The organism is Streptomyces sp. NPDC003943, assembly GCF_053605265.1.
This window is the reverse complement of the sequence record NZ_JBSGIW010000030.1, coordinates 1-57,671: the sequence shown is the minus strand read 5'-3', so window position 1 is coordinate 57,671 and position 57,671 is coordinate 1. Positions and strand designations below refer to the sequence as shown.

Here is a 57,671-nt window from a genome sequence, read left to right as displayed (position 1 = left end):
TGTGGAACGCGTACGCGCGGGCCGTGCACGGGGCGGTGGTCCTCGAAGCGGTCCACCACGTGCTGGCCGACACCGCGGGCGGTGACCGCGTCACGCCCCAACTCCACGGCGGCAACCGGCTCCTGGGCTTCTTCGTCAATCCGCACTACGACCCCTCCGCGCGTCCCGTCTCCGCCGCCGCGCCCACCCGGCGGCAGGAGCTCCTCGGCGAGCAGGTGCAGCGTCTGCTGCGCGGCCGCTTCGCCGGGCTGCTGCTGGAGGAGGACGACGTGCCGTTCGTCGGACGACGGCACTCGCTGGCCCGGATCACGGAGTGGCTGACGTCCTCCGGGCGCAACGGCATCATGGGCGTCACGGGCGCGCCCGGCAGCGGCAAGTCGGCGCTCCTCGGGCAGATCGCGCTGATGACGATCAAGGACACGCCGCAGTTCCGCGCCCTGCCGCCGGGGCGGCGCAGCAGCCTCGCGGGGGCGATCTCCGCCGGCATCCAGTGCCGTGGCCGCAGCGCCCTGGAATGCGCCCGCGAGCTGGCCCTGGGCATGCAGATCCCGGAGCCGGAGGCCGGCTGGAAGGACGTCGGCGAGGCGGTCCTCGCGCTGATCGCGGCCTGCCGGGCCGAGGGTGAGGCCGCCTTCCTCGTCGACGGGCTCGACGAGACGGACCCGGCCCATCTCGACGCGTTGGTCACCGAGGTGCTCGGTCCGCTGGGTCAGCAGCCGAACGTACGGATCCTGGTCGGCACCCGCCCCACGGCCGGACAGGCCCTCGCGCTGCTCGACGCCACCACGCACGACCTGGACACGGTGCACGACCGCGCGGACGACATCGCGGAGTACGTGACGCACCGGCTGTCCGGGCCGGACTCGCCGTACCGCGCGGACGCCGGGCTGCGCGAGGCGGTGGCCCGGGTTCTGGTGGAGCAGAGCCAGGGCGTGTTCCTCGTCGCGCGGCTGCACTGCGTCGCGCTGGTGCGCTCCGGGCGGGCGCTCGCCGCGGACGGCGAGGAGTTCCGCGGTCTGCTCGCCGCCGGCCTGGAGGAGGCCCTCGAACAGGAGGTCCGGGACCTCGACCGGGTCGCCTCGGCCGGCCCCGGTGGCCCCGTGCCCGCCGGCTGGGCGCGCGGACTGCTGCTGCCGCTGGCCCTGTCGTACGGCGCGGGACTGCCGCACGCCGACGACATCTGGCTCGACGCGGCGCGGCGTCTGGCCGACGCGGACGGGCGGACCGTCGCATATTCCGCGGACGACATCCGGCGGATCCGACGGGTGGCCGGCGCCCATGTCGTCGAGTACGGAGAGGCCGGCCAGCCCGTCTACCGGCTGGGCCACGAGGCCCTCGCCCACCACCTCCTGGCGGGCACCGGCCGGACCCGGGCCGAGCTGCATGCGGTCATGACGGACGTGCTGCTGCACAGGCACCGGGCCGTCTACCGGGGGCGCGGCGCCACCAACGCGTACATCGCCCGCTACGTCACCGCCCACGCCGACGCCTGCGGCCGGCTGACCGAGCTGGCGGAGGACGCGGAGTTCCTGGTCAATGCGGAGCCGGAGCGGCTGATCCGGCTGCTCGACCGGCCGGGCGCGGCGGCCACGGAGCGAACGGAACTCTACCGCCGGGTCGCGGAGGAGCTCACCGGCCGGAGCCCGGCCGGGCGTTCGGCGCTGTTGCAGGCCACGGCGCTCTACCAGCAGCCGGAGTTACGGGCCTGGGCCCGCTCCCCCGAGCTGCTGTTCTGGACGGACGAGTGGACGACGACCCGGCCGGTGCCGCCGTTCCGCACGCTGAAGGTGCCGCAGGGCGATGTGCGGGCGGTGGCCGCCGACGGCGACGGCCGGGGTCTGCTCGCGGCGGGCGAGCGGCTCTGGCACTGGCCGCGGCCCGGCGGCCGGCCGGTCTTCCTGCATCGCTGGCTGGGCAGCGGCGCGTTCCACGCGCTGACAGTGGCGCCGCTCGGGACGCCGGTGACGTCGGCGCCGCTCGAAACGGCGGTGACGGCGGTCGCGGACGCCGAGCGGGTCGTCGTGTGGACCTCGGAGTCCGGGCCGGTCCAGGTGTACGGGTGGGGGTCGCGGATCGGCGACGTGGCGGCCGGATCCGCGGGCGGCACCGCGCTCGTCGTCGCGGCGAGCGGCACGACCGTCTCCGTGTGGGAGTGGCGGGACGGCCGCCCCCACCACCGGGGCTTCTGGCCGTGGCCCGGTGCCGGCCCGGTGCAGAGCGTGGCCGTCGGCGCCCTCGACGGGCTGCCGTGCGTGCTGGCCGCCGGGGACGGCGGGGCGGTGGTGTGGGACGCCCGGACCGGCGAACGGCTGCTGGCCTTCGGCGCGGACGGCGGTCGGGCCGACGCCCTTGCCGCCACCGTCTCGGACACCGGGCTGCATGTCGCCGTCCTCGGCACGGCCCGGCCGCAGGTGCGGGTGTGGCGGGTCCGGCGAGTCGCCGACGGGGCGCCGCCCGGCGCCGAGCTGATGCACACGGCGGCCCTGCGGCACGCGTCCGGTTCGGCGGTGGCGCTGCGGGACGACCCGGAGGGGCTGCTGGTGGCGGCGGTCGACGGAGGGGCCGTACGGCTGTGGCGGGTGCGGCACGGCGCACGGGACGGAGTCGGGGACGGGCCCCTGGAGAACGAGGAGTTACCGGCTCTGCCCGGGCATCGCACTCAGCCTCGCTCGGTGGCGTTCCTGCGCGATGACGAGGGCTCCGTGTGCGTGGCGGACGGCTCCCGGATCCGGGTGTGGCAGCCGGCCGCCGGCGCGCCCGGATCCGGGGCGGCCGGGGGCGGCCCTCGGACCGGGATGCCCAGTTCGGGAAGCGGCCATGTGGGGGCGATGACCGGGGCGGCCGGGGGCGGGGGCGGCGCGGTGGCGCTCGCCGCGGAGAACACCGTCCGCGTCTGGGACCTGGGCGGGCGGCACCTGGCCGACGACCGGGTCCTCGACCGCGTCTCCTCGCTGGCGCTGCGCGGTGCCCCCGGGGGCGACGAGACGCTCTGGCTCGCGGTGGGCGGGCACCACCCCGTCCACGGCCCCTGTCTGCGGGTGAGGACACTGGCCGACGAGGCCGGTAGGGACTTCCGGCTCGACGTGCACCGCGACAGCAGCGTGACCGCCGTGGCGCTGGCCGGCGACGGCGGCGCGGTCCAGGTGCTCGCGGCGACCGACCGGTACATCCGCCGCTGGGACGTCACCGGCGGCGAACAGCGGCCGAGCCTGCACGTCGGCGTCGGACGGATCGAGCATCTGACGGCCGTCGAGACATCCGGCGCCGAGCCGTTCGTGGCGGCGACGGCGGGCGACTCCGTCTGGGTCTGGCCGGGCGCGGAGCCCGGCATACGGCCCCTGCGCTTCCGGCTGCCGCGGCTCGCGCACCCCGTGCCGGCCCGTGCGCTGGCCGCCACCCATGACGCCGGGGGCCGGCCGCTCGTTGCGGTCGCCACCTCCGCCGGTGTCTTCACCGGTTCCCTGGACGACCCGCTGGAGGACGGCACCGGCCGGCGGTGGCTCCGGTTGCGTACCGAGGTCGCCGACGTCCGCTCGCTGGCCTTCTGCGCGACGGCGGCGGGCCGGCTCGTGCTCCTCGGCGCGAGCCGTACCCGGATCGTCCACGAGTGGGCCGTCGACGGCCCGGGCGAGGACCGGGTGCTGCCGGACCGCGGCTTCGACGTGCACCAGGTGTTCGCCGCCCCGGCCGCGTCGGGGCTGCTGGTCGCGGCGGTGGGCAGGGAGCGCATGGACGTCCTGCGGCTCGACGAGCGTCGCGGCTGACGCCGGTCAGCGGCATGACACGAAGGACTGAAAGGAGAGAGATGTCGAACGACTTGGTCGTCTTCGTGCCCGGAATCATGGGCAGCGTGCTGCGCGATGCGGAGGGGAAGGATGTCTGGAACCTCACCCCCGGCGTGGTCGGCAGCGTGCTGTTCGGCCTGGAGCGCTACTTCGAGCGGCTCACGTTGCCGCCCGGCATCGGCAACGAGACGCCGGATGCGTCGGCGCCGCACGCGCTGTCCCCGGACGGGCTGCTGAAGGAGCCGCGCATCTGGCCCGGGCTGATGCCGCACGTGGCCTACAAGAAGCTGGCCCGGCACCTGGGCGGTCTCGCCGAGGGGCGGATGGTCGTCTTCCCGTACGACTGGCGCCTGTCCAACCGGCATTCCGCCGGGCTTCTCAAGGTCTTCGTCGAACGGGAGCTGGCCCGCTGGACGGAGGAGTGCCGGGGTCGGGGCGAGAGCGGCGAGCGCGCGCCGAAGGTCGTCTTCGTCTGCCACTCCATGGGCGGGCTGGTGGCGCGCTACTACCTGGAGGTGCTGGGCGGCCGGGAGACCGCCCGGTCGCTGGTGACGATCGGAACGCCGTACGCCGGCGCCGTGAAGGCCGTCCAGGCGCTGACCGGGACCTTCCCCGGCCGGAAGTTCCGGGCCGTGCCGGTGCGGCTGCGCGAGCGGCTGATCACGGCTGCGCGCAGCATGCCGGCGGTGCACCAGTTGCTGCCCACGTACCAGTGCGTGGACGGGCATCCGGGCGGCACCCGGCTCGAGGACGTGTCCGTGCCGGATCTGGACACCGCGATGGTGCGCGACGCGTTCGAGTTCCGCCGGGAGCTCGCCCGGCACATCCGGGACAACGCCGAGGCGGACCGGGCCGCCGGCCGTCCCGATGCCTATCAGCTGTTCGCGTCCGGTGGCCGCGGCGAGCCGACGGACGTGCTGCTGCGGCTGTCCGCCGGGGAGGTCACGTACGCCGACCGTTTCCCCGACGACAACCGCTGGCAGGGCGACGGCACCGTGCCCTGCCTTTCCGCGACGCCGCCGGACTGGGCCGACGGCGCACGGGTCGACTGGTTCCGGCTCGGCCACACGGCCCTGCCGAACGATGTGCATCTGCACCGGCAGTTGTTGGACCGGTACGAGGCCCTGGAGCACCGTCCGTACCAGACGCTGAGCATGGGCTTCGGCGTCGACGTCCCCGAGGCCGTGGCCAAGGGCGAGCCGCTGGAGGTGGCGGCGGTCTCGGAGGAGGACGGGCTGTTCCTCGACGGGCGTCTGGTCTCACCGGCGACCGGCGAGGTGCTGGAGCGGCGCCGGCTGCTCCCGTTGGACGACGGCCGGTACCGGGCCGTGTTCGATCCGCCGCCGGGGCTCTGGCTGGTCGAGGTGGAGGCCCCGCGGGTGCCGACCGCGCCGGTGCAGCAGGAGACGGTCGTCGTCCTGGACTGAGCCGGTCGGGCTCGCGCCGTTCGCTTCGCCTGCCCGGCTCCGCCGCCCCGGCTCAGTCCACCCGGCCGTTCACCAGCGGCAGTTCCAGCGTCCCCGTGTCCTCGGGGGCGCTGGTGACGGTCACCGGCTTGATGCCCCGGTTGCCGAAGTAGGCCGTGTCGCTGGCGGCGATCACGAACTCCAGGCGGTGGCCGGTCTCGTAGCGGTGGACGATGCCGGGCAGTTCGACGGTGAAGGGGCGGGTGACATCGGGGACGCGGACCGGCGCGACGAGGCGGTTGACCAGGGTCTTCGTGCCGTCCGGGGCGATGTCGTAGAGCTTGGCGAAGAGGACCAGCCGGTCGGCGGCGTCGCCGGAGCCCTGGACGCGTTCGGTGCGCGGCGAGACCACCTTCAGGGTGGCGCGCGGCGAGCCGACGAGGTCGGCGGGGGCGGCGAGCGGGGCGCTGCGCCAGCCGAGGTAGGTGCCGGCGATGTCGTACGGCTGGGGGTCGGGCAGTCCGACGAGGCCGGCGAGCGAGGACTCGGAGTGGCTGGTGGGCACGAGCCAGTTGGCGTACTGGCGCGAGCCGCGGACCACCTTGGCGCGGTTGTCGACGAGTTTGCCGTCGCCGGAGAGGTACAGCTGCTGGCTGAGCGCAGGGACCCGGGCCGCGGTGCCGTAGCCGGTCTGCCAGTCCCGGTAGTAGGCGAAGGCGGGTCCGGTGCCGGTGGCGGGGTCGTCGCGCAGATAGCGGTCGAACCAGGCGAGCACGCGCTGCCCCACGTAGCTCGACTCCAGGTTCCCCTGGCCGAGGTCGAGTTCGCCCGGCCGCCGGCCGCCGCTGTGTCCCCAGGACTGCCAGATCATCTTGGTGTCGACGCCCTGCCGGCGGAGCTGGTCGTAGGTGTTCCGGGCCTCGTTGAGGTTGAAGAGGCTGTCGGACTGCCCCTGGACGATCAGGGTGGGGGCCTTGACCTTGTCGAGGTACGAGACGGGGGAGACGCTTCGTGCGAAGGCGAGCATGCTGTCGGTGGCGGCCTGCGGGTAGTTGCCCGAGTTGAGCAGCCGGACGGTGTCGCAGGCGTCGGTGACGAAGTGCAGACAGCCGAGGGAGTTGATCCGGCTGGGGTCGAGGGAGGGCACGAGCAGCGGCTGGCCTTCGCCCATGAGGTAGAAGCCGTTCGCCCACTGCCACTTGAAGACGCCGGGGGTGGCCCGGTCGGCGTTGTTGGGGGCGAGGGAGTAGGCGAGGTCGTTCCAGGTGATGAGGGGGACGAGCGCGTCGAGGCGGGGGTCGGTCGCGGCGGTGGCGAGCTGGATGGCGCCGCCGTAGGAGCCGCCGATCATGCCGACGCGCGGGTCGCCGGTCCCGTCCCTGGTGACGAAGTCGGCGCGGGTGCCGTCGTCGGCGGCGCGGGTGCCGGCGAGGAAGTCGACGAGGCGGGTGGCCGCCTGGCCGTCGATGCGCGGGTCGTCGAGGGATATCAGGCAACCGCTGTTGCCGAAGCCGAGTCCGGAGTAGACGAGTCCGACGTACCCGCGGGTGGCGACGGCCTTGCCGATGGCATCGGTGGAGCCGTCGCTCTTGCTGCCGCCGAAGCCGTTGGTGGCGAGGACGGCGGGCGCGGGGTGGTCCGCGTCGACGCCCTCGGGCCGGTAGAGGTCGGCGTCGATCGCACAACTGCGGCCGCCGGCCTGGACGGTGAAGCGAAGCGGCGTGACGGTGTAGGCGTACGTGCCGGGCTCGGCGCCCTGCGCGGGTGCGGCGAGGGCGAGCGGCGCCGCCAGCGCCGCCCCGGCCGTGAGGGCGATGACCTTGCGTGATCTGGGCAGGACACGAGCACGGGCACGGGACACGGGGACCTCCACACCGAGGACGCGCGAACGGCCTACCTACCGGTAGGTACGGGGCGCGCCCATGGTGTGACACGTGTCAGAGAGCCGTCAACGAGCCTGACAAAGGTTGTTGACGGAGATTCAGTGAAGCCTCGTCGCCTGCCTGTGTGACGCTGTGCGGCTCACGCCGTCAGCTCAGCGCCGGCACGTCCAGGGTCAGCGTCCCCGCCTCCGCGTCCAGGACCCCGGGTATCCCGAACGGCACGGTCGGTGCGCTCTCGTGGTGCCCGAAGCCCATCCGCTCCAGTACGGGCACGCCGAGACCGCCGAGCCGGTCGGCGAGCACGGCGCGCACCTCCTCGTACGGCCCGCACTCCTCCCAGGAACCGAGCCCGATCCCGGCGACGCCGTCCAGCCAGCCGGAGCGCAGGAGTTGGGTGAGGATCCGGTCCAGACGGTACGGCTCCTCCCCCACGTCCTCCAGGAGCAGCAGCCCGCCGCGTGCGGAGCGCCGGGCGTGCGGGGTGCCGAGGTCGGCGGCGAGGAGGCTGACGCAGCCGCCGAGGGTGACGCCGTGGGCGCGGCCCGGCACGAGGGCGGTGGCGGTCTCCAGGCCGAGGGTGCGCACCGACTCGGGTTCGAAGAGGGTGGCGCGCAGCGACTCCTGCGTGCGGGCGTCCTTGAGGAAGGCCGCGGCGGCGACCATGGGGCCGTGCAGCGTGGCGAGGCCCAGGCGGACGGCGAACGCCTCGTGGAGGGCGGTGACGTCGCTGTAGCCGACGAGGACCTTGGGGCCCGCGGCCCGTATCGCGGTCCAGTCGAGCAGGTCCACCATGCGCTGGGCGCCGTAGCCGCCGCGGGCGCACAGCACGGCGGAGACGCCGGGGTCGCACCACGCCTCGGTGAGGTCGCGGGCGCGGTCCTCGTCGGTGGCGGCGAGGTAGCCGAGGGTGGGGTGGCCGGCCAGGACGTGGGGGGCGACGACGGGGTCGAGGTCCCAGCCGCGCAGGACGTCGAGGCCGGCCTGGAGGCGGTCCTCGGGGATGGGGCCGCTGGGTGCGACGACGGCCACACGGGCGCCGGGGCGCAGCCGCGGCGGCCGGAGATACGGCCCGGGGGTCTCGGGGCTCATTTCCTCAGCTCCAGACGGGGGACGTCGGACCGCTCGATGCCGAAGGTCTGGGCGTACAGGGAGAGTTCGGCCTCCAGCGCGCGGATCAGGGTCTCGGCCTTGCGGAAGCCGTGCGATTCGCCCTCGAAGGCGATGTAGGCGTGCGGGACGCCCCGGCCGGCCATCCGGGCGAGGAACCGGTCGGCCTGTGCGGGCGGGCAGATCACGTCGTCGAGGCCCTGGAGCAGCAGGAAGGGCGCGGTGATCCGGTCGATGTGCTCCAGCGGGGAGCGCTCGCGGTAGCGCTCGGGCACCTCGGCGACCGGGCCGATCAGCCCGTCCATGTAGCGGGACTCGAAGTCGTGGGTCTCGTCGGTGGCCCAGCCGCCCGGGTCGAGGATGGGGTAGAGGATGGTGCCGCAGGCGTAGACGTCACTGTGGACGAGCGACGCGGCGGTGGTCCAGCCGCCGGCACTGCCGCCGCGGACGGCGAGCCGGGCCGGGTCGGCCGTGCCCTCGTCGGCGAGGGCACGGGCCACGGCGGCGCAGTCCTCGACGTCGACCACGCCCCACTGCTCGCGGAGCCGCTCTCGGTACTCCCGGCCGTAGCCGGTGGAACCGCCGTAGTTGACCTCGGCGACGCCGATGCCCCGGGAGGTGAAGTAGGCGATCTCCAGGTCGAGGACGAGCGGGACGTGCCCGGTGGGGCCGCCGTGGGCCCAGATCACGTAGGGCGGGCGTTCGCCATCGGGGCCGGTCACCTCGGGGTGGCGAGGCGGATAGACATGGGCGTGGACCTCCCGGCCACCGGGTCCGGTGAAGGTGCGCTCCTGGGGCTCGGGGTAGTACGCGGGGTCGACCGGGTCCTGGTTCGGGGCGCCGATCACCCGGGCGCGGCCGGTGCAGGTGTCCAGCTCGACGACCTCGTAGGCGCTGCGCGGGCTCGCGGCGACGCCGACGACCCGGGTGCCGTGGACGGCAAGGGTGGCGGCCCATTCGGTCCAGGGCCCGGCCACGTCGACGAGTTCGCCGCTCTCCGGATCGAGTATGCCGAGGGCGCCGGTGCCCTTGCCGTGCACGACGGCGATCAGGCCGCTCTCCAGGGGCCTGAACCAGCTGAGGCCGAGCCGCCACAAGGCTCCGGCGAACTCCTCGGGGCGCGGGCAGAGCGCGAGGTCCGGGGCGCCGTCCACGGCGGTGCGGTACAGGTTCCACCAGCCGGTGCGGTCGCTGAGGCGGAGGAGCTGCCCGTCCGGGGCCCAGTCGATCTGAGGGACGGACTCCTCGGGCCCGCCGGCGACGGTGCGGGGCAGGCCGAAGGCACCGTCCTCGGTGATGTCGGCGAGCAGGACCTCGGTGCCGTCCCAGGGCATCCTGGGGTGGTCCCAGGCGATCCAGGCGACCTGCCGGCCGTCGGGCGAGATCCGCGGGCCGGTGACGAAGCGGTGCTGCCCGTCGGTGAGTTCACGCACCCGGGAGCGGTCGTCGGCGGCGGAGCCGTCCAGCGGCACGGCGGCGATCACCCGGCGCACGTCGGTGGGCCCGGGGCCGGTGAACTCCTCCAGGACGCACCAGACCTCGCCGTGCTCGGCCCTGAGCACCGGGTCCGCCCAGCGCAGCCCGTCGCCGACCGGCGAGACGGGCGTGAGCGGCCTGGGCGGGGCGCCGTCCGCCGCGTCCGGCTCGTAGACGTACAGCCGCTGGTCGGGGTGGTGGCAGAAGACGACGAGCGGCGAGCCGTCGGCCCGCACCGTGCCGGCCCAGGGCTGTCCGCCGTACTCGATGACGCGGCTGCGCACGTTCCACGGGGCGGGCAGCACCGACTCCTCGGTGCCGTCGGGGCGGCGGCGCACCAGCGCGCGCCGGCCGCCCTCGGTCGGGCGCGGTGCGGACCACCACACCTCGTCGCCGACGAAGCCGACGAACTCGGGCCGTCCGTCGTGCGCGGCGGCGAGCGCGGCGCCGATGGGCGACGGCCAGCTGCCGTAGGTGGCCGTGGTTGCCATCAGGAATCCCCCCTGGTGCAGGTCATGGTCGTGGTCGTGGTGCGGGCCGGGAGTGCCGGTCCGGGTGTGTCGGGTCCGGGTGTCCGGCGGTGCAGGTGTCAGGCGGCCCGGGTGTCAGACGGCCCGGGGTGTCAGGCGGTCCGGAGGTAGTGGTCGAGGACGCGGACGCCGAAGTGCAGGGCGTCGACGGGGACGCGTTCGTCGACGCCGTGGAACAGCGCCCCGTAGTTCAGCTCGGGAGGCAGCTTCAGCGGCGAGAAGCCGTAGCCGGTGATGCCGAGCCGGGAGAACTGCTTGGCGTCGGTGCCGCCGGACATGGTGAAGGGCACCACGTGCCCGGTGGGGTCGAAGCGCTCGACGGCGGCACGCAGCTTGGCGAAGGTCGGCGAGTCGACCGGCGCCTCCAGAGCCACCTCACGGTGGTGGAACTCCCACGTCACGTCGGGTCCGGTGAGCCGGTCCATCGTCTCGATGAACTCGTCCTCGCAGCCTGGCAGCATCCGTCCGTCGACGTAGGCGACGGCCTCGCCCGGGATCACGTTCACCTTGTAACCGGCGTCGAGCATGGTCGGGTTGGTGCTGTTGCGGACGACGGGCCGGAGCAGTGCGGCGGCGGGGCCCAGCTTCTTCAGGAGCAGCTCGGTGTCGAAGTCGCGGCCGTCCACGTCGGTGTCGATGCCGTACACGGCGGCGAGGCCGGCGAGCCCGGCCCGCACGGTCGGGGTCAGCCGGACGGGCCACTCGTGCGAGCCGATGCGGGCGACGGCCTGGGCGAGCCGGGTGACGGCGTTGGCGGTGTTGATCTTGGAGCCGTGGCCGGCCTGACCGCGTGCGGTCAGCTTGAGCCAGGCGGTGCCGCGCTCGCCGGCGCCGATCGGGTAGAGCGTGGTCCGGGGGTCCGGGTGGAAGCTGAAGGCGCCGGACTCGCTGATGCCCTCGGTGCACCCCTCGAAGAGGCCGGCGTGCCGGTCGGCGAGGAAGCCGGAGCCGTCCTCGGCACTCGCCTCCTCGTCCGCGGTGTAGGCGACGACGATGTCCCGGCGCGGCCGGATGCCCTGACGGGCCCAGGAGCGGACGACGGCGAGCACCATCGCGTCCATGTTCTTCATGTCGACGGCGCCGCGCCCCCACACGACCCCGTCGCGCACCTCTCCGGAGAACGGGTGCACGGTCCAGTCGGCGGCCTCCGCGGGGACGACGTCGAGATGACCGTGGACCAGCAGCGCGTCGGCCGTGGGGTCGGTGCCGGGGATGCGGGCGACGACGTTGGTGCGGCCCGGCGTGCGCTCCAGGAGCACCGGTTCGAGGCCGGCGCCGGCCAGTCGCTCGGCCGCGTATTCGGCGGCGGGGCGCTCGCGGCAGTCGCCGCCGCCCCGGTTGGTGGTGTCGATCCGGATCAGATCGGAGGTGAAGGTGACGACCTCGTCGAGTGCCGTCGCGTCCGGGCCCTGGTCCGTACCGTCCCTTTCGTCAGCCATACTGCTCCTCCACGGCGGCGGACACGATCGTGGTGACCGCCTTGAACGTGCGAATTGCCTCGTACATCGTCCCGCTGGTGTAGGCGACCCGCCGCTCGCCACTCCGCTCGGCGCCCGGGACCACCGTCGCCACGGCGGCCAGGTGCTCCGCGTCGAACTCCAGCTCCACGGTGAACGGCCCGCCGTGCACCGGCTCGTGCCGCACCGCGAGCGAGGCCGCCTGCTTGGCCGCCGAGCGGATGTCGGCGGCGGTGCGCGTGGGGGTGCGGCAGACCGCCGCGTATCGCGAGACGTGGTCCTTGACCGCGACCTTGAGCGCCTCCGGCGCGTAGCCGAGGGCGTCCTCGCAGGTCAGGTCGTCGCCGGTGACGAGCACGACGGGGACGCCGTACTCGGCGACGACATGCGCGTTGAGCAGGCCCTCGCTCGCACGCACTCCGTTGAGCCAGACGCCGGTGATCGAGTTGGCGAGATAGGTGTGCGCGAGGACGCCCTCGGTGCCCGCCCCGGTGTGGTAGCCCACGAAGGCGATGCCGTCCACGTCGCCGTGCTGGACGCCCTCGACCATCGAGAGCGACTTGTGGCGGCCGGTCAGCATCTCGGCCCGCTCGTCGAGCCGTTCGAGCAGCAGATTGCGCATGGTCCAGTGCGCCTCGTTGATCAGGACCTCGTCGGCGCCGCCGTCGAAGAAGCCGAGCACCGCCGCATTCACGTCCGAGGTGAACATGGCACGGCACCGCTCCCACTGCGGGGTCCCGGGCAGCACGTCGGCGGGCCAGGTCACACCGGTGGCGCCTTCCATGTCGGCGCTGATCAGGATCTTCATGCCTGGCACCGTACGCGCCGAGCGGCGAACCCCACCACCCCTGTGGAAAAGTGTCGGAGGCGTGGACCAGTGACGGAGGATTCCGGCGAATCCTTTCATCTCGTACGTATAGGCTGACGGACGCAGATTTCCCCTCGCTTATCCACAGGAGACCCTCGGTGACCACTTCCCTCGCCCCGTCCGAGACCGCCGCCGAGACCACCGCCGAGACCGCTACCGAGATCGCCACCGAGACGGCCGCCGAGACCGTGCTCGACGCCGGCGAATGGGTCGAGCCCGCCGCGCAGGACGTCGTCGAGGCCGTGGTCCGCGACGCCCGCGAGTTCGGGGTGTACGCGCGGACGGGCGGCTGGACCTTCGCGCTGAAGGTGGCCCGGAGCGTGCGGCCCGGCGGGCAGCCGGCCGAGGGCTCGGACAAGGTGTCGGCGAAGGCGTTCGCGGAGCTCGCCGGCTGCTCGCCCGAGCGGGTCATGCGCTACTACAAGGCGTGGGACATGGCCGCGGACGACGGTCTGGTGCCGCAGTTCGAGGCCCTGGCCCCCGGCGAGGACGTCGAGCTGCCCGAGGCCGACGTCTGGCTCTCGTACTACTCCTCGCGTTCCAGCGCCACCTCGGTGCGCGGGCACGCGATCACGGCGGCGGCCGAGGCCGAGGGCATCAAGGCGACCAAGGCCCTGGAGGTGGCGGAGAACCCGACCGCGCTGCGCGCCGCGATCCTCGCCGACCCCGGCACGGCCGAGGCCGCCCGCAACGCGCTGCTCGACCGGATGAAGGAGGACCCGGCGCTGCAGACCGAGATGGCCCGGGCCATCGCGCGCACCGGCGACCTGAAGAAGGCGGTGGCGCAGGAGGCGAAGGCGGCCGACCGGATCGACTTCGTGCGGCAGATCGCCGAGGGCGGCCAGATCCGGACGCCCGCGGGCCAGACCGTCGCCGCCCCGCCGGAGCTGCGCGCGGAGGCCGAGCGGCACCTGTCGCTGATCGACGAGCTGGACGACTCGGAGGAGGCCGGCGAGTGGGCCGGCGAGGCGTACGACACGGTGAAGTCGCTGGTCGTGAAGGCAGTCGAGGAGGACCCGGCGCTGCGGGTCCAGGAGCGCCGGGCCAAGTTCTACAACAGCCTGCAGAAGGCGACGAAGGTGTTCGAGGAGCTGACCCTCGACGAGGTCCTGGAGGAGGACGTCGTCGAGGACGACATGCTTCAGCGTCTGGAGGCCCTCCAGGAGGCGATCGGCGCGTGCATCAGCGCGCTGCGCAAGGCGACGACCGCCTCCTGACGCCCGGCGGGGACCTCAGTCCTCGTGGCCGAGCTGGAGGTCCCGCTCGGTGCGGCCGCCGCCCGCGACCTGGAGGACGGTGGCCACCGGCGGGTACCCGGCGGCGATGACCGTGTACTCGCCGGAGGACAGGTCCACGAAGCGGAAGGTGCCGTCGGGGCCGGTGGTGAGCGTGTCGACGACGTTGCCGGCCGCGTCGAGCAGGGTCACCCGGGCGTCCTCGACGGGCCTCCCGCCACCGGCCCTTACCGTCCCGCGCAGCACCGCGCCGCCCGCCAGCTCGATGTCCTGACGGGTCTCGCGGGAAGCCTGGACGCTGACCGGCAGGGCGGCCGGACGGAAGGCGGGGGCGCTGGCCGCGAGGGTGTACTCGCCGACGACCAGCTCGTTGATGACGTAGCCGCCCTCCCGGCCGCTGCGGGTGGAGGCGACGACCTCTCCGCGTACGTCGGTGAGGGTGACGGCCGCGTCCCGGACCGGGGTGCCGTCGGCGGTGACGACGGCACCGGCGAGCCGGCCCGCGCCGCCGAGGACGACGTCGAGCTCGACGGGGCGCTCGCCGACGGTGACGGAGACGGCCTGCGGCTGGTGGCCGCCGGCCGCGGCGATCAGGACGTACGAGCCGGAGCCGGGCACGCTCAGCGCGTACCGGCCGTCGTCGCCGCTCGCGCCGCGCCCGATCTGGCGGCCCTGGACATCGATGAGGGTGAGCGCGGCGCGCGGGACGCAGCTGCCGTCGTGGTGCTGGACGGTGCCGCAGACGGGGACGCCGGCGGACAGCGGGGCGGGGGTTCTGCCGGTGCCGGCGGCGTCGTACCGGGCGTGCGGGACGGCGGTGGCGGCGACCTCGGCGGCGGGGGCCTCGGCGGTGGGGGTGTGGTGGGACACCAGCGGTTTCTCCTTGAGGAAGAAGGCGAGGACGAGGCCGAGCGCGAGGACCGGCACGAGGTAGAGGAAGATCCGGGGCATAGCGGCCGCGTACGCCTGGACGAAGGCGTCGCGCAGCGCCGGCGGCAGCGCGTGGACGACCTGCGGGGTGATCGAGTCGGCGGGCGGCAGGGCGGCCGCGGAGCCGTCGCGGGGCAGCCGGTCGGCGAGGGCGTCGGCGAGGCGGGCGGCGAAGAGGGTGCCGAAGACGGCGGCGCCGACGCTGCCGCCGATCTGCCGGAAGTAGTTGTGCGCGCTGGTGGCGGTGCCGAGGTCGCCGGGGCGCACCGAGTTCTGCACGGCGAGCACCAGGACCGGCATGACGAGGCCGATGCCGAGACCGAGGACGGCCTGCCAGAGGCTCTGGGTCAGGCGCGGGGTGTCGGCGTCCAGGCGGGAGAGCAGCCACATGCCGGCCGTCGAGACGGCCCCGCCGACGACCGGGTAGATCTTGTAGTGGCCGGTGCGGCTGATGAGCTGCCCGGAGACGACGGACGCGACGACGATGCCGCCCATCAGCGGGAGCATCATCAGGCCGGACTCGGTTGCGGTGGCGCCCTCGACCATCTGCAGGAAGGTGGGCAGATAGCTGGCGGCGCCGAAGAGCGCGATGCCGACGACGGCCCCGACGAGGCCGGTGACGGTGAAGACGGGGTCACGGAACAGCCGCAGCGGGATGAGCGGTTCGGGGGCGAAGCGTTCGACGACGAGGAAGAGTACGGCGGCCACGGCGGCGCCGCAGCCGAGTCCCACGATGACCCGGGAGCCCCACGCGTACTCGGTGCCGCCCCAGCTGGTCAGCAGGACGAGGCAGGTGGAGGCGGCGGCGAGGAGCAGGGCTCCGAGGACGTCGAAGCGGGCCCGTACGGCCGGCTTGGGCAGCTTGAGGACGGTGGCGACGACGGCGAGGGTGACGAGGCCGAAGGGCACGTTGAAGTAGAAGCACCAGCGCCAGGAGACGTGGTCCGTGAAGAATCCGCCGAGCAGCGGTCCGGCGACGGAGGCGAGGCCGAAGGCGGCGCCGATGAGGCCCATGTAGCGGCCGCGTTCCCGCGCGGGCACGATGTCGGCGATGATCGCCTGGACGCCGATCATCAGTCCGCCGGCGCCGGCGCCCTGGAGGGCGCGGAAGGCGATGAGCTGGTCCATGGAGTGCGACCAGCCGGCCAGGCCGGAGCCGATGACGAAGACGACGATGGCGAAGAGGAAGACGCCCTTGCGGCCGAGGAGGTCGCCGAGCTTTCCGTAGACCGGCAGGCCGATGGTGGCGGTGAGCAGGTAGGCCGTGATCGCCCAGGACATCCGGTCCAGGCCCTGGAGTTCGCCGACGATCTTCGGCAGGGCGGTGGCGACGATCATCTGCTCGAGCGCGGCGAGGAGCAGCGCGAGCATGAGCCCGCAGAAGACGAGCCGGACGCGGCGCGGTTCGAGGGCGGGAGCCGGCTCGGGGCGTGGCGCCTCGGCGGCGGGCGGCCCGTCCGCGAGGACGGGTGTCCCGCTGTCGGCTTCCTTCACCAGAGTGATCGCACCCACGACCTGCTCCCCTCGTCACGGCGTCTGCGCGCGCCATTCTTCGCATTGGGCGCGAAGCGGGAGCAAGTCGGACGGCACGGGGGGAGGGTGGGGCGCCGAAGGCTTAACGTCTCTGCGGGGAGGCGCACTTGGGGCGCTCATCAGGGAGTTTGCCAGACGGCGCGCGACCCCCGGAGGCGCCGGGCGCTCTTGCGGGGGTCGCGGGGAAACCACTCGAATCGGTGACTGAACCAGGCGTTACTTCCGGGTTCCGGTTTCCCGAGGCTACTTCTCGGGGCCGCTCCCCGGGGCCGCTCCTCGGGCCTCCCCAGGGGCTACCGCTCGCGGCTGCTACCGCTCGTGGCTGCTCCCCGGGGCTACCGCTCGCGGCTGCTACCGCTCGTGGCTGCTCCCCGGGGCCACCGCTCGTGGCTACTTCTCGACCTCGGCGGCGAGCTTGGCGAGCACGGCGTCGTAGATGCGGCCGAGGCCCTTGGGGGCGAAGGTCTTCTCGAAGAAGCCGCCGATGCCGCCGGCGCCGTTCCAGACGGTGGTGACGACGACCTTCGACTTGCCCTCGCCGGCCGGGGTGACGGTCCAGGTGGTGACCATGGAGGAGTTGCGGTCCTTCTCGACGAGCTGGCCGTCGGTGGGCTCGGTGACCTCCAGGAGGCAGTCGCGGACCCGCTTGCTGGTGGCCTGGAGCTTCCAGTGGACGAGGGTGCCCTGGCCGTCGCCGCCCTCACGCACCTCGTACTCACTGAAGTGCTCGGGCAGCAGCTTCGCGCGCGTGCCGCTGTAGTCGGCGAGTGCGTCGAACACGGTGTCCGCGTCGGCGGCGATGATCCGCTCCGTCGTGGCCTCGACCTGCGCCATGGCACTTCCTCCAGGTTGTTCTCGTGGTGCTCTCGGGGGATACGGACCAAGCCAACCACCTGCGCGCCGGGGCCCAAAATCCGGGTTGCGACGATCAAGGGAACAGATGTTCTATTCTGTCTCCGTTCCCGCTCCGCTCCCGATCCCCAGGAGGCGTCCATGCGCTGGGACCGTCTCGCCGACAACTCCGAGGCCACGCTCTTCGGCGCCGACGAGGTCGTCACCCGCACGTTCGACACGCCCGAGTTCCGCGGCATCACCTTCCACGAGGTCCGCGCCCGGTCGATCGTCAACCGGGTGCCCGGCGCCTCCCGCATGCCGTTCGAGTGGACGGTCAACCCGTATCGCGGCTGCACCCACGCGTGCGTGTACTGCTTCGCGCGCAAGACCCACAGCTATCTGGACCTGGACACCGGGATCGGCTTCGACTCCCAGATCGTGGTCAAGGTGAACGCCCCGGAGCTGCTGCGCGGGCAGCTCGGCTCGCCCCGCTGGCAGGGCGCGCACATCGCGATGGGCACCAACGTCGACTGCTACCAGCGGGCGGAGGGCCGCTACCGGCTGATGCCGGGGATCCTGGAGGCCCTGCGGGACCACGCCAACCCCTTCTCGATCCTCACCAAGGGCACGCTGATCCTGCGCGACCAGGAGCTGATCCGGCAGGCCGCCGAGGTTACGGAGGTGGGCATCTCGGTCTCCGTCGGCTTCACCGACCGGGAGCTGTGGCGCACGGTCGAACCGGGCACCCCCTCCCCCGAGCGACGCCTGGACGTCGTACGGACCTTCGCCGGGCACGGTATCGACGTCGGGGTCCTGATGGCCCCGGTCATCCCCTTCCTCGGCGACCGGCCCGAACAGCTGCGCGCCACGGTCCGCGCCATCGCGGAGGCCGGCGCGACCTCCGTCACCCCGCTGGTGCTGCACCTGCGGCCCGGCGCCCGCGAGTGGTTCCTCACCTGGCTGCACCGCCAGCATCCGGGGCTGGTAGGCCGGTACGAGCGGATGTACGCGGCCGGGGCCTACGCGCCGACCTGGTACCAGCGCCGGATCACCCGTCAGGTGCACGAGCTGGCAGCCGAGTTCGGCATGGGGCCGAGCGGACGGGCGGCGTCGCATCGCCGGATCCCCGTACCGGACCACCACGCGCGCGTGCCGGAGGCCGAGCAGCTCACGCTGCTGTGAGGGCTCGCTCCTTCCGCCTCTTCCGGCCCGCTCGGCCCTTTTGACGGATCATCACATCGGAGCGTCCGCCGATCGGGTCAACCTTCCGGGGAACCGGTCCTGCCGAGCCGTGTTCGGGGCACGGACGCCGTATGAACCCACGCGCAGGAATGCTGATCGCCGCTGGGGCCCTGGTCGCCGGGACCGTCACCGTCCTGCCCGGCTCCCCTTCCGCCGCCGCGGCCACCGAGCCCGAGCCGACCACCCGCCCCATCGCGCCGCTCACCTGGACCGACTGCGGCACCAAGGCGTACCCGAAGCTCCAGTGCGGCACGCTGCGGGTGCCGCTCAACCACGACGCCCCGGCCGGGCGGACCATCTCGCTCGCCCTGACCCGGGTCGCGCACACGGCGAAGACCTACCAGGGCCCGCTCCTGGTCAACCCCGGCGGCCCCGGCGGCAGCGGCCGCGGGATGGCGGGGTACGTGGCGGCCGCCCTGCCCGCGAAGGTGGCGGCGGAGTACGACGTGATCGGCTTCGACCCGAGGGGCGTCGGCAGGAGCGAACCCGCCCTGGACTGCCGCCCCGGCTACTTCGACCCGGTCCGCCCGGACTCGGTGCCGCGCGGCGCCGACGAAGAGCGGGTGGGGGTCGAGCGCGCCCAGGCGTTCGCGAAGGCGTGCGGCGACAAGTACGCGGACGTGCTGCCGTACATCGACACCGTCTCCACCGCGCGGGACATGGACTCCATCCGCGCCGCGCTCGGCGCTCCGAGACTCAACTACCTCGGCTACTCGTACGGCACCTATCTCGGCGCCGTGTACGCGCGGCTCTATCCCGAGCGGGTGCGCCGCATGGCCCTGGACTCCGTCGTCAACCCGCACGGCGTCTGGTACGAGGACAACATCGCGCAGGACTACGCCTTCGACACCCGCCAGAAGGACTTCATGGCCTGGGTGGCCCGCAACGACGCCACATACCGGCTCGGCACCGCCCCGGAGGCGGTCGAGGCCGCCTGGTACCGGATGCGGGACGCCCTGCGCACCGAGCCGGCCGGCGGCAGGGTCGGTCCCGGCGAACTGGAGGACACCTTCCTGCCGGGCGGCTACTACGACGGCTACTGGCCCAGTCTCGCCGCGGCGTTCTCGTCGTACGTCGTCGACAAGGACAGCGCGCCGCTGGTGCAGGCGTACGAGGACTACGGCCAGGCGGACGCCGCCACCGACAACGGCTACTCGGTCTACACGAGCGTGCAGTGCCGGGACGCGGCCTGGCCGCGGGAGTGGAGCGTGTGGCGCAAGGACAGCTGGGACACGTACGCCAAGGCGCCGTTCTCCACCTGGAACAACGCCTGGTACAATGCGCCGTGCGCGTTCTGGCCGGTCGAACCGCTGACGCCGCCGGACGTCAGCAACGACCAGCTGCCGCCGATGCTGATCCTGCAGGCGACGGACGACGCCGCCACACCGTACGAGGGCGGGGTCGCCCTGCACGAGATGGTGCGCGGCTCCAGCCTGGTCGTCGAGCAGGGCGGCGGCAACCACGGCGTGACGCTCGCCGGCAACGACTGCTTGGACGGCCACCTCGCCGCGTACCTCGCCACCGGCACGGTGCCGCGCGGCGCGGAGGGGGCGGAGGCGGACGCGGTCTGCGCGACGCTGCCGGAGCCGAAGGCCGAGAAGGCCGCGAAGACCGCGAAGACAGATGTGACGGCGAAGGGCGGGGAGAAGGGGAAGGCCGAGTCGAAGACGACCGGGACGGGGACGCGGACGCGGCAGGCCGAGCCGGCGGCGGAGGCGGGGACCGCGCTGCACGGGCTGCTCGGCCACGTGCGCTGACCGCCTCGGACACCCGCGCTCGAAGTTGTCCACAGATTGGCCGGGGGCGGACCCGAGTGTCAGTGGCGTGGGTCAGGATGTGAGCCATGAGTACGCATCTGACCCATGTGTCCGCCCCCGAGGGGCTCGCGCCCAATCCGCAGTACAGCCATGTCGTATGGGGCACCGGCCGGTTCGTGGCCGTGTCCGGCCAGCTCGCCCTGGACGCCGGGGGCGCGGTCGTCGGCGCCGGTGATCCCGCGGCGCAGGCCAGGCAGGTCTTCGCCAACGTCGACCGCTGCCTGGCCGCGGCCGGGGCGGGTTTCGAGGACGTGGTGAAGCTGACCTACTTCGTCACGGACATGGCGCACATGCCCGCGATCCGGGCGGCCCGCGACGCCGCGTTCGACGGGATCCCGCTGCCGGCCAGCTCGGCGGTCCAGGTGACGGCGCTGGTGCGGCCCGAACTCTGCGTGGAGATAGAGGCGTTCGCGCTGATACCTGAGGACCGGTCCATACCGGAGGACGGGTCGATACCGGAGGACGGGCACACCGCCTAGGGACTAGGGAGTACCGGGGGTGCCGGTCGGAGTCGTGGGTCTGGGGCAGGCGACTGCGCCGGGCCCCGGGCCCCGGCCCCGACGCGGGCGCTGCCGCTCCCGACACGGGCTCGAGTCCGGACACCGCTCCCCGACTGACCTGCAGGACCGGGCGCGGCCCCAGCTCCGCCGAGGCCGGTACGAGGGCGCCACGCAGGCCCACCCGTCCCTCGACCCGGTCGATCTCGCCCCAGCGTAGGCGCGGCAGTCGTCGGAGAGGTCGGGGTTGTCGCCCAAAGAGAAGAAGGCCCCGGCCGGGACGGTCCGCAGCGCGGCCCGGGCCGAGCGGGTGCCGTCCTGGGCGCAGCAGTTCCCGGTCCGCCGGGCCTGCGCGGCCCACTGGCCGGCCGTCACCCGGTAGACCGGGCCCGGTGCCGCGCTCCTGGAGGAGGACCTGGAAGGGGTCTCGGGCGGTGGACACGATGGCGATCCGGTCGCCGGGCGGTCCGACCACCCGTTTCACCAGGAGGGCGTTCTGATGGCGCGAGCGCAGTAGCACCACGTCGAACCGGCGCACTTCCCCGCCGCACCGGGAACGGCGAGCAGCCGGTCGCCGTCATGCAGGGTGGGTGCCATGCTCGACCCCTCCACCCGGACGCTCAGGGCCGTCACCGCGACGGCCGCGAGCAGACAGAGGAGGACGAGCCCGCCGAAGGCGGCGAGGACCGCCCGGCGGGGCGTTCATCTTCGGGGGCCCGGCGGCCGGACGGCACCGGCGCCGACGCCGGACGGGCAGATCGCTTCCATGGCCGGGAAGGTAGGCCGGGTAGCGGGGGCGCGCTGTGACCGTACCGCTCAGGCTGCGGCGGGCTGGGACGATGTCCGCGACCGCGGAAATCGGAAGCTGGAGACCGGAAGAAGAGTGAAGGGGGAACCCACATGATCGTGTTCGTCTTGGCCGGGATCGTCGTGCTCGCCGCAGCGGGCTGCGCATGTGTCGTCTGGGCGGCGCGCGGCGGCCCGCGCTGGGTGCGCGGTGTGTCCACCGCGACGCTGGCGGCCGGCGAGCTGGTGCGGAGCGCACAGCGGTCGAGCCGCAAGCAGGGACCGGGCGGAGGCGCGGACGGCGACGACTAGGCGGCTCAGCCCGGCACCGGCACCGTCAGGCGCTCCATCGGCTCCGGGCCGCTCGGGGCACCCTGCTCCCCCCGCCGCTGGTACGCCCGCGGCGTCGACCCCGTCCAGCGGCGGAACGCCCGGTGAAAGGCGCGGTTCGGAGAAGCCGAGGCGCTGGGAGAGGTCCTCGACGGAGAGGGCCCCGCGGGTGAGCGCGGCGATGGCGTGGTCGCCGCGCACCTGGTCGCGAAGCCGCTGGTACGAGGTGCCCTCGGCGGCCAGCCGGCGGCGCAGGGTCTGCGGGCTGACGGCCAGGCGGTACGCGATCTCCTCGGGCGAGGGCACGGGCCCGGCCGGGAGGGCGGCGAGGATCAGGTGCCGTACCCGGGTGGTGACGGTGCGGGTGCCGCGGTCGCCGCGGCAGACCAGGACGTCGGTGGTGATCCGGCGGAGCAGCGCGCGCAGGGCCGCCGCATCCCGGCAGACCGGCGCGTCGAGGTCGGCCCCGGTCGAAGACGACGGCGGTGCGGGGCGCGCCGAAGACGCGGGGCGCGCCGAAGAGGAGCGCGTACTCGGGGGCGTGCCGGGGCTCGGGGTAGCCGAACTCGACCCGGCGCAGGCCGAGTCGGCGGCCGATGAGCCAGCCGGCGAAGCGCTGGGGGACGACGACGGTGGTCTCCGCGCCGAAGCGGACGGGGTCGTCGTAGCCGGAGACGTCGAAACTCGATCCACGCCTCGTCCGCAGGTTCGCCCGCGAGCTCGCCCGCGCACTCACCCCCGAACTCCCCTCGAACTCACCCTTGGGCGACGCCGGTTCGACGAGCCGGAAGCGGGGGCCGGCCGGGAAGAGTCCGTAGAAGCCGTGGCCGCGGGGGAGGGCCTCGCGCAGGTCGCGGCTGCCGCGCACGACGAGGTCGGCCATGGTGGCGAAGGTGCCGAAGCGGCTGGGCGCCTCGCCGAAGCCGATGAGTTCGTCGTCGAGGCGGCGCCACAGCGTGCCGACGAGCCGGCCGAACCGCCGGGCCGGCACCCGCCCGGGCAGTTCGGCGGGGAGGCCGGCCCGGGCGAGCAGCGGCGCGGGGTCGAAGCCGTGACGCTGGGCGCCGAGCAGCACGGCGCGTACGTGAGGGGAACTGACCGAGAGCGCAGGCAGGGCGGACGGAGTAGCAGGGGGCATGTGACGCCTCCGCTCGGCGAGAACAGGGACGAGTGGCCGGCGGCCGACACTGCAATAAAAAGTGTCAACCACGGGACCCGCCCCGTCGTCCGACGGGACGCACATCACAACGACGCGTCCGTCACAGCGACTTCGCCATGACCACCTCCGCCCCGCCCTCCTCCGCCACGACGAATCCGTGCCGTCGGTACAGCGCGGCCGCCGGCCCGTTCCCCGGCAGCACGCCGAGCGTCAGCCGCGTCGCCCCCGCCTCCCGCGCCCACGCCTCGACCGCCGCGATCAGCCGGTCCCCCACGCCCCGGCCCCGCACCCGCGGACTGACCCACACCGAGCGCAGTTCGCGCGCGTCCGCCTCGTCCCCGGGCATCCCGGCCGCGACACCCACCACCTCGCCCTCGAGCAGCGCGACGACGTTGTGCGCCTCCGGCATCGCGAGCCGCTCACGCCATTGCGCCTCGCCACCGCTCTCCCAGTCGGCGAGCCGAGCCTTGAACGCGCCCGGCGACTCGCCGAGCGCCGCCAGCCGTGCCTCCCGCCACAGCTCCCAGTCACCGGCTCCCACCACCCGAAGACTCACCGAGCCGACTCGCCCCAGGGCCTCCTGCGCCTCCGGGGCATCCCGCGCCTCCGCGGCCTCCCGCGCCTCCAGAGCCCCCAGCGCCACCCGGGCCGCTCCTCCGAACCGCGGGTGCGGCAGTGCCGCCTCCAGGACCTCGCGGGCGGCCGGGTCGCCGAGCTCGCCCAGGCCCTCGACGCAGGCGAGCCCGACGCGCCAGTGCGGGTCTCCGGGGGCGAGGCGGCGACGCAGGACGGAGACGAGGGCGGGGGCGCTCTCCGGGGCGCGCAGCCGGGCCAGCAGACGGACCGGCAGCAGGGCGTAGGCGACCCGGAGTTCGTTGGTGGCGAGCGCGGCGGCGGCGCGGGCGGTGCGCGGGTCGCCGAGCCGGGTCAGGGCATGGGCGGCGGAGACGCAGCGTTCGGGGTCGCGGTGGTTGAGGAAGAGCACCAGGGACTCGAAGGCGCGCGGGTCACCGGCGAGGCCGAGCCGGAACGCGGCGATCTCGCGGGCCCAGAGCGGCTGGCCAGGTGCGGTGAGGACCCGGTGGAGTTCCTCCGCGTCGAGGGGGCCTGCGAGTTCTTCGAATGCCGCGGGGACCTCACCGCCCCCATTCCCGATCTCTTCACGCAGACGATCGATCATCGAGCAGAATTCGGGGTCCGCAGCGAAATTCATATTCCGAAGCCTATCCGCGACCCAGATCACACATTCCCCAACTTCGCAGGACTGGCGCGCTCGTTACCGGGCAGTTAATCTCAGGTGAGCGGGACACCCCCCGCGATATCACTTCGGCCTGGTGACGCAGCCGTTGTGAGCGCAAGTCGGTTCGGCAGTTCTGACGTGACTCCGGGACAGAGTCCGTCGCCCTTTCCTCGCGCGTTCTCTCGTCGCACGAAAACCCACCCTCTTCGCGTGACCCCTCTTCGTGCGACCCCTGTTCGCGTGCGATCCCCGTTCGCATGAGTCCTCTTCGCGTGAGTCCTCTTCGCGTGGGACCCCTGCCTCACGTGAGTGCTCTTCGCGTGGGTCCTCTTCGCGCCTGCTCTTCCGCGCCCCGCCTTCAGTCGTCACTCTTCCTCTCAGGAGTCCCCTGATGGACACCCCTCTCTCCACCATCGCCGTCGTCGGTCTCGGCACCATGGGCAGCGGCATCGCCGATGTCCTGGCCCGCGCCGGCCGTGAGGTCATCGGCATCGACATCAGCGACAACGCGGCCGCCCAGGCCGTCGCCGCCCTGGAGGCCTCGACGGCCCGTGCGGTGGCCCGCGAGCGGATCACCGAGGAGGAGCGGCAGGACGTGCTCGCCCGGTTCCGCACCTACTCGGACCTGCAGGCGGCCGCCGACGCCGATCTCGTGATCGAGGTCGTGCCCGAGTCGTACGAGACGAAGCAGGAGGTCTTCCGGGCCCTGGACGGGATCGTCCGTCCCGACGCGATCATCGCGACCGGCACCAACGCGCTCTCGGTGACCCGGCTCGCCGCCGACTCCGCGCACCCCGAGCGGGTGCTCGGCCTGCACTTCTTCACGCCCGTCCAGGCGATGAAGCTGGTCGAGGTCGTCTCCTCCGTCCTCACCGACCCGCGCGCCGTCGAGGCCGTCACCCGGCTCGCGCAGGAGCTCGGCAAGGAGCCCGTCGCGGTCGGCGACCGGCCCGGCTTCGTCGCCGACGGCCTGCTCTTCGGCTACCTCAACCAGGCCGCCGCGATGTACGAGGCCAAGTACGCCTCCCGCGAGGACATCGACGCGGCGATGAAGCTGGGCTGCGGTCTGCCGATGGGCCCGCTGGCGCTGCTCGACCTGATCGGCGTCGACACCGCCCGTACCGTCCTGGACGCCATGTACGCGTCCTCGCACGACCGGCTGCACGCCCCGGCCCCGATCCTGGGGCAGCTCAGCGAGGCGGGTCTGACCGGCCGCAAGGCGGGCCGCGGCTTCTACACCTACGAGGCGCCGGGCTCGGCCACCGTGGTCCCCGACGCGCTGACGCCGTCGGAGTCGGCGGCCGGCGGCGAGAGCCGCGAGGTCCGCAAGGTCGGCGTGGCCGGCTCCGGCACCATGGCCTCCGGCATCGTCGAGGTCTTCGCCAAGGCCGGTTACGAGGTCGTGCTCGCCGCCCGCTCGCAGGAGAAGGCCGATACCGCCAAGGCCCGGATCGCCAAGTCCCTGGCCCGTTCGGTCGACAAGGGCCGGATGACGGGCGAGGCGCGCGACGAGACCCTGGCCCGGATCGTCCCGGCCGGCTCGCTGGACGCCTTCGCCGACGTCGACCTGGCGGTCGAGGCGGTCGCCGAGGACCTGGAGATCAAGCAGGAGCTGTTCGCCCGCCTCGACAAGATCTGCAAGCCGGGCGCGGTGCTCGCCACCACGACCTCCTCGCTGCCGGTCGTCGCCTGCGCGAGGGCGACCAGCCGCCCGCAGGACGTCATCGGCATGCACTTCTTCAACCCCGCGCCCGCGATGAAGCTGGTGGAGATCGTCCGTACGGTGCTGACCGCCGACGACGTCCACGCCACCGTCCGCGAGGTCACCGCGAAGATCAGGAAGCACGGCGTCGACTGCGGCGACCGGGCCGGCTTCATCGTGAACGCGCTGCTCTTCCCGTACCTGAACAACGCGATCAAGATGGTCCAGGAGCACTACGCCAGCCTGGACGACATCGACGCCGCGATGAAGCTGGGCGGCGGCTACCCGATGGGTCCGTTCGAGCTGCTCGACGTGGTCGGCCTGGACGTCTCGCTGGCCATCGAGAAGGTGCTGCACCGCGAGTTCCGCGACCCGGGGCTCGCCCCGGCGCCGCTCCTGGAGCACCTGGTGGCCGCGGGCTGCCTCGGCCGCAAGACGGGCCGCGGCTTCCGCGAATATGCCCGCCGCTGAGCCCCAGCCGGAGCCGTACGGGGGCTGGGGAGGGCTGCTCAGCCCGTCGGGCACCGCCGGTGCCGGGCCGGGCTCCCCTCCCCCACCTGGGCACACTCCCGCTGCGATGCAGTACGTTCGGGGCATGTCCAAGGCCGCGAAGACACCCCGTGCCACGTCCACGCCCGACTCCCCGGAGAGCGCGGCGGGGACCCGTGCCGCCGCCCAGCGGCTGAAAATGCGCCGGGAACTGGCCACCGCGGCCATGGAGCTCTTCGCCACCAAGGGGTACGAGGCCACCACCGTCGACGAGATCGCGGCGGCGGCCGGGGTGGCCCGCCGGACCTTCTTCCGGCACTTCCGCTCCAAGGAAGAGGCGATCTTCCCGGACCACGACGACACCCTGGTGCGGGCGGAGGCGGTGCTCAACGCCGCGCCGCCGCACGAGCACCCGCTGGACACGGTGTGCCGGGGCATCAAGGAGGTCATGAAGATGTACGCGGGCTCGCCCGCGGTCTCCGTGGCCCGCTACCGGCTCACCCGTGAGGTGCCGACCCTGCGCGAGCGCGAGATCGCCTCGGTGGCCCGCTACGAGCGCCTGTTCACGCGCTATCTGCTCGGGCACTTCGACGAGCGCGACCACCACGACGGCAACGACGACCCGCTGCTCGCCGAGGTGGCCGCCTCCGCCGTGGTCACCGCCCACAACCACGTGCTGCGCCGCTGGCTGCGGGCCGGCGGGCAGGGCGACGTGGAGGCGCAGCTCGACCACGCCTTCGCGATCGTCCGGGAGACCTTCGGCTCCGGCATAGGCGCCCGGCCGGCCCCGGCCGGGACCGCCGCCGCGGAACCGGCGCAGCCGGCCGTCGCGACCGCCTCCACGACGGGCGACGTGGTGGTCGCGGTCGCCCGCACGGACGCACCCCTCGACGAGGTCATGCGGACCATCCAGCAGGCGCTCCAGAAGAGCTGAGGACCTTCTCGTCCTCCGTCACGGCAAGGGCCGCTCCCGGTTTCCGGGAGCGGCCCTTGGCGTTCCCGCAGTACATCTGCCCAGTTCAGGGGCATTTTCGATCGATCATCGCTCATCCGTGACGACCAGATTGCATCTGAGTGAAATTGTTGGCACGCAGTGCCTTGTCAGGTGACACGGCGTGCCATACGTTGATGTTGTCCGGGCGGCCGGCGCGCAGAGATCACCTCGTGCGCCGGCTGTCCCCACAAGCGATCCTGCATGTGCGCCCGGACGCCTGCGTCACAGGCACCCTCGCGCCCCACCACGGCGCCGCCACCGCACCACCGCGCCGAACCGACGGCACACCTCCACAGCAGCAACCCCGACGTAACCCTCAGCGCGTCCTCGCCGGACGCCGCACCGCCGGAGGCATCCGTGAAGGACATCCTGGACGCGATCCAGTCGCCCGACTCCACCTCGGCCGACTTCGCCAACATCAAGCTCCCCGAGTCGTACCGCGCCGTGACCGTCCACAAGGACGAGGCCGAGATGTTCGCCGGGGTCGCCAGCCGCGACAAGGACCCGCGCAAGTCGCTCCACCTGGACGACGTGGCACTTCCCGAGCTCGGTCCGGGCGAGGCACTGGTCGCCGTCATGGCCAGCTCCGTAAACTACAACTCGGTCTGGACCTCGATCTTCGAGCCCGTGTCGACCTTCGGCTTCCTCGAGCGCTACGGCCGCCTGTCCGAGCTCACCAAGCGCCACGACCTGCCGTACCACGTCATCGGCTCCGACCTCGCGGGCGTCGTGCTGCGCACCGGCCCGGGCGTCAACTCCTGGAAGCCCGGCGACGAGGTCGTCGCGCACTGCCTGAGCGTCGAGCTGGAGTCCTCGGACGGCCACAACGACACGATGCTCGACCCCGAGCAGCGCATCTGGGGCTTCGAGACCAACTTCGGCGGCCTCGCCGAGATCGCCCTCGTCAAGTCCAACCAGCTGATGCCGAAGCCCGGCCACCTCAGCTGGGAGGAGGCCGCTGCCCCCGGCCTGGTCAACTCCACCGCGTACCGCCAGCTGGTCTCCCGGAACGGCGCCGGCATGAAGCAGGGCGACAACGTGCTCATCTGGGGCGCGAGCGGCGGCCTCGGCTCGTACGCCACCCAGTTCGCCCTGGCCGGCGGCGCCAACCCGATCTGTGTCGTCTCCTCCCCGGAGAAGGCCGACATCTGCCGCTCCATGGGCGCCGAGGCGGTCATCGACCGCAACGCCGAGGGCTACAGGTTCTGGAAGGACGAGAACACCCAGGACCCGCGCGAGTGGAAGCGCTTCGGCTCCAAGATCCGCGAGCTGACCGGCGGCGAGGACATCGACATCGTCTTCGAGCACCCGGGCCGCGAGACCTTCGGTGCCTCCGTGTACGTCACCCGCAAGGGCGGCACCATCACCACCTGCGCCTCGACCTCGGGGTACATGCACCAGTACGACAACCGCTACCTGTGGATGTCGCTGAAGCGGATCATCGGCTCGCACTTCGCCAACTACCGCGAGGCGTGGGAGGCCAACCGCCTCATCGCCAAGGGCAAGATCCACCCGACGCTCTCCAAGGTCTACTCCCTGGAGGAGACCGGCCAGGCCGCCTACGACGTGCACCGCAACCTGCACCAGGGCAAGGTCGGCGTCCTCGCCCTCGCGCCCGAGGAGGGTCTCGGCGTGCGCGACCACGAGCTGCGGGCCAAGCACATCGACGCCATCAACCGCTTCCGTAACATCTAACATCCGACCCCGGGACCCCAGATGACAGAGCGTCAGAAGGACCGGCCGTGGCTCATGCGGACCTACGCCGGTCACTCCACCGCCGAGGCGTCGAACGAGCTCTACCGGCGCAACCTGGCCAAGGGCCAGACCGGCCTCTCGGTCGCGTTCGACCTGCCCACGCAGACCGGCTACGACCCCGACCACGTCCTCGCCCGCGGCGAGGTCGGCCGGGTCGGCGTGCCCGTCTCGCACCTCGGTGACATGCGGCGGCTGTTCCAGGACATCCCCCTGGAGCAGATGAACACCTCCATGACCATCAACGCCACCGCCATGTGGCTGCTGGCGCTCTACCAGGTGGTCGCCGAGGAGCAGGGTGCGGACGTCACCAAGCTCCAGGGCACCACCCAGAACGACATCGTGAAGGAGTACCTGTCGCGCGGGACGCACGTCTTCCCGCCCGGCCCGTCGCTGCGCCTGACGACGGACATGATCGCCTACACGGTGAACCACATGCCGAAGTGGAACCCGATCAACATCTGCAGCTACCACCTGCAGGAGGCGGGGGCCACGCCGGTCCAGGAGATCGCGTACGCGATGTCCACCGCCATCGCCGTCCTCGACGCCGTCCGCGACTCCGGGCAGGTCCCGGAGGAGCGGTTCGGCGAGGTCGTCGCCCGCATCTCCTTCTTCGTGAACGCGGGCGTGCGCTTCATCGAGGAGATGTGCAAGATGCGCGCCTTCGGCCGCATCTGGGACACCGTCACCCGCGAGCGGTACGGCATCGAGGACGCCAAGCAGCGCCGCTTCCGCTACGGCGTGCAGGTCAACTCGCTCGGCCTGACCGAGGCCCAGCCGGAGAACAACGTCCAGCGCATCGTCCTGGAGATGCTGGCCGTCACCCTCTCCAAGGACGCCCGCGCCCGCGCCGTACAGCTCCCGGCGTGGAACGAGGCCCTCGGCCTGCCGCGCCCCTGGGACCAGCAGTGGTCGCTGCGCATCCAGCAGGTGCTCGCCCACGAGTCCGACCTGCTGGAGTACGAGGACATCTTCGCCGGCTCGCACGTCATCGAGGCCAAGGTGGACGCCCTGGTCACCGAGTGCCTGGCGGAGATCGAGCGGATCCAGGAGATGGGCGGCGCGATGGCCGCCGTCGAGTCCGGCTACCTCAAGGCGCAGCTGGTCTCCTCGCACGCCGAGCGCCGGGCCCGCATCGAGTCCGGCGAGGACAAGATCGTCGGCGTCAACATCTTCGAGACGACCGAGCCGAACCCGCTCACCGCCGACCTGGACACCGCGATCCAGACGGTCGACCCGGCCGTCGAGGCCCGGGTCGTCAGTGCCCTCGGAACCTGGCGGGACACCCGATACCAGCCGCCGTTCAACCACCCGCGGCCGTGCAAGGCCCTGGAGCGGCTGAAGGAGGCCGCGAAGGGCACCGGCAACCTGATGGAGGCCACCCTGGAGTGCGCCCGCGCGGGCGTCACGACCGGCGAGTGGGCCGGGGCGCTGCGCGAGGTCTTCGGCGAGTTCCGCGCCCCGACCGGTGTGTCGTCCGCGCCGGTGGCCGTGCCGGCCGAGGCGGGCTCCCCGCTCGCCGAGGTGCGCGCCAAGGTCGAGCGCACGGCGCAGGACCTGGGCGTCGGCAAGCTGCGCTTCCTGGTCGGCAAGCCGGGCCTGGACGGGCACTCCAACGGCGCCGAGCAGATCGCCGTACGGGCCCGTGACGCCGGGTTCGAGGTGGTCTACCAGGGCATCCGGCTGACGCCCGAGCAGATCGTGGACGCGGCCCTGGAGGAGGACGTGCACGCGGTCGGCCTGTCGATCCTGTCCGGCTCGCACGCCCAGCTCGTGCCGGACGTCCTCGACCGCCTCAAGGACGCCGGCGCCGCCGACATCCCGGTCGTCGTCGGCGGGATCATCCCGAACGCCGACGCCGAGGAGCTCCGGGCGGCCGGCGTGGCCGCCGTCTTCACCCCGAAGGACTTCGGTATCACCGGGATCATCGGACGTATCGTCGACGAGATCCGGAAAGCCAACCAGCTCAGCCCCCTCGAACGTACGGAGGTCCCCGCATGACCATCACCCCCGTGAACCGGCTTCGTCCGCGCCGCTCCTGCCTGGCGGTCCCCGGCTCCAACCCGCGCTTCCTGGAGAAGGCCCAGGGCCTCGCCGCCGACCAGGTCTTCCTGGACCTGGAGGACGCGTGCGCGCCGCTGGCCAAGCCGGAGGCCCGGCACACCATCGTGAAGTTCCTCAACGAGGGCGACTGGACCGGTAAGACGCGGGTCGTGCGGGTCAACGACTGGACCACCCACTGGACGTACCGTGACGTCGTCACCGTCGTCGAGGGCGCCGGCCAGAACCTCGACTGCATCATGCTGCCGAAGGTGCAGAACGCCGAGCAGATCGTCGCGCTCGACCTGCTGCTCACCCAGATCGAGAAGACCATGGGCTTCGAGGTCGGCAAGATCGGCATCGAGGCGCAGATCGAGAACGCCCAGGGCCTGGTCAACGTGAACGCGATCGCCCAGGCGTCGCAGCGCGTCGAGACGATCATCTTCGGCCCGGCCGACTTCATGGCCTCCATCAACATGAAGTCGCTGGTCGTCGGCGAGCAGCCGCCCGGCTACCCGGCGGACGCCTACCACCACATCCTGATGAGCATCCTGATGGCCGCCCGCGCCAACAACCTCCAGGCGATCGACGGCCCGTACCTCCAGATCCGCAACCAGGAGGGCTACAAGGCGGTCGCGCAGCGCGCCGCCGCCCTCGGCTTCGACGGCAAGTGGGTGCTGCACCCGGACCAGGTCGCCGCGGCGAACGAGATCTTCTCGCCCTCGCAGGAGGACTTCGACCACGCCGAGCTGATCCTCGACGCGTACGACTACTACACGTCCGAGGCCGGCGGGAAGAAGGGCTCCGCGATGCTCGGCGACGAGATGATCGACGAGGCCTCCCGCAAGATGGCGCTGGTCATCTCCGGCAAGGGCCGGGCCGCCGGCATGCAGCGCACCACCAAGTTCGAGATCCCGGAGGCCTGAGTTCCATGCAGTTCGGCCGCACCTACGAAGAGTTCGAGATCGGCGCCGTCTACAAGCACTGGCCCGGAAAGACGGTCACCGAGTACGACGACCATCTCTTCTGTCTGCTGACGATGAACCACCACCCGCTTCACATGGACGTGAATTACGCGGAGAACACGACGGACTTCAAGAAGAACGTCGTCGTCGGCAACTACATCTATTCGCTGCTGCTCGGCATGTCCGTGCCGGACGTCTCCGGAAAGGCGATCGCCAACCTGGAGATCGAGTCGCTGCGGCACGTGGCGCCGACCTTCCACGGCGACACCATCTACGGCGAGACCACGGTCCTCGACAAGACGCCGTCGAAGTCGAAGAGCGACCGCGGCATCGTCTACGTCGAGACCAAGGGCTACAAGCAGGACGGCACCCTCGTGTGCGTCTTCCGCCGCAAGGTGATGGTCCCGACCGCGGAGTACATCGACGCGCGCGGCGGCGAGCAGCCCGGCCGCCCGGAGCTGAAGGAACAGGGGAAGTAGTCATGGCGCGACTCGCCCAGACCCACGGTCTGACCGACGTCCAGCAGGAGATCCTCTCCACCGTCCGCGACTTCGTGGACAAGGAGATCATCCCGGTCGCGACGGAGCTGGAGCACCGTGACGAGTACCCGCAGCAGATCGTGGACGGGCTCAAGGAGCTCGGCGTCTTCGGTCTGATGATCCCCGAGGAGTACGGCGGTCTCGGTGAGTCGCTGCTCACCTACGCGCTGTGCGTGGAGGAGATCGCGCGCGGCTGGATGTCGGTGTCCGGCATCATCAACACGCACTTCATCGTCGCGTACATGCTGAAGCAGCACGGCACCCAGGAGCAGAAGGAGTACTTCCTTCCGCGGATGGCGGCCGGCGAGGTGCGCGGCGCCTTCTCGATGTCGGAGCCGGGTCTCGGCTCGGACGTGTCGGCGATCACGTCGAAGGCGGTGAAGGACGGCGACGAGTACGTCCTCAACGGCCAGAAGATGTGGCTGACGAACGGTGGCACGTCAACGCTGGTCGCCGTTCTCGTCCGAAGTGACGAAGGCCACCCGGAGGGCACCGCCCCGCACAAGTCGATGACGACCTTCCTCGTCGAGAAGGAGCCCGGTTTCGGAGAGGTCCGTCCCGGCCTCACGATTCCCGGCAAGATCGAGAAGATGGGTTACAAGGGCGTCGACACGACCGAACTCATCATGGACGGACTGCGCATTCCGGCCAATCGCGTCCTGGGCGGGGTCACCGGCCGAGGGTTTTACCAAATGATGGACGGCGTCGAGGTCGGCCGCGTGAACGTGGCGGCCCGTGGTTGCGGTGTCGCGCAGCGTGCCTTCGAGCTGGGCGTCCAGTATGCCCAGCAGCGTCACACTTTCGGTAAGCCGATCGCCCAGCACCAGGCGATTCAGTTCAAGCTTGCCGAGATGGCTACCAAGGTCGAGGCCGCTCATGCCATGATGGTGAACGCAGCACGCAAAAAGGACTCCGGGGAACGAAACGACCTCGAAGCAGGGATGGCGAAGTACCTCGCCTCCGAATACTGCAAGGAGGTCGTCGAGGACGCCTTCCGCATTCACGGCGGTTACGGGTTCTCCAAGGAGTACGAGATCGAGCGCCTCTACCGCGAGGCGCCGATGCTGCTGATCGGCGAAGGTACCGCCGAGATCCAGAAAATGATCATCGGTCGTCGGCTGCTCGAGGAGTACCGATTCCAGGGTTGATTGTCGCATTTGGGTCGGTTTGGCCGCGAAGAAGATCACACCCCGTGTTCGTCTTCCGGCCGCCGACTCGGCTTCTGGCTTGCCCAGTTGCGGCCCGCAACCGATAGCATCGCCCGAAAGCCGCCGTCCCCCGTTGCCAGTGCGGCATCATCCGCTACGAAGGTCATCCATGCCCCACAGCCAAACCTCTGCACACCGCGACAGCCTCAAGGGCGTACGCATCGCACGCGGAGCATCGCCGTGGCTTCTGCCGACCGTCGCCACCGCGGCGCTCAGCCTCGCGCGCGCGGGCAAGTCGAAGCGCGCGCGGGCCGTCGCCGTGCCGGTCACCGCTCTCGCGGCCGGCATGCTGTGGTTCTTCCGCGACCCCGAGCGCGAGATCGCTCAGGGCCGGGTCATCTCGCCCGCCGACGGCGTGGTGCAGAGCATCATGCCGTGGAAGGACGGCCGCACCCGGGTCGCCATCTTCATGAGCCCGCTGAACGTCCACGTCAACCGCGCGCCCCTGGCGGGCACGGTGACGTCCGTGGAGCACGTCCCCGGTGGCTTCGTGCCGGCGTTCAACAAGGAGAGCGAGAACAACGAGCGCGTTGTCTGGCACTTCGACACCGAGCTCGGCGACATCGAGATGGTGCAGATCGCGGGCGCCGTCGCGCGGCGGATCGTGCCGTACATCCCGCAGGGGACGAAGGTCGAGCAGGGTGACCGGATCGGCCTGATCCGCTTCGGTTCGCGGGTCGACATCTACCTCCCGGAGGGTGTCGAGGTCGCCGTCGAGGTCGGTCAGGCCACGACCGCGGGGGTGACTCGCATTGACCGTGATTGATCCCGACACACGGGCGGCCGACTGGGCCGCCGAGACGGCGGCGGAGGCCGCCGACGAGGCCGAGGAGATGCCGCTGTCGCTGAGGCTGTCCATAGCGGACGCCCTCACGCTCGGTAACGCCACCTGTGGCTTCATGGCGGTGTACTTCACCACCACCGGCATCCTCATCCCGCACCTCACCGGCAGCGGCGAGACCGGCATGGCCCGCAACAGCGCCGCCACCGCCGTGATCCTGATGCTGGCCGCGGCGATCTTCGACCTGTTCGACGGCATCGTGGCGCGCAAGCTCCGCAGCTCGCCGATGGGCGCCGAGCTCGACAACCTGTCGGACCTGATCAGCTTCGGTCTGGCCCCGGCCTACTTCGTGCTCGTCTACGGCATGGTCGCGGACGACGCGCAGCAGAAGGTCTCGGCGGTGGCCGCGATCGTGGTGCTGCTCGCGGTGGTGCTGCGACTCGCCCGGTTCTCGTGCGTGACGATGAAGGACGGCATGTTCCAGGGCATGCCGAGCCCCTTCGGTGCGCTGACGGTCGTCTCGATCATCCTGCTCGAGCTGCCGTTCATCCCGACCCTGCTCGCGATCATCGGCACGGCGTGGCTGATGGTGAGCCGGGTGGAGTACCCGAAGCCGCGGGGTGTCCTCGCCGCGGCCATGCTCAGCTGGATCGTCGGAGCGATGGCGATGCTGGCCGCGTGGGCGTTCGACGCCCCGGGCGGACAGTTCCTGCTCCAGGCCGGCTGCGCCCTCCAGGTGGTCCTGGGCGCCGTGATCCCCCTCTTCGCGACGGCCCGACGAGTGAACTCCTTCCGCGACAACCGGCGCGAGAGCCGTGAGGCGCGCGAGGCGCAGGCGGCACAGCTGCGATAAGCGATACGAGAAAGGGCCCCGGACGCGAGAGCGTCCGGGGCCCTTTCTCATGTCGTCAGCCGCCCAGCCGCTTGTAATAGAGCGTCGTCGGACGCAGCACCCCGGCCGGATCGGCGGCGAAGTCCGGAATGACCCCGGCAGCCGTCCACCCCTCCCCCTGGTAGAGGCGCTCGGCGGGACTGCCGGACTGGGTGTCCAGGACCAGCAGGAGCAACCCTGCCGCCCGGGCATGCTCCTCGGCAGCGGCGAGGAGCCGGCGCCCGAGGCCCTGACCGCGGGCGTCACGGTGTACGACGAGCCGGGCGATCTCGCCCCGATGGCGTCCGTTCGCCTTGTCGTCACGGACCAGCGTGACGGCGCCGAGCACCCGCCCCGCCGGGTCGAGGGCCGCCCAGACGTCCCGTACGCCTGCCACGCCCGACCACCAGGTCGCGGCCGCCGCGGGCTCCAGGGGCGCCAGGAAGCCGACTGAGGCCCCGCTGTCGACGGCGTCCACCAGGAGCGCGGCGAGCCCGTCGGCGGCCCGCTCGCGGACTTCCTCGGGCGTGAGCCGCCGTACGTCCATCAGGGTGTCCTCTCGCATGGGAATCGGTGGGGCAGTCGCCCACGGCCCTCGCGCGCCCGCCACCGGGCCCGGCTCCGCGCCCTGCGCGCCTACGCCAGGAAGTCCCGCGCCACGTTCGCCGCCACCTGCTCCAGGAGCGGCCCCGCGTTCGGGATCGACTTCGCCGGGTCGGGCTCCAGGTCGGTCAGCGGGTACGCCCGGCGGATGCCGGCGGCGCCCAGGGCCTCCGGGGCGAGGGCGAGCCGTCCGCAGACGGCGACGACGTCCTTGCCGGCGGCGCGGGCCGCCGCGGCGACGCCCGCCGGGGCCTTGCCGTGCAGGGTCTGCTCGTCGAGCGAGCCCTCGCCGGTGATGACGAGGGTGGCCCGCTCCAGGGCCGGGGCGAAGCCGAGGACCTCCAGCATCAGCTCGATGCCGGGCCGGAAGCTCGCACCGACCAGCAGCGCGCCGTAGCCGATGCCGCCCGCGCCGCCCGCGCCGGGCGAGGCGGCCAGCTCGGCGGCCTTGGCGCCGATGGCCTGCTCCAGGACCTCCGCGTAGTGCGCGAGGGCGGCGTCGAGGGTCTCGACGTCCTCCGGGCTCGCGCCCTTCTGCGGCCCGTACACCGCTGCGCAGCCCTTGGGGCCGGTCAGCGGGTTGTCCACGTCGCTGGCGAGGACGAGGTCGACGTCGGCGAGGCGCGGGTCGACGCCGGACAGGTCGGCGGAGGCCAGCTGCGCGAGGGCGCCGCCGCCCGGGCCGACGGGCTCGCCCGCGGCGTCCAGGAACACGGCGCCGAGCGCGGCGAGCATGCCCGCGCCGCCGTCGGTGGTGGCGCTGCCGCCCACGCCGAAGACGATCGTGGTGGCCCCGGCGTCGAGCGCCGCGCGCAGCAGCTCGCCGGAGCCGTACGTGGTGGCGGTGAGCGGGGCGAACACCCCGGCCGGCAGCAGCTGGAGGCCGGACGCCTCCGCCATCTCCACCACCGCCGTGGTCCCGCGCAGCGCGTACGCCGCCGTGACGGGCTCGCCGAGCGGCCCGGTCACGGTCACCTCGCGCCGCTCGAACCCGGCCGCCACGGCCGCGGCCACGGTGCCGTCGCCGCCGTCGGCGACGGGCAGCGTCTCCACTTCGAGCTCCGGGACGACCCGTCGCAGACCTGCTGTGACCCGCTCCGCGACCTGTACGGCCGTGAGCGAGCCCTTGAACTTGTCGGCCGCGACGAGCACGCGTGCGACCTCAGTTACTGCTCCGTCCGTCACCTTGCATCCCTTGCTTTCGAACAGGCAGTCGCGCCGAGGCCGACCTTATCCGTACCGGAAGACGGCGTGCCACCCCCTGATAAGGCGATATTCCGCACCATAGTGGGGCCATATGAGCACGGAACTGATCGATCAAATGCCTGGACGAGGTTCCCGTCCGGACGGAAACCGCCCGGACGGGAAAGTCATCGGGATCGGGATGGCCGCGGTCGTCGCCGTGGTGGGCTGGGCGGCGCTCGGAAAGGACTCCTTCGACACCGCCTCCTCCTCGGCCCTGCGCTGGGTCCTGGACAACTTCGCCTGGCTTTTCGTGACGGCCGCGGACATCTTCCTGGCGCTGTGCGTGGTGATCGCGCTGAGCCGCTTCGGCCGGATCCGGCTCGGCACCGACGACTCGGAGCCGGAGTTCACGAATCTCGCCTGGATCGCGATGATGTTCAGCGCGGGAATGGGCATCGGCCTGATGTTCTACGGGGTCGGGGAGCCGCTCCAGCACTATCTGAGCCCGCCACCGGCGAGCGGCGTGCCGCCGCGGTCGGGCGCCGCGGCCCGCACCGCGCTGGAGTACTCGTTCTTCCACTGGACGCTGACCCCGTGGGCGATCTACGGCATCGCCGGCCTGGCGCTCGCCTACGCGGGCTTCCGCAAGGGACGCGGCAACACGCTGAGCGCCGCCTTCGTCCCGCTGATGGGCGAGCGCCGGGCGCGCTCGTGGCCGGGCAGGGCGATCGATCTGCTGGCCGTCTTCGCGACCGTCTTCGGCACCGCGACCAGTCTGGGCCTGGGCGCGCTGCAGGTGGCGGAGGGCCTGAACATCACCATGGGCGTCGAGAACTCCACGGCCACCCAGCTGATCATCATCGTGTCGCTGTCGGCGGCCTTCGTGCTCTCCGCCTTCTCCGGCCTGCACAAGGGCGTGAAGTGGCTGTCCACGCTGAACATCGTGCTCGCCGCGGCGATGATGGTCTTCGTCTTCCTGCTCGGGCCGACCGTCTACGTCCTCGACACGATCCCGGCGTCCCTCGGCGGCTATCTGCACCAGCTGCTGCCGATGGCGAGCCGCACCGGCGCCTTCACGGACCGGACCTGGCTGGGCGCCTGGACGATCTTCTACTGGGCGTGGTGGCTGTCCTGGGCGCCGTTCGTGGGCACCTTCATCGCCCGGATCTCGCGCGGCCGGACCGTCCGCGAGTTCCTGATCGGGGTGCTGCTCGTGCCCTCGGGCGCGACGGTGCTCTGGTTCTGCGTGATGGGCGGCACCGCGATCCGGCTCGACTCGACGGGCGCGGCGGACATGGCGGGCGCGGTGAGGAACGGGGTGGAGGCGTCGCTGTTCGCGATGCTGGACGCGCTGCCGCTGGGGACGCTCACCTCGTATCTGGCGATGCTCCTCGTGATGACGTACTTCGTGACCAGCGCCGACTCGGCATCGCTGGTGATGGGCTCGCTGACCAGCCGGGGCGCGCTGAATCCGCGGACCTGGCTGGTGGTCACCTGGGGCGTCCTGATGGCCGCGGTGGCCGCCGTGCTGCTCGTCGCGGGCGGTCTGAAGTCGCTGCAGACGGCGACGATCCTGGTGGCGCTGCCGTTCGTGCTCGTGATGCTGGGCCTGTGCTGGGCGCTGTGGAAGGAGCTGAGCACGGACCCGGGCGCGGGCCCGGCCCGGCAGCACGCGCTGCACGGCGTACGGGACGCGGTACGGGCGATGGTGGGCGAGGCGATCGCGGAGCGGGAGCGGGGCGGCGAACGGGGTCGGGAGCAGAGCCCGGAACCGAGGCGGGAGCGCGGTGGGGAGCGGCCCCCGCACGGAGGCGATGCCCGGCCGGCCGCACAGCCCGCCGGGCGGGCGACCACCGGGGCGGCCGACACCGACGGCGGCGAAGAGGGATGAGCCGGAAGAGCCCGGCGGCCGTGGGCAGCGGTGCGTGGCGCGCCGCGCCCGGGGTGAGCCGGACGAGCCCGGCGGCCGCCGGACTGCGGAGCGTCGGCGCGCGGCCCGGACCGGCTGAGCCGGACGAGCCCGCGGCCGCCCGGCGGCGGAGCGTCGGCGCGCGCCCTGGACCGGGTGAGCCGGACGAGCCCGCGTCCCCCGGCGGCGGTGCGTCGGCGCGCGGCCCGGCCGCGCATTCGGTACACCGGAGGCATGGGCCTGCTCAAGCACAGCGAACTCGCCGACCGGATCCTCGGCGGCTGGACCGGGCGGATCGCCGGGAACATGCTCGGCAAGCCGGTGGAGAGCGGCGAGCACTGGACGCGGGAGCGGATCGACGCCTATCTGCGGCTGACCGGCGCGCTGCCGCTCACCGACTACCTGCCCGCGCCGCCGGCCGCCGGAGCGGACGGCTTCGAGCTGCGGCCGGAGTGGCCGCAGTGCGTGCGCGGCCGGATCCACGGCAGCTGCCGTGACGACGACATCGACTACACGATCCTGGGCCTGCACCTCCTGGAGACCCGCGGCTTCTCCTTCACCACCGAGCAGGTCGGCGAGCAGTGGCTGCTGCGGCTGCCGTACCTGCAGACGTTCACCGCCGAGCGGGTGGCCTACCGCAATCTGGCCAACGGGCTGAAGCCGCCGCTCACCGCCACCTTCGACAACCCGTACCAGGAGTGGATCGGCGCGCTGATCAGGGCGGACGTGTACGGCTTGACCTCGCCCGGCGATCCGCGCCGGGCCGCGTCACTGGCCCGCCGGGACGCGGTGCTCTCGCACACCGGGAACGGGGTGTACGGGGCGATGTGGGCGGCCGCGCTCGTGGCCGCGGCCTTCACCGCGCCCGACGCGCGCACGGCGGTGGCGGCCGCCCTGGAGCGGATCCCCGCGAGCTGCCGGCTCGCCCGGACCGTGCGGCACACGATGGCGCTGCACGAGGCGGGCGTCGAGTGGTCCGAGGCGCTCGCCGAACTGGCGAAGGAGACGGGCGCGCTCGGCTGGCTCCACACGATCCCGAACGCGGCCGTGCTGACCGCCGGACTGCTGTACGGGGAGGGCGACTTCACGCGCACGATCGCGCTCACCGTGCGCGGCGGCCTGGACACCGACTCCAACGGGGCGACGGCCGGTTCGGTCGCGGGCGTGCTGTGCGGGGCGGCGGCGATCCCGTCGCAGTGGTCGGAGCCGCTGGCGGACCGGGTGCGCAGCGCGGTCGCCGGTTTCGACCGGGCGAGGATCAGCGAGCTGGCCGAGCGGACGGTGCGGCTGGCTACGCTGACGGGATGACGACCTCTGACTACGCCACGTACATCGCGAGCCTGCCCCGGGTCCTGGCCGGTGCCGCCGCCCTCTTCCGGGACCGGACCGGCCGGGTCCTCGTCGTCGAGCCGAACTACCGGGAGGGCTGGGCGCTTCCGGGCGGCACGATCGAGTCCGACACGGGCGAGACGCCGCGCCAGGCCGCCCGCCGCGAGACGGCCGAGGAGATCGGCCTGGACCCGGAGCTCGGCGCGCTGCTCGCGGTCGACTGGTCGCACGGCCCGGGCCGCCCGCCGCTCGTGGCGTACGTCTTCGACGGCGGTGTCCTCTCGGACGAGCAGTTCGCCGCGATCCGCCTCCAGGAGGCGGAGCTGGTCTCCTGGAAGCTGGTGGAGCCGGCGGAGCTGCCGGGCTACCTCCTGGCGGGTCTGGGTCTGCGGGTGGCGGCCGCCCTGGACGCCCTGACGGCCGGCCGTGGCCCGGCGGAACTGGAGAACGGCCGGCCGGTGCGGTGAGCGGGCAGTGCCGTGAGTGGGCGGCGCGGGGAACGACCTTGCTGACCGCCGGTAAATCGGCTCGCGGGAGGTCCGTGGGCCGACCTAGGCTCGCGGTATGACCATGGTCGCGATTCTCAGTGGTGCCGGTATCTCCACCGACTCCGGCATTCCCGACTACCGGGGGCCCAACGGCTTGTGGCGGAAGGACCCTGAGGCCGAGCGGCTCGTCACCTACGGGCCGTACATGGCCGACCCGGAGATCCGCTGCCGGTCGTGGCGGATGCGACTGGACGGGCCGGTCCTCAGGGCGCGGCCGAACGCGGCGCACGAGGCGATCGCCGCGTACGAGAAGAGCGGGAACGCGCTGCGGGTCATCACGCAGAACGTGGACGGGCTGCATCAGCTGGCCGGGGTGCCGGAGCGGAAGGTGCTCGAACTGCACGGCTCGGCGCGGACGGTGGTGTGCACGGCGTGCCACGCCCGCTCGCCGATGGAGGACGCCCTCGCGCGGGTGCGGGCCGGTGAGCCGGACCCGGCGTGCCTGGCGTGCGGCGGGATCCTGAAGTCGGCGACGGTGATGTTCGGGCAGCGGCTCGATCCGCAGGTGCTCGGCGAGGCGATGTCGATCGCGAAGGCCACGGAGGTCTTCATCGCGGTCGGTACGAGCCTGCACGTGCAGCCCGCGGCCTCGCTCGCCGGGATCGCGGCGGAGCACGGGGCGCGGCTGATCATCGTGAACGCCGAGCCGACGCCGTACGACCCGCTCGCGGACGAGATCGTCCGCGAGCCGATCGGCACTGCGCTGCCGGCGTTGCTCGACAGCCTGCGCTAGGGACCTGACGGCAGGAATCACAAGAGGGCGTCGTCGCGGGCGCCCGCTTCGAAGGCGAGCAGGCGCTTCTTGCGGTCCAGGCCGCCGCCGTAGCCGGTGAGGCTGCCGCCGGCCCCGATCACCCGGTGGCAGGGGACGATGATCGTGACCGGGTTCTTGCCGTTGGCGAGGCCGACGGCGCGTGAGGCGCCGGGGTTGCCGAGGGCCTCCGCGAGTTCGCCGTACGTGCGGGTCTCGCCGTACGGGATGAGCCGGAGCTGCTCCCAGACGCGGAGCTGGAACGGGGTGCCGATGAGCTTCAACGGCAGGTCGAACTCGGTGAGTTCGCCGGCGAAGTAGGCGTCGAGCTGGCGCACCGCCTCGGTGAAGGGGCGCGGGTCGGGGGTGCCGAAGGTCTCCTCCGGCGGGCGGTGCCGCTGGTCGGTCATGTACATGCGGCTGAGGACGCCGTCGACGGCGACGAGGGTCAGCAGGTCGTAGGGGCTGTCCACGACCGTGTGCTGCACGGTGGGCATGAGCGGAGGTCCTTACGCGGGGAGGTGGTTGATCGGGTGGGCGTCGGTGGCCCAGAGGTACTGGACGGCGTAGGCCCGCCAGGGGCGCCACCGGGCGGCCCGGACGGTGAGCGCGGCGGGTCCGGCGGGCAGGCCGAGGCCCTGGGCGGCGCGGCGCACGCCGAGGTCGCCGGGGAGGAAGGCGTCGGGGTCGCCGAGCGCCCGCATGGCGATGACCTCGGTGGTCCAGGGGCCGAAGCCGGGCAGCGCGCGCAGCCGCTCACGGGCCTCGTCCCAGTCGCTCTCGGGGCCGAGGGCGAGGCTGCCGTCGGCGAGGGCGGTGACGAGGGTGAGCAGGGTGGCGCGGCGGCTGCGCGGCAGGGCGAGGGTCTCCGGGTCGAGGCCGGCGAGCGCCTCGGGGGTCGGGAAGAGGTGGGTGAGGCCGCCCTCCGGGTCCTCGACGGGCACGCCGTGCGCGGCGACCAGCCGGGCGGCGTGGGTGCGCGCGGCGGCCGTGGACACCTGCTGGCCGAGCACCGCCCGTACGGCGAACTCGGCGGCGTCCACGGTCCGCGGCACCCGCCGCCCCGGGCCCGCGTCGACGAGCGGCGCGAGCAGCGGGTCGGCGCGCAGCTGTTCGTCGACGGCGACGGGGTCGGCGTCGAGGTCGAGCAGCCGGCGGCAGCGGTTGATGGCGAGCGTGAGGTCGCGCGGGTCGGTGAGCGAGAGCCGGCACAGGACGTGGTCGGCGCGCGGGGCGAGGGCGACGATGCCGTGCCCGTACGGGAGGCTCAGCGTCCTGCGGTAGGCGCCGTCGCGCCACTCCTCCACGCCGGGGACGGCGGTGGCGGCGAGGTGGCCGAAGAGGTTCGAGGGGTTGAGGGGCGCGCGGAACGGCAGCCGCAGGGTGATCGCCCCGGAGGGGGCGGGCGGTACGGCGCCGGTCCGGGCGGCGCGGGCGCGCAGGTCGCCCGGGGTGAGCGCGAAGACCTGGCGGACGGTGTCGTTGAAGGTGCGGATCGAGGCGAAGCCGGCGGCGAAGGCGATCTCGGCCATGGGCAGCGGGGTGGTCTCGATGAGCAGGCGCGCGGTCTGGGCCCGCTGGGCGCGGGCGAGGGCGAGCGGCCCGGCGCCGAGTTCGGCGAGCAGCTGGCGCTCGATCTGCCGGGTCGAGTAGCCGAGCCGGGTGGCGAGGCCCGGGACGCCCTCCCGGTCGACGATGCCGTCCCTGATGAGCCGCATGGCACGGGCCACGGAGTCGGCGCGCACGTCCCAGGCGGGCGAGCCGGGGCTGGTGTCCGGCCGGCAGCGCTTGCAGGCCCGGAAGCCGGCCCGCTGGCAGGAGGCGGCGGTGGGGTGGAACTCCATGTTCTCGGGCCTCGGCGGCACGGCCGGGCAGCTGGGCCGGCAGTAGATCCGAGTGGTGCGGACGGCGGTGAAGAAGACGCCGTCGAAGCGGGCGTCCTTCGACTGGACGGCCCGGACGCAGCGCTCGGTGTCGGTGTGCATGGCTCCAGGATGGGTGATCCCGATGGAGACGGCTGGCGAGAAAACGACATCGACGTGCGGGCGCAAGCGCCGGGGGCGGAGACGGACTCGGTGGCCCGGGCGGCGACCCGGCGCCTTCGGCCTCGGCGAGGCATTAAGTACAATATTGGAGTAAGTGTACTGTGTATCCCGGTATCCACAGGTCGACCGGCACGCCCCGATGACGTCGCCGGGCGGGGCGATGGGAGTGCGGACATGACTGGACCGGACCCTGGCACCCCCGCCAGGCGGCGGCGCCTCAGCCGCCCCCTCGTGCTCGCGGCCGCCGTGGCACTGGTCGACCGGGAGGGCCTCGGGGCGCTGACCATGCGGCGTCTGGCTGCCGACCTGGGCGTGGAGCCGATGGCCATCTACCGGTACACGGCCAGCAAGGAGGCGCTCCTCGACGGCCTGGTCGAGGCCTTCTTCACCGAGGTCAACGACCGATTGCGCACCTCGGCCGAGGCCGCCGTGCCCTCCTGGCGCGCGGAGCTGCGCCGGATCGCCCGCGCCTTCTCGGCCTCGGTGCACGCCCACCCCGAGCTCCTGCCCGTGGTGGCCACCCGCCCGCTCAGCGTGCCGGTGGCCCGCCGCCCGGCACCGATGCTCCAGCTCACCGAGCACATGCTCGCCGTCCTCGGCCGGGCCGGCTTCGACGACGCCACCGCACTGATGATCTACCGCACGTTCGTGGCCTGGAACCTCGGCTGCCTCCTCGTGGACAAGCGCCAGGTGGTCGACAACCCCGACGAGCCGGACGTCATGCTGCGCCTGGGCCTGCACCGACTGCCCGCCGCCGAGTACCCGCGACTGCGCGCGCTCGTCCCGCAACTGGCGGAGTACGACGACGAGCGCGAGCTGATCGAGGGCCTCGACAGCCTGCTCGGCGGCATGCCCGAGGCGCCCCTTGACGCGTTCTACGGCGAAGGCGCACGCTGAGGATACGACGTACACATCGCCCATATACGTACGTATCCATACCTTCGAGTCGACATCAGCCGACGTCAGCGACATCGGCCGACGGCGCCCCAGGGAGGCCGTCATGTCCCACCACGAGCACACGATCCTGCGCGTCCGGGTCACCGCCCGGGACGCCGACACCCTCCGCGCGCTGCTGCGCGACACCCGTCCCGACGTCGGCGGCCGCGTCCGCCGGCACGAGGACGGCAGCTGCACCATCGACGCCTACGTGCCCGCCGACCAGGCCGACGTGTTCGAACGCGACGGCGTCACGGCCAGCGTCGTCGAGGACGCCACCGCCACCGGACGCGCCCGCCAGGCCGAGGTCGGCGAGGGGGACAGGTTCGCCCCCGCGGACGCGGTCCCACAAGGGCTGGCCCTCAAGGTGAACGACGCCTAGGAGCGACGCCATGACGTACCTGAACATCACCGAGGTCGACTCCGGCGTGACCAGCCTGGCCGCCGCCTTCCCGAACACCTCCGACCTCGTCGAACTGCCCGAGCCCAGCGTCGAGGGCCGGACCTGCCACGCCCTGCGGATCGGCGTCCACACCCTGGTGCCGAAGCCCGCCGCCGTACTGATCGGTGGCGCACACGCCCGTGAATGGGGCAGCTGCGAGATCCTCGTCAACCTCGCAGCCGACCTGCTGCACGCCCACGCCGGCGGCACCGGCCTGGCGTACGGCGGCACCCGCTTCACCGCCGACCAGGTGCACAGCATCCTGGAGGGACTCGACCTCGTGGTCTTCCCGCTGGTCAACCCGGACGGCCGGCACTACAGCCAGACCGTCGTCGACGGCTGGCGGCGCAACCGCAACCCGGCCCAGTCCGGCGGCGACCCGGCCGCGGTCGGCGTCGACATCAACCGCAACTTCGACTTCCTCTTCGACTTCCGGACCGCCTTCCATCCCCTCGCCCCGGTCCGTGTCTCCGACGACCCGGCCGACCCCAACCAGACGTACCAGGGGCCCGCCCCCTTCTCGGAGCCCGAGACCCGCAACGTCCGCTGGCTCCTGGACCAGTTCGTGCGGACCCGGTGGTTCGTCGACGTGCACAGCTACACGCAGAAGATGCTCTACCCGTGGGGCGACGACAACAGCCAGTCCAACGACCCGACCAGGAACTTCCAGAATCCCGCCTTCGACGGCAAGCGCGGACTCAAGAACGACCAGCTCTACGCGGAGTTCATCCAGAAGACCGACCACGACGACTCCGCCGTGCTGGCCGAGCAGTTCTGCAAGGCGCTCAAGGGCGTACGCGGCGTCCAGTACACCCCCGAGCCCTCCTTCGACCTCTACCCGACGTGCGGAACCAGCGACGACTACACCTTCGCGCGCCACATCGTGAACCCGGACGAGGCCAAGGTCCTCGCCTTCACGATCGAGTGGGGCATGGACTTCCACCCGCCGTGGTCCGAGATGAAGAAGATCGTCCTCGACGTCGACGCCGGGCTGGTGCAGTTCTGCCTGACCGCCCTCCCGTAGCTCGCTCACACCCCGAGCCGTCGCCGGAGGAGGGGCGGGTTTCTGCGTACATTTACGAGGCTCGCGTACTACGTATACAAGTCCTGGGCGTGGGTGAGGGCCTGGTCAAGGGGCACCTGGACGGGGCCCCGCCGCTCCCACGGGTCAGGCCAGGACCGTCTCGAAGGCCGCGTAGGCCGCGGCATCGAAAAGGACGAAGCGGACCTCCTCGACGGACGTCTGCGTGGCGCGCACCGTTTCCACGGCGATGCGGGCGCCGTCGCCGATCGGCCATCCGTAGATCCCCGTCGAGATCGCCGGGAAGGCCACGGTACGCGCGCCCAGTTCGTCCGCGACACGAAGCGACTCCCGGTAGCACGAGGCCAGGAGCTCCGAGCGGTCCTCGTCCTGGGCGAACCGCGGGCCGACGGTGTGGACGACCCAGCGGGCGGCGAGCTCGCCGGCGGTGGTGGCGACGGCCTGTCCGGTGGCCAGGCCGCGCCCGTAGTGGCCGGCCCGCAGCTTGCGGCAGTCCTCCAGGATGGCGGGCCCGCCGCGCCGGTGGATGGCGCCGTCGACTCCCCCGCCGCCGAGGAGGGAGGAGTTGGCGGCGTTCACGATGACGTCGGTGTCCTGGTCGGTGATGTCGCCGCGGACGAGGACGACGGCGGGCTGAACGGTGCTCATGCCGCCATCCTGGCGCGCCCGCCAGGACCGCGCACGCGCATTACGCGCCGGTCAGCGCGCCCCGGGCGTGCGCAGCCGCCGCCAGACGGCCTTGGCCGCGTTGTGCCCTGACATGCCGTGCACGCCGGGGCCGGGCGGGGTGGCGGAGGAGCAGAGGAAGACCGCCGGGTGCGGGGTGCTGTAGGGGAAGAGGGAGAGCCGGGGGCGCAGCAGCAGTTGGAGGCCTCGGGCGGCGCCGCAGGCGATGTCCCCGCCGATGTAGTTGGCGTTGCGGTCGGCGAGTTCGGGCGGGCCGGCCGTGGCGCGGGCGAGGATCAGGTCGCGGAAGCCGGGTGCGAAGCGCTCGATCTGCCGCTCGATGGCGTCGGTGAGGTCGCCGCGCCAGCCGTTGGGGACGTGGCCGTAGGCCCAGAAGACGTGCTTGCCCTCGGGGGCCCGGCCGGGGTCGACCAGGCTGGGCTGGGCGGTGATGAGGAACGGGGTGTCGGGGGCGGTGCCGGAGGACGCCTGGTCGAGGGCGGCGCCGATCTCGCCCATCGTGGGCCCGACCTGCACGGTGCCGGCCCGGCGCGCGGCCTCGGCGGTCCACGGCACCGGCCCGGAGAGCGCGTAGTCGATCTTGAACGCGCTGGCACCGTAGCGGTAGCCGTCGTAGTAGCCGCCGAGCCCGGCGATCCGGGCGAGCGCGGTGGGCGAGGTGTCGAAGACGTAGGCGCGGGCCGGCGGCAGGTCGTCGAGCCGCTTGACCTCGAAGTCGGTGTGCACGGCGCCGCCGAGGTCCTTCAGGTACGCGGCGAGGGCGTCGGAGATCGACTGCGAGCCGCCTCGGGGCATCGGCCAGCCCACCGCGTGCGCGGCGAGCGCGAAGACCAGGCCGACGGCGCCGGTGGCGATGCCGTCGAGCGGGGCGATGACATGGCCGACGAGCCCGGCGAACAGGGCCCGCGCCTTCTCGTCGCGGAAGCGGCTCAACAGCCAGGTGGCGGGCGGCAGTCCGGCGAGTCCGAAGCGGGCGAGGGTGACCGGGTCGCGGGGCAGTGCGGTGAGCGGCAGCTGCATGAAGTCGCGGACGAGGGTGTCCCAGCGGGGTACGAACGGGGTGACGAGCCGCCGGTAGGCGCCGGCGTCGCGCGGGCCGAAGGAGGCGGCGGTCTCGGCGACGGAGCGGGCGAGGACGGCCGCGGTGCCGTCGTCCCAGGGGTGGGCCATCGGCAGTGCGGGGTGCAGCCATTCGAGCCCGTAGCGGTCCAGCGGCATCGAGCCGAAGACCGGCGAGCCGATGCCGAGCGGGTGCACGGCGGAGCAGGGGTCGTGCCGGAAGCCGGGGAGCGTCAGCTCCTCGGTGCGGGCGCCGCCGCCCACGGTGGACTTCGCTTCGAAGACGGCCACGGAGAAGCCACGGCGGGCGAGTTCGGCGGCGGCGGTCAGCCCGTTGGGTCCCGCCCCCACGACCACGGCATCGAGCATCGACGTCACCTGAGGACTCCTCATGTCGGGCCGGCGATCACTGTCCCCAGGATAGGCCGGGCTCCCGGGGCCTCCTCGTCCGCCCTCGGAGACCGGCCAGGCCGCGGAGTACGCTTTGGACGGCTTCACCCCTTACTGGGGACCCCTGACAGGTGGGAGGGCGGATCCGGTGCACGGCGAGTACAAGGTCCCGGGCGGCAAGCTGGTCGTGGTCGACCTGGACGTGGCGGACGGCGTGCTGCGCCGGGTGCGGGTCGCGGGCGACTTCTTCCTGGAGCCGGACGAGGCGATCCTGGCGATCGACGGGGCCCTGGAGGGCGCGCCCGCCGACACGGACGCGGCCGGCCTCGCGGCCCGGATCGACCAGGCGCTGCCTCCGGGCACGGAGATGTTCGGCCTGACCACCGAGGGCATCGGGGTCGCGGTCCGCCGGGCGCTCGCGCACGCCACCGACTGGACCGACTACGACTGGCAGCTGATCCACGAGCCGCCGCAGTCCCCGGCCCTGCACATGGCCCTCGACGAGGTCCTGACCGCCGAGGTCGCGGCCGGCCGCCGCCCGCCGACCCTGCGGGTCTGGGAGTGGGGCTCCCCGGCCGTCGTCATCGGCAGCTTCCAGTCGCTGCGCAACGAGGTCGACCCGGAGGCCGCCGAGCGGCACGGCATCGAGGTGGTGCGCCGGATCAGCGGCGGCGGCGCCATGTTCATCGAGCCGGGCAACACCATCACGTACTCCCTGTCGGTCCCGGACGCCCTGGTCCAGGGCCTGTCCTTCACCGACAGCTACGCCTATCTCGACGACTGGGTGCTCGGCGCCCTCGGCGACATGGGCGTCAAGGCGTGGTACCAGCCGCTGAACGACATCGCCACGGACGCCGGCAAGATCGCCGGCGCGGCCCAGAAGCGCATGGTCGCGGGTGCGGGCGCGGTGCTGCACCACGTGACGATGGCCTACGACATCGACGCCGAGAAGATGACCGAGGTGCTGCGCATCGGCCGCGAGAAGCTCTCCGACAAGGGCACGAAGAGCGCCAAGAAGCGCGTCGACCCCCTCCGCCGCCAGACCGGCCTGCCGCGCGAGGCCGTCATCGACCGCATGATCGCCTCCTTCCGTGATCGCTACGGCCTGGCGGAGGGCCGCGTCACGGAGGAGGAGCTGGCCCTCGCCAAGGAGCTGGCCGAGGCGAAGTTCTCGTCGCCCGGGTGGACGGCCAGGGTTCCCTGACAGGGTCTTCGCATCGTCTCGTAGGCTCCGGCCATGCGGATCGAACAGCCCGTGCGGCCCGGCCTGCGCATGGAGTGCGCGGACGGCGGCCGGCTCGTCCTGACGCAGGGCGACCGGCCGGTGCTCTTCGCCCGCCAGCGCGCGAGCCACCGCGGGGTCCACTACGCCCGGACCGGGCGGTACGCCTCCCCGCTCGCGCCGCTGCGGGCCGGCACGGCGCGCGCCGTCGCCGCGTTCGCCGCGCCCGGCTCGGACGCCTGGACGGAGCGCTGGGCCGCGTACGCGGAGGCGGAGCTGCGCGTCGCGGCCGGGGGGCCGCTGCACGAGGGCGACTGGAACCTGGGCCCGATGACTCCGGGCTGGTTCGTGGACGGCAACTGGGCCGGGCTTCTCGCGCACGATCCCGACCGGGGCCATCTCACCTGGTTCGGTCACGGGGATCCGGCGGAGGACGCCCGCGATCTGCTGCCGCTGCGGGCGCTGTCCGACCCGGGGGCGGCGCGGGTCAGGGCGTACCGGCGCCAGTACCGCGAGGGCGTGCTGCCACCCGTACTGCTGTGGTGGATCAGCGGACTGAACTCGCCGGTCGTGCTCGACGGGCACGACCGGCTCGTCGCGGCCCTCGCCGAGGGCGGCCGGCCCGAGGTGCTGCTGCTGTCACGAGCTGTGGACGCCGCCTACGTGGCGCTGTGCGCCGCCCGGCCGGTCGAGGAGTACGCGTACCGCATGGCCGCGCTCGGCGGCGGTCCGCTCGACGGGGTGCGCGGGGCGGTGGCGGGGCAGGCGCTCGCGAAGGCGCTCCGGGCGATCGAGCGGACGCCGGAGATCACCCGGGCGTGGCCCGTGGCCGGGGGCGTGGCCGGCTGGGAGCGGGCCGTGGCCGCGCAGGTGCCCGGGTGGGGGCCGGCGCCGCTGCCGTGATCCTGGTGGTTCAGGCCGCCGGGGTACGGGCGACGAGGATGAACTCGTTGTAGGGGAACGCCTTGCCGACGGTGCGGGCGAAGGGGAAGGAGTAGGTGCGCTCGACGGTGAGGCCCACCTTCTCGGCGTGGGCGCGCAGGCCGTCGAAGTCGACGAAGCGGACGTGGGTGGCGTCGGTCTTGTAGCCGGCTTCCTGGGGGCAGATCAGGACGACGTGGCCGCCGGGCTTCACCAGCGGGAGGTACTGCTCCAGGATCGAGTTGCCGAGCGTCTCGTCCATGTGCTCCAGGACGTGGGCGCAGAGCAGGCTGTCGAAGGAGCCGGGGCCGCAGTCGGGGGCGGCGGCGAGCTCGTCCGGGGTGTAGGCGGTGAGCCCGCGCTCGCGGCAGACGGCGACGGAGCTGGCGTTGTGGTCGACGCCCACGCTGTCGGGGCCGCAGTTGAGCAGGTTGCGGCCGAGGCCGCAGCCGATGTCGAGCACGCGCCCGAGGCCGAGCCGCTTGAGGTTCCAGCGGTAGGGGGCCTGGGTGGGCAGCAGTCGCTTGATCCCCGAGGTCTCCAGCCTGGCCAGGCGCTGGGTGTAGTCGGAGGATTCCGTGCCGGACATCGACGACCGCCTTCTGCTCTTGCTCGTGCCGCGCGCTTGTGCCGCGTGTCCGCCGAGGCTATGCCATGGAGACTGCCCGGTAAAGATCAGCGCATGGTTGCCCGGCCGCTTCCGGGCGCTGTCCGCCGCCCTGCCATCAGGGCCGTGTAGAGCAGCAGCGAGGCGACGAGGCCCACCGCCCAGCCGTAGTCGGCGAGCGGCTTCAGGAAGGGGATCAGCCCGTCCGCGGGGAAGGGCCCGGTGCCGGGTGCCGAGTGGGAGCCGCCGACCGCGAGGAGGCCGCCGACCGCGAAGGCCAGCACGGCCGCCGGATTCCAGCCGCCCCGGTACCAATAGGGTCCGTCGGCCCGGTAGAGACCGCCGAGGTCGAGGACGGTGCGCCGCACCAGCCAGTAGTCGGCGATGAGGATGCCGGCGACCGTACCGAGCAGTCCGCCGACCAGGCCGAGCCAGGTGAAGATGTACAGCTCGGGCGTGGAGGTCAGCTTCCACGGCATGATCAGGACGCCGACGACGCCGGTGACGAGCGCGCCCCGGCGGAAGTCGACGAGTCGCGGGGCGAGGTTGGCGAGGTCGTACGCGGGTGACACGACGTTCGCCGCGATGTTCACCGACAGGGTCGCGACCAGCACCGTGACCAGGGCGAAGAGCAGCCCGAAGACGTTGTCGGTCTTTGCGGCGAGCGCGACCGGGTCCCAGACCGGCGCCCCGTACACGGCCTGCGAGCCGGAGGTCACCAGGACCGAGAGCAGCGCGAACAGCGTCATGGTGGTGGGCAGGCCGAGGGCCTGGCCCCACACCTGGGCGCGCTGTCCGGCGCCGAAGCGGGTGAAGTCGGGGATGTTGAGGCTGAGCGTGGCCCAGAAGGCGATCATGCCCATGAGGGCGGGGAAGAAGACTGGCCAGAAATCGTCCCCCCAGCCCAGCCTGGACGGCTGATCGAGGAGGGGGCCGAAGCCGCCGGCCTTGACCGCGACCCATCCGAGGAGCACCAGCGCGCCGACGATGACGAAGGGCGCGGCCCAGTTCTCGAAGCGGCGCAGGGCGTCCATGCCCCGGTGGATGACGGCGAGCTCCAGGGCCCAGAAGAGGCCGAAGCAGAGCCAGAGCGTCCACGGCTGCCCGCCGACCTCCCGGGCCCCGGCCCAGTGACCGCCGAAGACCTTGTCGAGCAGCACGAAGATGCCCTGGCCGCCGATCCAGGTCTGGATGCCGAACCAGGCGCAGGCCACCCCGGCCCGTACGAGCGCGGGCAGGTTGGCGCCGCGCACTCCGAAGGAGGCGCGGGCGAGGACCGGGAAGGGGATGCCGTACTTGGGTCCGGCGTGGCCGGTGAGCAGCATCGGCACAAGGACGACGACGTTGGCGAGGGCGATGGTGAGGACGGCCTGGAGCCAGTCCATGCCGAGGGCGACGAGCCCGGAGGCGAGCAGCCAGGACGGGATGTTGTGGGCCATGCCGACCCAGAGAGCGGCGAAGTTGTAGGTGGTCCAGCGGCGCCGCGCGAGGGGGACGGGGAGCAGGTCGTCGTTGACGAAGCGGGGGTCGGCGCCGGCCGCGCCGGGCGGGAGCTCGACGCGGCCGGAGGTGGCTATGGCGGGGTCGGCGGGTCTGTCCGAGGGGGTGGTGGCGGTCATGGCGGCGGAACCCTTCCTGGGCGGAGTGGAGGGGTCAGGCGTTGAGCGCGGGGATGATCTCGGAGCCGTAGGCGTCGATGGTGCCTTCGCGGTTGTCGTGCATGTTGTAGACGGCGAACTGGTCGACGCCGAGCTCGCGCAGATGGCGCAGCTTCTCGATGTGGGCCTCGGCCGGGCCGAGCAGGCAGAAGCGGTCGACGATCTCGTCGGGGACGAAGTCGGTGGACGGGTTGCCGGCACGGCCGTGGTGGCTGTAGTCGTAGCCGTGCCGGTCCTTGATGTACGCGGTGAGCTCGTCCGGGACCATCCCGGAGTGCTCGCCGTACTTCTCCACCAGGTCGGCGACGTGGTTGCCGACCATGCCGCCGAACCAGCGGCACTGGTCCCGCGCGTGCGCCAGGTCGTCCCCCACGTACGCGGGCGCCGCGACGCAGATGGTGAGGGCGTCGGGGTCACGGCCGGCGTCCGCGGCCGCCTGGCGGACCGCCTTGACCATCCACTCGGTGAGGAACGGGTCGGCGAGCTGGAGGATGAAGCCGTCGGCCTTCTGTCCGGCGAGGGCGAGCGCCCTGGGCCCGTAGGCCGCCATCCAGACCGGCAGCCTGCCGTCCTTCACCCACGGGATGCGGACGGGGTTGCCGTCGACGACGGCCTCGCGGCCCTCGGCGAGGTCGCGGATGACGCCGATCGCCTCGCCGAGCCGGGCCAGGGCGTTGGGCTTGCGGCCCGCGACGCGCATGGCGGAGTCGCCGCGGCCGATGCCGCAGACGGTCCGGTTGCCGTACATGTCGTTGAGCGTGGCGAAGGTGGAGGCGGTGACCTCCCAGGTGCGCGTGCCCGGGTTGGTGACCATGGGGCCGACGTGCAGCTTGGTGGTGTGTTCGAGGATCTGGCTGTAGATGACGAAGGGCTCCTGCCAGAGCACGGCGGAGTCGAAGGTCCAGCCGTAGCGGAAGCCGTTGCGCTCCGCGCGGCGCATCAGGCCGACGACCTGCGAGGCGGGCGGGTCGGTCTGCAGGACGAGTCCGAAGTCCAAGGGGCAGCCTCCTGGTTCAGGCGCGGATCGCGGTGCTAGAGGTACTGGCAGGTGGAGCGGGGGACGAAGCTGCCGTGGCCGGCGCGGCCGGTGAACTTCCGCTGGTCGATGACGGGTTCGCCGCGGGAGAGGACGGTCTCGACCTGGCCGGTGACCGTCTTCCCCTCGTACGCCGAGTAGTCGACGTTCATGTGGTGGGTGGCCGCGGACAGGGTCTGGGTGGCGTGCGGGTCGTAGATGACGACGTCGGCGTCGGCGCCGGGCGCGATGGTGCCCTTCTGCGGGTAGAGGCCGAACATCCGGGCCGGGGTGGCGCAGGCGATCTCGATCCAGCGGCGGCGGGAGATGTGCCCGTCGACGACGGCCTGGTGGAGCAGGTCCATGCGGTTCTCGACGCCGGGCAGGCCGTTGGGGATCTTGGAGAAGTCGCCGCGGCCGAGCTCCTTCTGGCCGACGAAGCAGAAGGGGCAGTGGTCGGTTGACACCACCTGGAGGTCGTTGGTGCGCAGGCCCCGCCACAGGGCCGCCTGGTGCTCCTTCGGCCGCAGCGGTGTGGAGCAGACGTACTTGGCGCCCTCGAAGTCCGGCTCGGCGAGGTTGTCGGTGGACAGGAACAGATACTGCGGGCAGGTCTCGCCGAAGACCGGCAGTCCCTTGTCGCGGGCGGCGGCGAGCTCGGCGACGGCCTCCTCGGCCGAGACGTGCACCACGTACAGCGGCGCGCCCGCCACCCGGGACAGCTGGATCGCCCGGTGCGTGGCCTCGGCCTCCAGGAGCGCCTTGCGGACCTCGCCGTGGTAGCGGGGGTCGGTCTCGCCGCGGGCCAGGGCCTGCTCCACGAGGACGTCGATGGCGATGCCGTTCTCGGCGTGCATCATGATCAGCCCGCCGTTGGCGGAGCCTTGCTGCATGGCCCGCAGGATCTGTCCGTCGTCGCTGTAGAAGACCCCGGGATAGGCCATGAACAGCTTGAACGAGGAGATGCCCTCCTGGACGAGCCGGTCCATCTCCTTGAGCGTCTGCTCGTTGACGTCGGAGAGGATCATGTGGAAGCCGTAGTCGACGGCGCAGTTGCCGTCGGCCTTGGCGTACCAGGCGTCGAGCCCTTCCCGGAGGGTGTGGCCGACGCTCTGCACGGCGAAGTCGACGATGGTGGTGGTGCCGCCCCAGGCGGCGGCCCGGGTGCCGGTCTCGAAGGTGTCGGAGGCGAAGGTGCCGCCGAAGGGGAGTTCCATGTGGGTGTGGGCGTCGACGCCGCCCGGGATGACGTAGCGGTCGGTGGCGTCGATCGTTCGGTCGGCGGTCCAGCCGGCGGCGATGTCGGAGCCGTGGGCGGCGAGGGCGACGATCCGCCCGTCCTCGATCAGCACGTCGGCGTGGGTCTCGTCGGCGGCGGTGATGACGAGGCCGCCGCGGATGAGGGTTCGGGTGCTCACGGGACTACTCCCCGAAAGGTAGAGGGATCGTGAACTAGAGGTTCCTGAGGGCCTGTTCGAGGATCGCGGCGCCCTCCTCGGCCTCGGCGACGGACAGCGAGAGCGGCGGCGCGATGCGCAGGGCGCTGGTGTTGTGGCCGCCGCCCTTGCCGATGAGCAGCCCGTTCGCGCGGGTGGCCTCCAGGACCGCGGACGCGGCGTCCGGGTTCGCCCGGTCCGTGCCGGGCTCGGTCAGCTCGATGCCGATCATCAGTCCGCGGCCGCGCACCTCGCGTACGGCGTCGACGCCGGCGGTCGCGGCCCTGAGCCGTTCGATGAGCAGGCCGCCGACCCGGCGGGCGTTGCCCTGGAGGTCGTGGTCGAGGAGGTACGTGAGGTTGGCGAGCCCGGCGGCCATGGTGACCGGCGAACCGCCGAAGGTGGAGATGGAGTTGGCGTCGAGGCTGTTCATGATCTCGGCGCGGGCGACGACGCCGCCGATGGACATGCCGTTGCCGATGCCCTTGGCGAAGGTGAGGATGTCGGGCGGTCCGGCCTGGCCGTGCGCCTGCCAGCCCCAGAAGTGCTCGCCGGTGCGGCCCCAGCCGGTCTGCACCTCGTCGGCGATCCACAGGATGCCGTGCCGGTCGAGGACCCGGCGGAAGGCGGCGTAGAGGCCGTCGGGCGGGGAGGTGAAGCCGCCGACGCCCTGGATGGGTTCGGCGATGAGCGCGGCGACGCCGGCGCGGGTCTGGCCGAGCACGTCCTCCAGGTCGGCGACGCACGCCTCGATGAACCGCTCGTCCGTGAGCCCGGCGTACGGGCCGCGGCCGCGGACGCCGCCGTGCACGTAGAGCGTCTGGAGCGGGGAGAGGCTGGTCGGGGACCAGCCGCGGTTGCCGGTGACGCCGACGGTCGAGAAGGAGCGCCCGTGGTAGCTGTTGCGCATCGCCAGGAGCTGGTTGGAGCCGGTGTAGGCGGTGGCGAGCAGCAGGGCGGTGTCGTTGGCCTCGGTGCCGGAGGTGGTGAAGAAGACGCGGGCGTCGGGGATGCCGGAGAGGGCGGCGATCCGTTCGGCGAGCTCCACCATGGGGCGGTTGAGGTAGAGGGTGGAGGAGTGGATGATCCGCCCGGCCTGTTCCGCGACCGCCTTGGTGACCTCGGGCAGCGCGTGGGCGGTCATGGTGGTGAGGATGCCGCCGAAGAAGTCGAGGTAGCGGTTGCCGTCGGCGTCCCAGACGTGGCGGCCCTCGCCGTGGGTGAGCTCGATGGGGTGCCGGTAGTAGAGGGCGACCCAGTCGGGGATGACGGCGCGGTGGCGGTCGTACAGGTTGCTCACGGCCGCACCAGCCCGTCGTACGCGTCGGGGCGGCGGTCCCGGTAGAACGCCCATTGCTGCCGGACCTGTTCGATGAGGCCGAAGTCGAGGTCGCGGACGACGAGTTCCTCCTCCTTGTCGGAGGCGACGTCGCCGACGAACTGGCCGCGCGGGTCGACGAAGTAGCTGGTGCCGTAGAAGTCGTTGTCGCCGTACTCCTCGATGCCGACGCGGTTGATGGCGGCGACGTAGTACTCGTTGGCGACGGCCGCGGCGGGCTGTTCCAGCTGCCAGAGGTAGGAGGAGAGACCGCGGTGGGTGGCCGACGGGTTGTAGACCAACTGGGCTCCGTTGAGCCCGAGTTGGCGCCAGCCCTCGGGGAAGTGGCGGTCGTAGCAGATGTAGACGCCGACCTTGCCGACGGCGGTGTCGAAGACGGGCCAGCCGAGGTTGCCGGGGCGGAAGTAGTACTTCTCCCAGAAGCCCTTGACCTGGGGGATGTGGTGCTTGCGGTACTTGCCGAGGTAGGAGCCGTCGGCGTCGATGACGGCGGCGGTGTTGTAGTAGAAGCCGGCGCCCTCGATCTCGAAGACGGGGACGACGATCACCATCCCGGTCTCCCGGGCGAGCTCACGCATCCGCTGCACCGTGGGGCCGTCGGGCACGGGTTCGGCCCAGCGGTAGTGCTCGGCCTCCTGCACCTGGCAGAAGTACGGGGCGTTGAACACCTCCTGGAACCCGATGACCTTCGCCCCCTGCCGGGCCGCCTCGCGGGCGTGTTCCTCATGCTTGGCGATCATGGATTCGGTGTCGCCGGTCCAGGTCGCCTGGACGAGCGCGGCGCGTACGACGTCGGTCATGAGCTGCTCCTTCGGCACGGCGTCAGAGAGCCTCTACGCACGTAGACGCGATGCGTAGGAGGAGAACGTAAGCCCCGTCACAGCCCGGAGCAAGACCACCGCCGTGAAGCAGCGGAGTCGATCATGTTTCATACCCGAGTGGTCGACGTCGGACACGTAACGACACGTCCGGGTACATGTCGATCTTGCCGGTAGCCGCGCTGCGGGGGGCCCCGCCGCCCGGGCCCGCGGGCTCAGGGCAGCCGGGGGTGGGCGGACGGCTGTATTGGCCCCCGCGGCTAGGGCGCGGGG

46 protein-coding genes and 3 pseudogenes (1 of these 49 running past the window's edge) are annotated in these 57,671 nt (G+C 72.4%); 26 read left to right on the top strand and 23 right to left on the bottom strand.

Annotated features, from left to right (window positions below; all coding sequences use genetic code 11):
- Window positions 1-3,764, top strand: the 3' portion of a protein-coding gene (locus ACWEV0_RS15350) for a hypothetical protein (RefSeq protein ID WP_453149768.1). The gene continues 610 nt to the left of window position 1, outside the view; the window shows 3,764 of its 4,374 coding nt (coding positions 611-4,374); the start codon falls outside the window, past its left edge; it ends in the stop codon at window positions 3,762-3,764.
- Between the two features lie 41 nt (window positions 3,765-3,805).
- Window positions 3,806-5,212 carry an esterase/lipase family protein gene (locus ACWEV0_RS15345; RefSeq protein WP_453149767.1) on the top strand — a complete coding sequence of 469 codons (1,407 nt, stop codon included), beginning with the start codon at window positions 3,806-3,808 and terminating at the stop codon, window positions 5,210-5,212.
- Window positions 5,213-5,264: 52 nt separating this feature from the next.
- Here the strand turns inward: ACWEV0_RS15345 and ACWEV0_RS15340 are convergent, their stop codons facing one another.
- The 5 genes from ACWEV0_RS15340 to ACWEV0_RS15320 form a co-directional block, all read right to left on the bottom strand.
- Window positions 5,265-7,064 (bottom strand): CocE/NonD family hydrolase, encoded by a 1,800-nt coding sequence (locus ACWEV0_RS15340; RefSeq protein WP_453149766.1) that lies wholly within the window; start codon window positions 7,062-7,064, stop codon window positions 5,265-5,267.
- A 157-nt stretch (window positions 7,065-7,221) separates the two neighbouring features.
- Entirely contained in the window at window positions 7,222-8,163 is a 942-nt protein-coding gene (locus ACWEV0_RS15335) for a S66 peptidase family protein (protein WP_453149765.1), read from the bottom strand.
- Window positions 8,160-10,148, bottom strand: coding sequence for a dipeptidyl-peptidase 5 (locus ACWEV0_RS15330; RefSeq protein WP_453149764.1), 1,989 nt, complete (start codon window positions 10,146-10,148; stop codon window positions 8,160-8,162). The genes ACWEV0_RS15335 and ACWEV0_RS15330 overlap by 4 nt, the downstream gene beginning before the upstream one ends.
- Window positions 10,149-10,279: 131 nt before the next feature.
- Complete coding sequence (locus ACWEV0_RS15325) at window positions 10,280-11,626, bottom strand: M20/M25/M40 family metallo-hydrolase (RefSeq protein WP_453149763.1); 1,347 nt, start codon at window positions 11,624-11,626, stop codon at window positions 10,280-10,282.
- A complete protein-coding gene (locus ACWEV0_RS15320) occupies window positions 11,619-12,452 on the bottom strand; it encodes a M55 family metallopeptidase (protein WP_453149762.1) in 834 nt (277 codons plus the stop codon). The genes ACWEV0_RS15325 and ACWEV0_RS15320 overlap by 8 nt, the downstream gene beginning before the upstream one ends.
- Before the next feature lie 158 nt (window positions 12,453-12,610).
- On the opposite strand from ACWEV0_RS15320, the gene ACWEV0_RS15315 reads away from it, so the two are divergent.
- Window positions 12,611-13,729 (top strand): hypothetical protein, encoded by a 1,119-nt coding sequence (locus ACWEV0_RS15315; RefSeq protein WP_453149761.1) that lies wholly within the window; start codon window positions 12,611-12,613, stop codon window positions 13,727-13,729.
- A gap of 15 nt (window positions 13,730-13,744) precedes the next feature.
- Here the strand turns inward: ACWEV0_RS15315 and ACWEV0_RS15310 are convergent, their stop codons facing one another.
- Window positions 13,745-16,189, bottom strand: a complete 2,445-nt coding sequence (locus tag ACWEV0_RS15310) for an MFS transporter (protein WP_453149760.1) — start codon at window positions 16,187-16,189, stop codon at window positions 13,745-13,747.
- A gap of 411 nt (window positions 16,190-16,600) precedes the next feature.
- Window positions 16,601-17,044, bottom strand: a complete 444-nt coding sequence (locus tag ACWEV0_RS15305; RefSeq protein WP_453149759.1) for an SRPBCC family protein — start codon at window positions 17,042-17,044, stop codon at window positions 16,601-16,603.
- A 159-nt stretch (window positions 17,045-17,203) separates the two neighbouring features.
- Between ACWEV0_RS15305 and ACWEV0_RS15300 the strand changes: the two genes are divergently transcribed.
- The 5 genes from ACWEV0_RS15300 to ACWEV0_RS15280 all read left to right on the top strand — a co-directional run bounded on the left by ACWEV0_RS15300 (window position 17,204) and on the right by ACWEV0_RS15280 (window position 21,698).
- On the top strand, window positions 17,204-18,226 hold the full coding sequence (locus ACWEV0_RS15300) for an Rv2578c family radical SAM protein (RefSeq protein ID WP_453149758.1): 1,023 nt from the start codon (window positions 17,204-17,206) through the stop codon (window positions 18,224-18,226).
- Window positions 18,227-18,357: 131 nt separating this feature from the next.
- On the top strand, window positions 18,358-20,043 hold the full coding sequence (locus tag ACWEV0_RS15295; protein WP_453149757.1) for an alpha/beta hydrolase: 1,686 nt from the start codon (window positions 18,358-18,360) through the stop codon (window positions 20,041-20,043).
- 86 nt (window positions 20,044-20,129) lie between these two features.
- Window positions 20,130-20,582: a RidA family protein gene (locus ACWEV0_RS15290; RefSeq protein ID WP_453149756.1), complete on the top strand. Its 453-nt coding sequence runs from the start codon at window positions 20,130-20,132 to the stop codon at window positions 20,580-20,582.
- Window positions 20,583-20,847: 265 nt separating this feature from the next.
- Window positions 20,848-20,982 carry a hypothetical protein gene (locus tag ACWEV0_RS15285; protein WP_453149755.1) on the top strand — a complete coding sequence of 45 codons (135 nt, stop codon included), beginning with the start codon at window positions 20,848-20,850 and terminating at the stop codon, window positions 20,980-20,982.
- 518 nt (window positions 20,983-21,500) lie between these two features.
- On the top strand, window positions 21,501-21,698 hold the full coding sequence (locus ACWEV0_RS15280; RefSeq protein WP_453149754.1) for a hypothetical protein: 198 nt from the start codon (window positions 21,501-21,503) through the stop codon (window positions 21,696-21,698).
- A 192-nt stretch (window positions 21,699-21,890) separates the two neighbouring features.
- Here the strand turns inward: ACWEV0_RS15280 and ACWEV0_RS15275 are convergent.
- The 4 genes and pseudogenes from ACWEV0_RS15275 to ACWEV0_RS15260 all read right to left on the bottom strand — a co-directional run.
- Window positions 21,891-22,022: pseudogene (locus ACWEV0_RS15275) on the bottom strand (AraC family transcriptional regulator); the annotation flags it as partial.
- 220 nt (window positions 22,023-22,242) lie between these two features.
- Window positions 22,243-22,854: pseudogene (locus ACWEV0_RS15270) on the bottom strand (AraC family transcriptional regulator ligand-binding domain-containing protein); the annotation flags it as partial.
- 121 nt (window positions 22,855-22,975) lie between these two features.
- A complete protein-coding gene (locus ACWEV0_RS15265) occupies window positions 22,976-23,518 on the bottom strand; it encodes a GNAT family N-acetyltransferase (RefSeq protein WP_453149784.1) in 543 nt (180 codons plus the stop codon).
- Window positions 23,501-24,088, bottom strand: a pseudogene (locus tag ACWEV0_RS15260) (HEAT repeat domain-containing protein); the annotation flags it as partial. The pseudogene ACWEV0_RS15260 and the gene ACWEV0_RS15265, both read right to left, overlap by 18 nt.
- Before the next feature lie 418 nt (window positions 24,089-24,506).
- On the opposite strand from ACWEV0_RS15260, the gene ACWEV0_RS15255 reads away from it, so the two are divergent.
- The 9 genes from ACWEV0_RS15255 (at window position 24,507) to pssA (ending at window position 35,438) form a co-directional block, all read left to right on the top strand.
- Window positions 24,507-26,288: a 3-hydroxyacyl-CoA dehydrogenase family protein gene (locus tag ACWEV0_RS15255; protein WP_453149753.1), complete on the top strand. Its 1,782-nt coding sequence runs from the start codon at window positions 24,507-24,509 to the stop codon at window positions 26,286-26,288.
- 124 nt (window positions 26,289-26,412) lie between these two features.
- On the top strand, window positions 26,413-27,240 hold the full coding sequence (locus ACWEV0_RS15250; protein WP_453149752.1) for a TetR family transcriptional regulator: 828 nt from the start codon (window positions 26,413-26,415) through the stop codon (window positions 27,238-27,240).
- 417 nt (window positions 27,241-27,657) lie between these two features.
- Entirely contained in the window at window positions 27,658-28,995 is a 1,338-nt protein-coding gene (gene ccrA, locus ACWEV0_RS15245) for a crotonyl-CoA carboxylase/reductase (protein ID WP_403789603.1), read from the top strand.
- Window positions 28,996-29,016: 21 nt separating this feature from the next.
- Window positions 29,017-31,053 (top strand): protein meaA, encoded by a 2,037-nt coding sequence (locus tag ACWEV0_RS15240; RefSeq protein ID WP_453149751.1) that lies wholly within the window; start codon window positions 29,017-29,019, stop codon window positions 31,051-31,053.
- Window positions 31,050-32,018, top strand: coding sequence for an HpcH/HpaI aldolase/citrate lyase family protein (locus tag ACWEV0_RS15235; RefSeq protein WP_451606901.1), 969 nt, complete (start codon window positions 31,050-31,052; stop codon window positions 32,016-32,018). Before ACWEV0_RS15240 ends, ACWEV0_RS15235 begins: the two co-directional genes overlap by 4 nt.
- A 5-nt stretch (window positions 32,019-32,023) precedes the next feature.
- A complete protein-coding gene (locus ACWEV0_RS15230; protein WP_128981445.1) occupies window positions 32,024-32,536 on the top strand; it encodes a MaoC family dehydratase in 513 nt (170 codons plus the stop codon).
- A 2-nt stretch (window positions 32,537-32,538) separates the two neighbouring features.
- The gene (locus tag ACWEV0_RS15225) at window positions 32,539-33,744 is read left to right on the top strand and encodes an acyl-CoA dehydrogenase family protein (protein ID WP_384419701.1); all 1,206 of its coding nucleotides are present in this window, start codon (window positions 32,539-32,541) and stop codon (window positions 33,742-33,744) included.
- Between the two features lie 169 nt (window positions 33,745-33,913).
- Window positions 33,914-34,570, top strand: a complete 657-nt coding sequence (locus tag ACWEV0_RS15220; RefSeq protein WP_453149750.1) for a phosphatidylserine decarboxylase — start codon at window positions 33,914-33,916, stop codon at window positions 34,568-34,570.
- A complete protein-coding gene (gene pssA / locus ACWEV0_RS15215; protein ID WP_453149783.1) occupies window positions 34,563-35,438 on the top strand; it encodes a CDP-diacylglycerol--serine O-phosphatidyltransferase in 876 nt (291 codons plus the stop codon). Before ACWEV0_RS15220 ends, pssA begins: the two co-directional genes overlap by 8 nt.
- A gap of 55 nt (window positions 35,439-35,493) precedes the next feature.
- Here pssA and ACWEV0_RS15210 read toward each other — a convergent pair whose 3' ends face one another.
- Together ACWEV0_RS15210 and ACWEV0_RS15205 are read right to left on the bottom strand one after the other, a co-directional pair.
- Entirely contained in the window at window positions 35,494-36,021 is a 528-nt protein-coding gene (locus ACWEV0_RS15210) for a GNAT family N-acetyltransferase (protein ID WP_453149749.1), read from the bottom strand.
- A gap of 71 nt (window positions 36,022-36,092) precedes the next feature.
- Window positions 36,093-37,244: a glycerate kinase gene (locus tag ACWEV0_RS15205; protein WP_453149748.1), complete on the bottom strand. Its 1,152-nt coding sequence runs from the start codon at window positions 37,242-37,244 to the stop codon at window positions 36,093-36,095.
- A 112-nt stretch (window positions 37,245-37,356) separates the two neighbouring features.
- On the opposite strand from ACWEV0_RS15205, the gene ACWEV0_RS15200 reads away from it, so the two are divergent.
- The 4 genes from ACWEV0_RS15200 (at window position 37,357) to ACWEV0_RS15185 (ending at window position 41,763) form a co-directional block, all read left to right on the top strand.
- Entirely contained in the window at window positions 37,357-39,135 is a 1,779-nt protein-coding gene (locus tag ACWEV0_RS15200; protein WP_453149747.1) for a BCCT family transporter, read from the top strand.
- Between the two features lie 252 nt (window positions 39,136-39,387).
- Window positions 39,388-40,461, top strand: coding sequence for an ADP-ribosylglycohydrolase family protein (locus ACWEV0_RS15195; RefSeq protein ID WP_453149746.1), 1,074 nt, complete (start codon window positions 39,388-39,390; stop codon window positions 40,459-40,461).
- Window positions 40,458-40,949 carry an NUDIX domain-containing protein gene (locus ACWEV0_RS15190; protein ID WP_453149745.1) on the top strand — a complete coding sequence of 164 codons (492 nt, stop codon included), beginning with the start codon at window positions 40,458-40,460 and terminating at the stop codon, window positions 40,947-40,949. The genes ACWEV0_RS15195 and ACWEV0_RS15190 overlap by 4 nt, the downstream gene beginning before the upstream one ends.
- Window positions 40,950-41,046: 97 nt before the next feature.
- Window positions 41,047-41,763 carry an SIR2 family NAD-dependent protein deacylase gene (locus tag ACWEV0_RS15185; RefSeq protein WP_453149744.1) on the top strand — a complete coding sequence of 239 codons (717 nt, stop codon included), beginning with the start codon at window positions 41,047-41,049 and terminating at the stop codon, window positions 41,761-41,763.
- Between the two features lie 17 nt (window positions 41,764-41,780).
- On the opposite strand, the gene ACWEV0_RS15180 is transcribed toward ACWEV0_RS15185, so the two are convergent.
- Window positions 41,781-42,278, bottom strand: a complete 498-nt coding sequence (locus ACWEV0_RS15180; protein ID WP_453149743.1) for a methylated-DNA--[protein]-cysteine S-methyltransferase — start codon at window positions 42,276-42,278, stop codon at window positions 41,781-41,783.
- Between the two features lie 12 nt (window positions 42,279-42,290).
- Window positions 42,291-43,766 (bottom strand): AlkA N-terminal domain-containing protein, encoded by a 1,476-nt coding sequence (locus ACWEV0_RS15175; protein ID WP_453149742.1) that lies wholly within the window; start codon window positions 43,764-43,766, stop codon window positions 42,291-42,293.
- 234 nt (window positions 43,767-44,000) lie between these two features.
- Between ACWEV0_RS15175 and ACWEV0_RS15170 the strand changes: the two genes are divergently transcribed.
- From ACWEV0_RS15170 to ACWEV0_RS15160, 3 genes are all read left to right on the top strand, one after another.
- Window positions 44,001-44,723, top strand: a complete 723-nt coding sequence (locus ACWEV0_RS15170) for a TetR/AcrR family transcriptional regulator (protein WP_453149741.1) — start codon at window positions 44,001-44,003, stop codon at window positions 44,721-44,723.
- A gap of 103 nt (window positions 44,724-44,826) precedes the next feature.
- Window positions 44,827-45,144, top strand: coding sequence for a hypothetical protein (locus ACWEV0_RS15165; protein WP_453149740.1), 318 nt, complete (start codon window positions 44,827-44,829; stop codon window positions 45,142-45,144).
- A gap of 10 nt (window positions 45,145-45,154) precedes the next feature.
- Window positions 45,155-46,228, top strand: a complete 1,074-nt coding sequence (locus ACWEV0_RS15160) for a M14 family metallopeptidase (protein ID WP_453149739.1) — start codon at window positions 45,155-45,157, stop codon at window positions 46,226-46,228.
- 144 nt (window positions 46,229-46,372) lie between these two features.
- On the opposite strand, the gene ACWEV0_RS15155 is transcribed toward ACWEV0_RS15160, so the two are convergent.
- Both ACWEV0_RS15155 and ACWEV0_RS15150 read right to left on the bottom strand, forming a co-directional pair.
- A complete protein-coding gene (locus tag ACWEV0_RS15155; protein ID WP_453149738.1) occupies window positions 46,373-46,894 on the bottom strand; it encodes an O-acetyl-ADP-ribose deacetylase in 522 nt (173 codons plus the stop codon).
- Window positions 46,895-46,945: 51 nt separating this feature from the next.
- The gene (locus ACWEV0_RS15150) at window positions 46,946-48,370 is read right to left on the bottom strand and encodes a phytoene desaturase family protein (protein WP_453149737.1); all 1,425 of its coding nucleotides are present in this window, start codon (window positions 48,368-48,370) and stop codon (window positions 46,946-46,948) included.
- A 160-nt stretch (window positions 48,371-48,530) separates the two neighbouring features.
- Between ACWEV0_RS15150 and ACWEV0_RS15145 the strand changes: the two genes are divergently transcribed.
- A complete protein-coding gene (locus tag ACWEV0_RS15145; protein ID WP_453149736.1) occupies window positions 48,531-49,586 on the top strand; it encodes a lipoate--protein ligase family protein in 1,056 nt (351 codons plus the stop codon).
- 33 nt (window positions 49,587-49,619) lie between these two features.
- Entirely contained in the window at window positions 49,620-50,507 is an 888-nt protein-coding gene (locus ACWEV0_RS15140; protein ID WP_453149735.1) for a hypothetical protein, read from the top strand.
- 10 nt (window positions 50,508-50,517) lie between these two features.
- On the opposite strand, the gene ACWEV0_RS15135 is transcribed toward ACWEV0_RS15140, so the two are convergent.
- From ACWEV0_RS15135 to ACWEV0_RS15110, 6 genes are all read right to left on the bottom strand, one after another.
- Entirely contained in the window at window positions 50,518-51,114 is a 597-nt protein-coding gene (locus tag ACWEV0_RS15135) for a class I SAM-dependent methyltransferase (protein WP_453149734.1), read from the bottom strand.
- A gap of 86 nt (window positions 51,115-51,200) precedes the next feature.
- Window positions 51,201-52,751 carry an NCS1 family nucleobase:cation symporter-1 gene (locus ACWEV0_RS15130; protein WP_453149733.1) on the bottom strand — a complete coding sequence of 517 codons (1,551 nt, stop codon included), beginning with the start codon at window positions 52,749-52,751 and terminating at the stop codon, window positions 51,201-51,203.
- A gap of 34 nt (window positions 52,752-52,785) precedes the next feature.
- On the bottom strand, window positions 52,786-53,787 hold the full coding sequence (locus tag ACWEV0_RS15125) for a TIGR03842 family LLM class F420-dependent oxidoreductase (RefSeq protein ID WP_453149732.1): 1,002 nt from the start codon (window positions 53,785-53,787) through the stop codon (window positions 52,786-52,788).
- Window positions 53,788-53,822: 35 nt separating this feature from the next.
- On the bottom strand, window positions 53,823-55,223 hold the full coding sequence (gene hydA / locus ACWEV0_RS15120; RefSeq protein WP_453149731.1) for a dihydropyrimidinase: 1,401 nt from the start codon (window positions 55,221-55,223) through the stop codon (window positions 53,823-53,825).
- Window positions 55,224-55,257: 34 nt separating this feature from the next.
- Entirely contained in the window at window positions 55,258-56,541 is a 1,284-nt protein-coding gene (locus tag ACWEV0_RS15115) for an aspartate aminotransferase family protein (protein WP_453149730.1), read from the bottom strand.
- Complete coding sequence (locus ACWEV0_RS15110) at window positions 56,538-57,380, bottom strand: nitrilase-related carbon-nitrogen hydrolase (protein WP_453149729.1); 843 nt, start codon at window positions 57,378-57,380, stop codon at window positions 56,538-56,540. Before ACWEV0_RS15110 ends, ACWEV0_RS15115 begins: the two co-directional genes overlap by 4 nt.
- Between the last annotated feature and the right edge of the window lie 291 nt (window positions 57,381-57,671).

Coding starts and splice junctions, on each gene's coding strand:
- ACWEV0_RS15345 (WP_453149767.1), top strand. CDS start 3,806: ATGTCGAACGACTTGGTCGTCTTCGTGCCCGGAATCATGGGCAGCGTG.
- ACWEV0_RS15335 (WP_453149765.1), bottom strand. CDS start 8,163: ATGAGCCCCGAGACCCCCGGGCCGTATCTCCGGCCGCCGCGGCTGCGC.
- ACWEV0_RS15330 (WP_453149764.1), bottom strand. CDS start 10,148: ATGGCAACCACGGCCACCTACGGCAGCTGGCCGTCGCCCATCGGCGCC.
- ACWEV0_RS15325 (WP_453149763.1), bottom strand. CDS start 11,626: ATGGCTGACGAAAGGGACGGTACGGACCAGGGCCCGGACGCGACGGCA.
- ACWEV0_RS15320 (WP_453149762.1), bottom strand. CDS start 12,452: ATGAAGATCCTGATCAGCGCCGACATGGAAGGCGCCACCGGTGTGACC.
- ACWEV0_RS15305 (WP_453149759.1), bottom strand. CDS start 17,044: ATGGCGCAGGTCGAGGCCACGACGGAGCGGATCATCGCCGCCGACGCG.
- ACWEV0_RS15300 (WP_453149758.1), top strand. CDS start 17,204: ATGCGCTGGGACCGTCTCGCCGACAACTCCGAGGCCACGCTCTTCGGC.
- ACWEV0_RS15295 (WP_453149757.1), top strand. CDS start 18,358: ATGAACCCACGCGCAGGAATGCTGATCGCCGCTGGGGCCCTGGTCGCC.
- ACWEV0_RS15290 (WP_453149756.1), top strand. CDS start 20,130: ATGAGTACGCATCTGACCCATGTGTCCGCCCCCGAGGGGCTCGCGCCC.
- ACWEV0_RS15280 (WP_453149754.1), top strand. CDS start 21,501: ATGATCGTGTTCGTCTTGGCCGGGATCGTCGTGCTCGCCGCAGCGGGC.
- ACWEV0_RS15255 (WP_453149753.1), top strand. CDS start 24,507: ATGGACACCCCTCTCTCCACCATCGCCGTCGTCGGTCTCGGCACCATG.
- ACWEV0_RS15250 (WP_453149752.1), top strand. CDS start 26,413: ATGTCCAAGGCCGCGAAGACACCCCGTGCCACGTCCACGCCCGACTCC.
- ACWEV0_RS15240 (WP_453149751.1), top strand. CDS start 29,017: ATGACAGAGCGTCAGAAGGACCGGCCGTGGCTCATGCGGACCTACGCC.
- ACWEV0_RS15235 (WP_451606901.1), top strand. CDS start 31,050: ATGACCATCACCCCCGTGAACCGGCTTCGTCCGCGCCGCTCCTGCCTG.
- ACWEV0_RS15230 (WP_128981445.1), top strand. CDS start 32,024: ATGCAGTTCGGCCGCACCTACGAAGAGTTCGAGATCGGCGCCGTCTAC.
- ACWEV0_RS15225 (WP_384419701.1), top strand. CDS start 32,539: ATGGCGCGACTCGCCCAGACCCACGGTCTGACCGACGTCCAGCAGGAG.
- ACWEV0_RS15220 (WP_453149750.1), top strand. CDS start 33,914: ATGCCCCACAGCCAAACCTCTGCACACCGCGACAGCCTCAAGGGCGTA.
- ACWEV0_RS15210 (WP_453149749.1), bottom strand. CDS start 36,021: ATGCGAGAGGACACCCTGATGGACGTACGGCGGCTCACGCCCGAGGAA.
- ACWEV0_RS15200 (WP_453149747.1), top strand. CDS start 37,357: ATGAGCACGGAACTGATCGATCAAATGCCTGGACGAGGTTCCCGTCCG.
- ACWEV0_RS15195 (WP_453149746.1), top strand. CDS start 39,388: ATGGGCCTGCTCAAGCACAGCGAACTCGCCGACCGGATCCTCGGCGGC.
- ACWEV0_RS15190 (WP_453149745.1), top strand. CDS start 40,458: ATGACGACCTCTGACTACGCCACGTACATCGCGAGCCTGCCCCGGGTC.
- ACWEV0_RS15185 (WP_453149744.1), top strand. CDS start 41,047: ATGACCATGGTCGCGATTCTCAGTGGTGCCGGTATCTCCACCGACTCC.
- ACWEV0_RS15180 (WP_453149743.1), bottom strand. CDS start 42,278: ATGCCCACCGTGCAGCACACGGTCGTGGACAGCCCCTACGACCTGCTG.
- ACWEV0_RS15175 (WP_453149742.1), bottom strand. CDS start 43,766: ATGCACACCGACACCGAGCGCTGCGTCCGGGCCGTCCAGTCGAAGGAC.
- ACWEV0_RS15170 (WP_453149741.1), top strand. CDS start 44,001: ATGACTGGACCGGACCCTGGCACCCCCGCCAGGCGGCGGCGCCTCAGC.
- ACWEV0_RS15165 (WP_453149740.1), top strand. CDS start 44,827: ATGTCCCACCACGAGCACACGATCCTGCGCGTCCGGGTCACCGCCCGG.
- ACWEV0_RS15160 (WP_453149739.1), top strand. CDS start 45,155: ATGACGTACCTGAACATCACCGAGGTCGACTCCGGCGTGACCAGCCTG.
- ACWEV0_RS15155 (WP_453149738.1), bottom strand. CDS start 46,894: ATGAGCACCGTTCAGCCCGCCGTCGTCCTCGTCCGCGGCGACATCACC.
- ACWEV0_RS15140 (WP_453149735.1), top strand. CDS start 49,620: ATGCGGATCGAACAGCCCGTGCGGCCCGGCCTGCGCATGGAGTGCGCG.
- ACWEV0_RS15135 (WP_453149734.1), bottom strand. CDS start 51,114: ATGTCCGGCACGGAATCCTCCGACTACACCCAGCGCCTGGCCAGGCTG.
- ACWEV0_RS15130 (WP_453149733.1), bottom strand. CDS start 52,751: ATGACCGCCACCACCCCCTCGGACAGACCCGCCGACCCCGCCATAGCC.
- ACWEV0_RS15110 (WP_453149729.1), bottom strand. CDS start 57,380: ATGACCGACGTCGTACGCGCCGCGCTCGTCCAGGCGACCTGGACCGGC.